Source organism: Micrococcus sp. GPGPB33, assembly GCF_037853785.1.
GTDB lineage: Bacteria > Actinomycetota > Actinomycetes > Actinomycetales > Micrococcaceae > Micrococcus > Micrococcus luteus.
Map to the genome: position 1 here is coordinate 1,413,622 of NZ_JAQMWO010000002.1, position 56,914 is coordinate 1,470,535.

The following is a 56,914-nucleotide window of genomic DNA, read 5'->3' on the forward strand; positions in this document are numbered from 1 at the left end:
GGCGACCACCTCGAGGCCGCCATCGCCGCGATGCGGGTCGACGGCCGCGTGGCGATGTGCGGCGCGATCGCCCAGTACAACTCGACGGAGCCGCCGGCCGCCCCGCGCAACCTCGCCCTGGCGATCGGCAAGTGCCTGACCCTGCGCGGCTTCGTCCTGCAGAAGTACGCAGCGCAGGTCCGCCCCGAGTTCCTGGAGCGCGTGGGCCCGTGGGTCGCCGCCGGGAAGATCCAGTGGGACGAGACCGTCCGGGAGGGGCTGGAGAACGCACCCCAGGCGTTCATCGACCTGCTCGAGGGTGCCAACACGGGGAAGATGCTCGTCCGGCTGTGACGGGCGACGGCGCACTCGGGGGCGGCATGGACACCTTCCGGCATCAGGGCCTGACCTTCGACGTCCGCGACGGCGGGCCGGCCGAGGGGGAGGTGGTCCTGCTGCTGCACGGCTTCCCGCAGGACGCCACGTCCTGGAGGCATGTCGAACCGCTGCTGCACGCCGCGGGGCTGCGCACGCTCGCCCCGGATCAGCGCGGCTACTCCCCGGGGGCCGCTCCGCGGGCGACGGCGGCCTATCGCCTCCCGGCGCTCGTGGGGGACGCCGTCGCGCTGGCGGACGCGGCGGGGGCGCGGCGCGTCCACGTCGTCGGCCATGACTGGGGTGGCGCCGTCGCCTGGGCGCTGGCCACCGCCCACCCCGAGCGCGTCGCGTCCCTGACGGTCCTGTCCACGCCGCACCCGGCCGCCCTGGCCCGCGCCCTGCGCGGCCCGGACCAGCTGCGCCGCAGCTGGTACATCGCCGCCTTCCAGGCGCCGGCCCTCCCCGAACGAATCCTCGCCCGACGGCTGGGCTCCCTGCTGCAACGGGGGCAGGTCCCCGGGGCGGAGCACTACGCCCGCCGGTTCTCCACCCCGCAGAGCCTGCGCGGCCCGGTGAACTGGTATCGGGCGAACCCGGATCTGGTGACCACCACGAGCAGCGCGCCCGTGTCGGTCCCCACCACGTATGTGTGGGGCACCCGGGACGCGGCCCTGGGGCCGCGGGCCGCCGAGCTCACGGCGGGGCAGGCGGCGGGGGAGTACCGGTTCGTGGCGCTCGACGCGGACCACTGGCTGCCCGAGCGCGAGGCGGACGCCGTCGCCCGGGCGATCCTGGACCGGGTGCGCTGACCCGCGCTCCGCGCGGGCCGCTCCCGCCGTTTCAGCGCGGCCCGGCGGCCTCGGTGATCCGGTTCAGCAGGTCCATGAGGACCTGGCGCTCGGTGGTGTCGAGGGGGATCCGGGTGAGGGCGTCCACCGGGACCGTCCGGGCGGACGCCCGCAGCGCTCGTCCCTCGTCCGTCAGCCGGACCAGCACGCGTCGCTCGTCGTGGACGTCGCGCTCCCGCGTGACGAGCCCCATGCCGGCCAGGCGCCGCACCAGGGGTGTGATCGTCCCGTTGTCCATGCCGAGCCGGTCCCGCAGCGCGCCGACCCCCAGCGCGCCGGCGGCGTCCGACGTCGACGCCTCCGTCTCAGCCGAGGCATCACTCTCCGCCTGCCACAGGGTGAGCATCACGAGGTACTGCGGGTAGGTGAGGCCGAGGCGGGAGAGCAGGGGGCCGTAGCCGCGCGTGACGGCGCGCGCCGCCCGGTGCAGGGCGAAGCAGAGCTGGTCCTCGAGGGCGAGGCTGGGGGTCGGCGCGGCATCCATGGGAGCGATTCTAGTGGTCGCTGGGGAGCGACTTGGTTGCGCGCGACCTAGCCGGGTGGCAGGCTGGAGCCGACTCGTCCCGCACGGGGCGGGCGGATGAAAGGACCTCCCATGGAGACCATCTACACCGCCGAGGCGCTCAGCACCGGCGCCGGCCGCGACGGCCATGTCCGCACCACCGACGGGCGGGTCGACCTCGACCTCGCCGTGCCCACCGAAATGGGCGGCTCCGGCCAGGGCACCAACCCCGAGCAGCTGTTCGCCGCCGGCTACGCCGCGTGCTTCCACTCGGCCCTGCAGATGGTCGCCCGTGCCTCCCGTGCCGACATCACCGACTCCTCCGTCGGCGCGCGCGTGGGCATCGGCCGCCAGGGTGAGGGCTTCGGCCTGGAGGTCACCCTCGAGGTCGTGATCCCCAATGTCCCCGCGGATCAGGCCCGCGCCCTCATGGAGCAGGCGCATCAGGTGTGCCCCTATTCGAACGCCACCCGGGGCAACATCGACGTCGTCCTCGAGCTCGGGGAGGCGTGATGACGAAGCACCGGCAGCCTGTCCCCCCTCTCCCAGACCGCCGCCCGCCTCGGCCTCGGCGGGTTCATGACCGCCGCGGGGCTGTCCCACCTCACCGTGGCGCGCCGTGAGTTCCGCGCCCAGGTGCCCTCGTGGGTCCCGCTCCCGGCGGACCTCGTGGTGCTCGGATCCGGCGTGGCCGAGATCGGCCTCGGGGCCGCTCTGCTGGCGCTCCCCGGGCAGCGCCGCCTGACCGGCACCGCCCTGGCGGCCTTCTACACCGCGATCTACCCCGGGAACATCGGGCAGTACGCCGAGCGCAAGGACGGCTTCGGGCTGGACACGGACGGTCGCCGCCTGGCGCGGCTCTTCGGCCAGCCCGCCCTCATCGCGGCCGCCCTGTGGGCCGCGGGAATCCCCGAGCGGGAGCAGGGCGGGCGCGGCTGACGCCGTCGCCGGTCCTGCGGCCCTGGGCCGGCTCCGGGCACGTGCCCGGAGCCGGCGTGATCTCACCCCGCCGCGAGGCGCGGCCCACTGTAGGGTGCCCCGTCGCAGGTGTCCCGCAGGTGTCCGGTCCGGCGGGCCGTCAGCCTTGACGCATCGTCCCGGTCTCGAGGAAGCGCTGGTGCCAGGACAGGGACTCGCCCAACAGGTGCGGGGTGTGCAGGCCGTCCGACCCGCGCATCGCGCGGTCGAAGTAGTCCCGCAGCTGCTCCCTGTAGTCCGGGTGCGCGCACGTGTCGATGATCGTGCGGGCGCGCTGCTTGGGGGAGAGGCCGCGCAGGTCGGCCAGCCCCTGCTCGGTGACCACCACGTGCACGTCGTGCTCGGTGTGGTCCACGTGCGAGACCATCGGCACGATGCAGGAGATGTCCCCGCCCTTGGCCGTGGAGGGGGTGAGGAAGAACGAGGTGAACGCGTTGCGGGCGAAGTCGCCGGAGCCGCCGAGGCCGTTCATCATCTTCGTGCCCATCAGGTGCGTGGAGTTCACGTTGCCGTACAGGTCGGCCTCGAGCATGCCGTTCATGGCGAGGATGCCGAGGCGACGCACGAGCTCGGGGTGGTTGGAGATCTCCTGGGTGCGCAGGATCAGCTTGTCCCGATACTTCGCGGCGTTGTCGTTGAACCGTTCGGCGGCCTCGGTGGACAGGGAGAACGCGGTCGCGGACGCGGTCGCCAGGGTGCCGGAGTCCAGGGCGTCGAGCATGCCGTCCTGCACCACCTCGGTGAACGCGGACAGGCCCGTGAACCGGGACTTCACCAGCTCGGACATCACCGCGTTCGCGATGTTGCCCACGCCCGACTGCAGCGGCAGCAGCCGCTCGTCGTACCGGCCCTGGGCCACCTCGTGCTCGAAGAACTCCACGAGGTGCTGGGCGATCGCGATCGAGTCCGCGTCGGCGGGCTTGAAGGCAGAGTTGCGGTCCGGGGCGTGGGTCTCGACGACGGCCACCACCTTGGCCGGATCGCACCGCAGGTACGTCTCACCGATGCGGTCTGCCGGGTGGGTGAGCATGATCGGCGAGCGGTGCGGGGGCAGCGCGGTGCCGTAGTAGACGTCATGCAGACCCTCGAGGTCCTCGCTCTGCCACGAGTTGACCTCGAGGATCACCTGATCCGCCAGGTCGATCCAGGACTTGTTGTTGCCCACGGAGGAGCTGGGGACGAGACGGCCGTCCTCGCGGATCCCGGACACCTCGATCACCGCGGTGGTCATGGGCCCGTAGAAGCCGTTCCACACGGCCTGCGCCAGGTGGGACAGGTGCGTGTCGATGTACTCGATGGCGCCCGCGTTGATCTTGGCGCGCATCGTCGGGTCCGACTGGAACGGGGTGCGCAGCGCGACGGCGTCCGCCTCGGCCAGCGCACCGTCCATCTCCGCGGAGGTGGACGCCCCCGTGTGGAGGTTGATGCGGAACTCCTCGCCGCGCGCGTGCAGCTCCTTGGCCCGCTCGGCCAGCGCCATCGGCACGGCCTTCGGGTAGCCGGACCCGGTGAACCCGCTCATGCCCACGGTGGTGCCGTGCTGGATGAACGCCGCCGCCTCCGCGGCGGACATCACCTTCGACCGGAGGCCGGGGTGGTGGATGCGGGACGACATGGGTGAGGCCTCCGTGCGGGTGAGACGAGTCGAGCGAGAGCGCTGTGACGTGGAACAGCGATCAGCGTACCCGCGTCACGGGTGGCCGTGGGGATGATCACGCCGGAGGTGACCGAGCCCGACCTGCGTGATCGACGACGGCGAACAGGGCTCGGCACTCCGGGTCGGCGCGCCTAGGCTCGGCGGCATGCGAGCACTCGTCCTCCAGTCCTACGGCGGCCGTGAGGCCATGGCCCTCACCGACGTCCCCGCCCCCACGGCCGGCGCCGGAGAGGTGCTGATCCGCACCCGCGCGGTCGGCCTCAACCCCGTCGACGCGATGCATCGCGAAGGCGGCTTCAAGGCCATCGCCCCCGACGACTTCCCCACGGTCGCCGGCAACGAGCTCAGCGGCATCGTCGAGACCGTGGGCGCCGGGGTGACCGCGTTCGCCCCGGGTGACGCGGTGATCACCCGCGTGGACCCCTCCGGCCACGGGGCGTTCGCCGAGCTGGCCGCGGTGCGCGCGGACTGGGTGGCCGCCGCGCCCGCCCGCATCCCCCTGACGGACGCGGCCGGCCTGCCGCTCGCCGGCCTGACCGCCCAGCAGGCACTCGGCCCGGAGCACCTGGACCTGCAGCCCGGGGAGCGGCTGCTGATCACCGGGGCCGCCGGCGGCGTCGGGCTGATCGCCACGCGCCTGGCACACCTGCGCGGCGCGCACGTGACCGTGACCGCCTCCGCAGCGGGTGAGCCGTACGTCCGCGAGGCCGGCGCCGACGCGGTGATCGACTATCGCGCCCGCACCGTCGCAGAGGGGGGCGAGCGCTTCGACAAGGTGTTCGACCTCATCGGCGGTGATCAGATGGCCGAGCTGCTCGGCTCGATCGAGCCCGGCGGCCGGCTGGTGACCATCGCGGGCCCGCCGAGCCCCGGCAGCCTTCGTGAGACCGCGCGCCCGTCGCGTCGGCCGCTGGCCGCCGTCGTCTCCCGGGTGGCCAGTGCGAAGGTGCGCCGGGCCGCGAAGAGGGCCGGGGTGACCTACGAGTTCTTCCTCATGCATCCGGACGGGGCGGGCCTGGCCGAGCTCGTCCGGCTCGTGGACGCCGGTGAGCTGGCCGTGACCGTGGACAGCCGCTACCCCCTGGCCGACTGGAAGCAGGCGTTCGAACGTCTCGAGTCCCACCACGCCAAGGGCAAGGTGCTGCTCGAGTTCTGACCGGCGGGCGCGTCGGCGCCGGTCTGCCCGGGCCGGCACCGCCTCGTATCCTGGCCTCGTGCACCCGTCTGTGAGCGAGCCCCTCACCCGACTGCCGGACGGCACCGTCAAGCAGCGCAACCCCCTCACCGGCACCGAGGTCTGGACCGTGCCCGGCCGCGGCCACCGCCCGCTCGGCCTCGTCCGGCCCGCCCCGCAGCCGCTCGACCCCGTCCAGCACGGCCGGCACTGCGCCTTCTGCGAGCACCGGATGCTGGAGACGCCGCCGGAGAAGTCACGCATCGTGCCCACGAGGGCCGACGACGGCGCCCCGACCTGGCAGATCCTGCGGCATCCGGCCGCGGAGCGGCTCGAGGAGACGACCCCGGCCTTCCGCCGGGTCCCCAACCTCTTCGAGATCCTCAGCTACGACTACTGGCGTCTCAACCACGGCTACGAACTTGACCCGGACGCGCGCCGCCGCCGTGACGAATACCTGGCCACCGAGGCCGGCCGCGCCCACGTGCGTGCCGTCGTCGCCGCGAAGCTGCGTGCCTCCGGCCGCTCCGCGGAGGAGGCGGCGGCGATGTCCGAGGCGGAGCTGATCGCGGCGTCGGCCGCATTCTTCGGCGGCATGCACGACGTCGTGATCGCCCGGCGGCACTTCGTCGACGGCGCCGTGGACGACCACCAGCTGGCCTCCTCGGGCACCCTCACCCCGGACGAGCACCACGCGTTCCTGGCCCTGACCGCCGACGCGATGCGGGACCTCTACGCGACCACGCCCGCCGTGCGGTACGTCTCCGTGTTCCAGAACTGGCTCAAGCCCGCCGGCGCCTCCTTCGACCACCTGCACAAGCAGCTCGTGGCCATCGACGAGGTCGGCGCGCAGAACGCCGCCGCCCTGGACCGGCTGCGCGAGGACCCGCAGGTGTTCAACCACGCCGCGCTGGACGTGGCCGTGGCGCACGACCTCGTGATCGCCGCCCACGAGCACGCCGTGATGTTCGCCGGCTTCGGCCACCGGTATCCGACGGTCGAGGTCTACTCCACGAGCCCGGTGGGGCAGCCGTGGCGGCAGTCCGCGGCCGAGCTGCGCGCCGTGTCCGACCTGCTGCACGCCGCCCACGCGGCCACCGGGCCCGACGTCCCCTCCAACGAGGAATGGCACACCCGCCCGCCCGGCGTCGCGTCCCCGATGCCCTGGCGCGTGATGCTCAAGTGGCGCGTCTCCACACTCGCCGGCTTCGAGGGCGCCACCAAGATCAACGTCAACACCATCAGCCCGTGGGACGTGCGGGACCGGGTGCTGGCGCGGCTGCGGGAGCTGCGGGCGGCGGGCGCGCTCGCGGACGGGGTGCGGATCGGGGCCGACGCACGGGTCCGGCCGGGCGCCCTGCGGTACGCCGACTGAGCGGCGAGGCTCGCCCCTCCGCGCGGTCGGTAGCGTGGGCGCCATGGCCCTCCACCTGCAGCGCTACCGCGAGATCGCCCACGTCATGGCCCGCAACGGCCTCATGGCCACGGCCGTGCAGGCCGGGCTCTCCCGGTGGCTGCCCCTCGAGGAGGGGGAGCCGCACCTGGGCATCGACGCCGAGGCCCGCCCCGAGCTGTTCGTGCGCACGTTCGAGGAGCTCGGCGTCACCTTCGTGAAGCTCGGGCAGCTGATCTCGGCGCGCCCGGACCTGTTCCCCGAGGCCTACTGCGCGGCGTTCGCCCGCCTCACGGACAGCACGACGGCGGTGCCCTTCGACGCCGTCGCCCGGACGGTCGAGGAGGACCTCGGCGCCGACGTCGACACCCTGTTCGCCTGGTTCGACCGGGCGCCCCTGGCCACCGCCTCCATCGGCCAGGCCCACCGCGCGCGCCTGCACGACGGGCGCGCCGTCGTCGTGAAGGTCCGCAAGCCCGGCGTGGTGGAGCAGGTCCAGGCGGACCTGGAGATCCTGCGGACGCTGGCGGCCACGTGGTCGCGGGCCTCACGGACCGTCGCCGACCTGGACGTGCCGGCCATGGTGGACGAGTTCGACCGCTCGCTGCGCGCCGAGCTCGACTACGTGGTGGAGGCGCGGGCCTGCGAGGAGATCGCCGCCGGCTTCCGGGACACCCCGGGCGTGCGGTTCCCGTGGATCGAGTGGGACCTGACCACCTCGCGCGTGCTGACCATGCAGGAGCTCTCCGGGCTGCGCGTGGACGACCTGGCCGGACTCGACGCCGCCGGCATCGACCGGGAGGAGCTGGCGTACCGGGCCGCCGACGTGCTGCTGGCCATGGTGTTCGAGCACGGCGTGTTCCACGCGGACCCGCACGCGGGCAACCTGTTCATCGAGCCGGACGGGACCGTCGGGTTCATCGACTTCGGCTCCGTCGGGCGGATCTCCCCGTCCCTCCGGCGCCGGTTCGCGGGCCTGGCCATGGCGCTGGCCCGGCAGGACACCGACGGACTGGTGCGGGCCCTGCTGGACATCGCCCCGCCGCGCGGCCCGGTGGACCGCCGTCGGCTCCGGCTGGAGGTGGCCCGGATCATCGGCCGCCTCGAGGGGCGCGAGCTCGAGGACATCCGCGTGGCGCAGCTGGTCTCGGAGATCTTCGCCCTGGTGCGGCGCCACCGGCTGTCCCTGCCGCCCGAGCTCGTGCAGCTGCTGCGGATGCTGATCATCGTGGACGGCATCGGCCGCCGCCTGCACCCCGGCTTCGACTACACCCGCGTGCTCGACCCCTTCGCCCTGCGCCTCGTGGGGAGCACCTCGACCCTCGGCGGGTGGCGGGTCGGATCGGCCGGGCCACGATCGCGGCGGCCGAGCTCGGCATCGACCTGCCGGAGTACGCCCGCAAGGTGATGGAACGCATCGACGACGGCGGGATCGACGTCACCGTCCGCGCGAGCGAGCTCGAGCCGCTCGTGACGCGTCTCGAGCGGACGGGCGACCGGGTGGTGGCCGCCATGGTGGTGGCCGCGATGATCACCGGCGGCACGAACGTGCTCGTGGCGTACAAGGACCGGCTGGGCCGCTTCGCCGGGCCGGTGGTGGCCGCCGGCGGCGCCGCCCTGACCGGGGGCAGCGCCTATCTGGCCTGGATCAGCCGCCCCCGGCGTCGCCCCCGCTGAGGGCCGCGGGCGGGTTCGGTCGTCGGGATCATGCCCGCACCAGACCGGCCGCGGCGCAGGCCGTCTCGAAGTCGTCGAGGCCGAACGCCTGGATCGGGCTGACGACGCCGGCCTCGCGGGCCCGGCCTGCGGCGAGCTGCCGGGCGCCCCAGGCCATGAGGTCTCCGGTCAACGTGTAGGCGTTGGGGCCGCGCAGGTGCACGTCCGCCACGACGCGGCCGGCTGCGTCGCGCGCGATCGCCCCGACCCGGGAGCCCGTGCGGGCCCGGTCTGCCGCGTCGGGGCCACCCGGGTCGCCGGCCAGGGGCCGCAGCAGGGCCTGCACGCCGCGGGCGACGCCGGGGAGCCACCCCACCGCACCGAGGGCGGCGGCGCCGATCTGCGTGGGCCGGGCCGGGAACCAGCCGTTGAAGACCTCGACCTCATCCAGGCCGGGCTGCATCCGCGGCAGGAACAGGGACTCCGTGCCGCCGAACAGCACGCCACGGCGGTCCTGCCCGTCGACCCGGAAGACGGCCGATCGACTGGCCAGGCCCGTCGTCGCCAGTCGCCCGCCACGCCACGTGATGGCTCGCCCGGTGAGGGCGTCCACCATCGTCTGGCGCGTCCCGTGGCTGAGGTCGACGCGGGGGTCCAGCTCGCCGTCGGCGAAGTAGCCGATCTGCAGGGACCGTGCCCGTCCATCGGCCTCCGCCAGCGCGAGCCCGCCCGCGAGCATGCCCGGCGCGTAGTCGAAGCCGAGGGCGGGCAGCAGGGTGGCGCCCGAGCGTCGGGCGGTGGCGTCCAGGTCCGCCTTGAGGTCCTTCACGAAGCCGACCTCACCGGTCGAGTCCACGTAGTGCGCGCCCCGTTCCGCGGCGGCGCGGGCGACCGGCCGGCCGTAGCGTTCGAAGGGGCCGACCGTGGAGACCAGCACATCGCCCTCCGTGACCAGGGCCCTCAGCGAGGCGGGGTCCCCGGCGTCGGCGACGGCGACCTCCAGCCCGTCGTGCCGCTTCGCCGCGTGCTGGAGCGAGTCCCGGTTCCGGCCCGCCAGCACGGGCCGTGCACCCTGGGCCAGGAGGGCGTCCACGACGAGGGATCCGGCGTAGCCCGTCGCGCCGAGCACGATGATGCGGGGGGCGTCGGGGCGGTCGAGGTGCAGGGGAGAATCCGTCATGGGCCCCACGCTAGGCCGCGCACGCGGAGACCTCACGGGCTCGGCGGCGCCGATCCGCGTGGACCCCATCTCGCGCTCCTGGACCGGCGGAACCGGACACGGCGAGCCTGGTCCGGGACCCGCCTGCAGGAGCAGACTCGGAGGATGACCCGCACTCCGCCCGCCGTCGCCCCGCCCGCTCATTCCGCCTCGCCCGCCGACGAGTCCGGCGGCGAGAGCCTGCTGACCGTCCTGATCGCGCTCGGCGTGAACGCGGTGATCGCCGTCGTGAAGTCGATCGTGGGCGCGGTCACCGGCTCAGCCGCGATGGTGGCCGAGGCCGCACACTCCTGGGCCGACGCCGGCAATGAGGTCTTCCTGCTGCTGGCGGAGCGTCGGGCCGGCCGAGCCTCCGACGCGCGGCACCCGCTGGGCTACGGGCGGGCGGCCTACGTGTGGTCGATGGTCGCGGCCTTCGGCCTGTTCGCGGTGGGCTCGGCGGTCTCGGTCTGGCACGGGATCACGGCCTGGTCCGCCCCCGAGGAGGAGGCGGAGTACACGATCGCGTACATCGTGCTCGCCGTCGCGTTCGTGCTCGAGTGCGTCTCCTTCCTGAACGCGCATCGGCGCGTCCGCCGCGACGCGGAGCGGCGGCACATCAGCGATGCCATGTTCCTGCGCCAGACCTCGGACCCCACCCTGCGCGCCGTGTGGGTGGAGGACGCCTCGGCCCTGATCGGCCTGGTCATCGCGGCGGCCGCCCTCGCCCTGCACCAGCTCACCGGGGACCCCCGGTGGGACGCCGCCGGCTCGATCCTCGTGGGCGTGCTGCTCGGGGTCGTCGCGATCTTCCTGCTCTCGCGGAACATGGCGTTCCTCGTCGGCGAGGTCGCCGACCCGGTGGTCCGGACCCGGGTGCTGCGCTGGCTGCTGGAGCGGCCCGAGGTGCTCTCCGTGAGCTACCTGCACCTCGAGTACGTCGGTCCGGAGAAGCTCTTCGTCGTCGGGGCCGTGGACCTGGCCGGGGACGAGCGGGAGAGCGAGGCCGCGGTCCTGCTCCAGCGCGTGGAGGACGCCCTCCTCGAGCACCCGCGCGTGGCCGCCGTCGTGCTCTCCCTGTCCAACCCCGCCCACGCGCCCCTGGACCCGGAATCGCAGAACGCCCGCGCCTGAGCCCGCGCGGCCGGCATCGTACAGTGGCCTCTCGTGACCCAGACCACCCCCGCCCCGCCGCCCGCTCCGTCCCTCGACCGCCTCCGGGAGGCGGCCCCGTACCTGTCCCGGTGGCTGGCCACCCAGGTGGAGACGCGGCACGTGCCCGGCGCCCAGGTGGCCGTGCGGCTCGGCGACGAGCTGGTGCTCTCCGCCGCGTTCGGGGTGGCCGACGAGGCCACCGGGGCGGAGCTGACCACCGGCCACCTGTTCCGCGTGGCCAGCCATTCCAAGACCTTCACGGCCGTCGCCGTGCTGCGCCTGGTCGCCGCCGGTCGTCTGCGCCTGGACGACACCGTGGCCGAACGACTGCCCGACTGTGCCGACACCCCGCTGGCCCGGGTCACCGTCCGCGAGCTGCTCTCGCACACCTCCGGCGCCATCCGCGACGGGGTGGACGCGGACCACTGGCAGCTCGACGGCCCCTTCCCGGACGCCGACGCCCTGCGCGCGATCGTCCGGGACCACGGCGCCACCTACGCCCCGCAGGAGCGCTTCAAGTATTCGAACATCGGGTACGGCCTGCTCGGGGCGATCATCGAGGCAGTCACGGGCCGCGGCTACGCCGAGCACGTCACGGAGGACATCCTCGTCCCGCTCGGCCTCACCGACACCCGCCCCGAGATCGACGACGACGCGGCGGGCCGGGCCGTCGTCGGCCACACCCGGGCCCACGGCCGTGGGCGTCGGGTGACCGTGGCACCGACCGCCACCGGCGCGCTGGCCGCGGCCACCGGCTTCGTCTCCACGGCGGAGGAGCTCAGCCGCTTCTTCTCCGCTCTCGCCCTGGACCGGCGCGAGCTGCTGGACGAGCACGCGCTGCGCCTGATGCACCGGGCCGAGGCCTCCTTCCCGCGGGGGCCGGGACCGGCACCTACGGGCTCGGCCTGATCGGGATCAGCGTGGGCGGACGACGGCTCGTGGGCCACTCCGGCGGCTTCCCCGGGCAGATCACCCGGACCCTGATGGACCCGGCGACCGGTCTGACCGTCAGCGTGCTCACCAACGCCGTGGACGGTCCGGCGGACGCGCTCGCGGTGGGCCTCGTCGAGCTCATCGACCTGCTCGCCCAGGACGCCGCCGACGGGCAGGCGCTGCCCGCCGGTGTCACGACCGACGACCTCGACCGGCTGACCGGCCGCTACGTCTCCCTGTGGGGCGAGACGGACGTGGTTCGCGCCGGTGAGCGCCTCGTGCTGATCGACCCCGGCACGCCCGGCCCCCGCGACAGGATGCACGAGCTTCGAGCGCTGGACGCCACCACGTTCCTGCCCGAGGACGAGGACGGCTTCGGCGCGTCGGGGGAGCGCATCCCGTTCGACCTCGGCGACGACGGCCGGGTGGTGAGGATGCGCGTGTCCGGGGTGAGCAGCTGGCCCGAAGAGGACTACCTCGCCCGGCGTGGCGACGCGTGGGGTCACCGCTCGGCCGCCGGCCGTGGGGTGACCGGGCGGGACTGAGCCGCCGCCTGCGGGCGGGCGGCCTCAGTCGAGACCGGGGCGGCGGCGCGTGCGCTTCACCTCGGAGCGACGGTGTTTGGCCTCCAGGCGGCGCCGCCGAGAGCCGCGCGTCGGCTTGGTAGCCCGCCGCGGCGTCGGCGGGGCCAGGGCCTCGCGCAGCAGCGCCGCGAGCCGCTCGCGGGCGGCCACCCGGTTGCGCCGCTGGGCCCGGTGCTCCGCCACGCTGACGGTGAGCACCGTGCCGGCCAGCCGGGGCGCCAGCCGTGCGAGGACGCGGGCGCGCTGGACGTCGTCGAGGGCGGAGGTGGCCGCCAGGTCCAGACTGAGCTGGACCCGCGAGTCCGCCGTGTTCACGCCTTGACCGCCCGGGCCGGAGGCGTGGGAGAAGCGCTCGACGAGTTCGCCCGCGGGGATGACCAGCCCGCGGGGTGCGCCGGGGCCGGGGGTGACGCGCACGTCGCCGGGGCGGGGCTCAGCCACGGGGCGCCGCCGTCCGTGGTCCGCGCAGGTCCGCGAGTGCGACGAGGAGCGCGAGCGCCATGCACCCCGCCACCAGGGTGAAGGCGGCCATGAACGCCCCGTCCCAGTCGGCACCGGAGGCGACGCCCAGGAACACCCCCACGATCACGGCGGTGCCGACGGCCGTGCCGACGCGCTGGCCGGTCTGCAGGACGCCGCCGGCCGTGCCGGAGTGCCGCGGCGGGACCTCGGCCAGGCTGAGGGTCTGGTTGGGGGAGACCACCAGCCCCTGCCCGGCACCCAAGATGGCGAGGGTGAGCAGCAGCCACCATGGACTCAGGCCGAACTCCCGGTTGGCCCACGCCACCCCGATGGAGCCCACGACGGCGAGCAGCGCCAGCGCGATGCCGAGGACGACGATCTTCCGGCCCGTGCGCAGCACCACGCGACCGGCCACGGTGGACATCACGCTCGACATGACCGCCGAGGGAAGGCCGATGAGTGCGGCGTGCAGCGCCGGGTAGCCCAGCCCGTTCTGCATGAACATGGCGATCACCACGAACATGCTGGTCGAGCCGGTGAAGTAGATGGCGATCAGCAGGGCGCCGCACGCGAAGCTGCGGGTCTGGAACAGGCGCAGGTCCACCATCGGGGCGCGGCCCCGTCGGGCGTAGCGGGCCTCCCAGCGTGTCCAGAGGGCGGCCAGGCCGATGCCGACGGGCACGAGCACGAACCGCCACGGCCCGAGCTCACGGTCCAGGAACGGGAGCATGACGGCCACGAGGGCGCCGGCCAGCAGGACGACGCCGACCGGGTCCAGGTCCGGGCGCCGCGCCCGCTCGGGGGCGGTGCGCGGCAGCCACTGGCGGGCCACGACGAGGGCGCCGAGGGCGATCGGCACGTTCACCAGGAAGGTCGCGCGCCAGCCGAGGTCGCCGCCGAGCCACGCGATGAGCCCGCCGCTGAGCAGCGGCCCCACCGCCACGGACACCCCGACGACGGCGCCGAGCGCCCCGAACGCCCGGGCGCGGGAGGCGCCGGAGAACTCGCCCTGGATGAAGCCGGTGACCTGCGGATTGAGCAGGCCCGCGCCCACGCCCATGACCAGGCGCGCGAGCACGAGCAGGACGCCCGTGGGCGCCAGGCCGGACAGGAGCGCACCGAGCGCGAACACGCCGAGGCCCACCATGAACAGCCGGCGTCGTCCGAAGAGGTCACCCGCCCGGCCCGCCGGCACGAGCACCATGCCGAACACGAGGGTGTAGCCGGAGATGGCCCACTGCAGCTCCGCGTCACTGGCGTCCAGGCCCCGCTGCAGGGCGGGCAGGGCCACGTTGATGCTGGACACGGCCAGCAGGGACATGAAGATCGGGATGAGGAGCACCGCGAGGATGCGCTGCTGGTGCGGGGTGAAGACCGAGGACGCGGCGTCGTCGGACGGACGCGGGGCGACGGGCATGCGGTCTCCTTCTCGGGGGTGTCTCGGGCGCTCTCCAGGATCGGCCCTCGTCCCGCATCGTGCCAGGTCCCAGGGTCCTCGGCCCGGTGCGGCGCACGGAGGCCATGACCGCGGTCGACGCCCTGCCGCCCCGTCCCGCCGGCGTCGGGTGCGGGACAGAGGCACCTCGGGTCCCCGGTGGTGGAGAAGGCGAACTGAGGGGGCCCGGAACTGCTCCGTCAGGCCGTAGTCTTCACGCATGAGCGAGACGCACGACGAGATGCAGGTGTTCGCGGCAGACCAGGGCCTGCTGGTCTGGGGCCCGTCCCGGGCCCTCGATCTGCTGGACCAGGCCGAGGACGTGCGGGCCAAGGTGGTCACGCCGTCGCTCGTGGCCAAGCTGAGCACGCTGGTGCAGGGGATCTCCCAGGCGCAGCTGGAGGGGGCACGCTATCTCCGGCTGGACGACAAGTCCTACGAGACGGTCAAAGCCCTGGGCGTGAAGAACCTGAGTTCGGGGGTGCTGCGGCGCAAGGACGTCGCCGGCGGCTCCGGAGGCCAGATCGTGAAGCACCTCTCGTTCACGGCGACCCCGCTGGCCAACCCCGCGGCCGTGGCCGCGCTGGCGGCAGCCAACACCCAGCTGCAGATCATGGCCGCGCTCGATGACATCCAGGACTATCTGGCCGTCATCGACGAGAAGCTCGATCGCCTCCTGAAGCAGCGCAAGCTCGAGATCGCCGGTCAGCTGGGCGGCATCGTCTTCGCGATCGAAGAGGCCGAGGCCGTCCACGGATCGACCGGACGGGTCTCCGCCGTCACTTGGTCCAAGGTTCAGCAGAACTCGCTGCTGCTGCAGCAGGTGCAGGCAGAAGCCGTCTCGCAGCTGGCCGCCGTCGCGGACCGCGTCATCGCGTCCAAGGCAGACGTGGACAAGCTGGCCAAGGTCGTCGGCGCGGCCGAGGAGGACGTCCAGTTCTGGCTCGGCATGCTCGCCCGCTCGATGGCCGTCCAGGACCGACAGCAGCTGCTCGAGCTGGCGCGTGTGGAGGAGGACGAACCCGAGCTGCTGGCCGAGCACCGCGAGGGCCTCGTGGCCGCGCGGGTGCACCGCACCGCGCGGATCGCTGAGGCACTCCGGCGGATCAACGAGTCCCTCGTCGAGGCAGGAACCCTGAAGAACCTCGGTTACGTCGCCAACCCGATCAGCTCGCGCCGCGTCACCCGGGGGTCGAATGCCGTGACCGATCAGGTGGTCGAGTTCGTGACGCACACGGACATCGAGCTCGACGCCCTCGGGCGCGTCGCCGGGAAGCGGTGGTTGGAGGCCGCGCAGGGGTTCGCGGGTGAGGTGAAGACGGCTGTCGAGACCAACGCCGTGGACGCCAAGCAGGGCGCCAGCCGATTGGGTCGGACCCTGCAGGCCAAGCGCGAGGAGCGCATGCTCGCCAAGGCCGAGGAGATCCGAGCCCGGCGGGCGGAGATTGAGCCAGCCGACGACGGCGCCTGACCCCCCAACGCCCCTCACTTCGCGTCCGCGTACGACCCCACGCTGGAGACGGTGAGCGGGAAGTCCACGGGGGCGGGACCGAACAGCAGGCGGCCGGCGGCGCTCGCGGACTCCGCCACGACCGTCCGCACGGCCTCGGCCTCCGCGGCCGGGCCGTGCAGGACGACCTCGTCGTGGACGAAGAACACGAGTTCCGTGCGCATGCCGGCCGACCGCAGTCGACGGCGGATCTCGCCCATCCAGCACAGCGCCCACTCGGCCGCGGTGCCCTGCACCACGAAGTTCCGGGTGAAGCGGCCCTGGGAGCGCCGCCGTCGCCGGGCCGCGGACTCGGCGGCCTGGGTGCCGACGTCGGACACGGACTCCTGCCACTTCCGCCCCGGTGCGGGGGACCAGCGGCCCAGCCACGTGGACACCTGGCCGCCGCCCTCGCCGACGGTGGCCGCCCGCTCGAGCAGGCCGATCGCTCGGGGGTAGAGCCGGCGCAGGTGCGGCATGAGCGCCGCGGAGTCGCCCGTCGTCGAGCCGTACATCGCACCCAGCAGGGCGATCTTCGCGCGCCCGCGGTCGGCCAGCGCGGTGCCGGCCGCCCGGCCCTGCTCCGCCACCTCCCGGTACAGGTCGGGCGTGGTCCCGGCACGGGCCAGCGCCTCGTCGGCGGCCATCGCGGCGAGGATGCGCGGCTCCACCTGGGAGGCGTCGGCCACGGTCAGCGTCCACCCGGGGTCTGCGCGGACGGCGTCGCGCACCCCGGCCGGGACCTGCATGGCCCCACCGCCGTGGGCGGCCCACCGCCCGGTCACCACGCCGCCGACCAGGTAGGCGGCGTGGAACCGGCCGTCGTCGCCGATCCACTGGTCCAGCCAGTGCCAGCCGTTGGCCGTCCACAGCCGGGCCAGGGCCTTGTACTCCAGCAGCGGCGCGAGCAGCGCGGCCCGCGCCTCGCGTTCCGCGCCGCCGGCGTCGATCCAGTGCTTCAGGTCCCACTGCCGCGTGGACTCCACGGCCACGCCCGCCGTCTGCAGCGCCCGCAGCAGGCTCGGCTGCGAGTCGGGGCTCAGCCCGGGGGAGCCCAGGACGTCGGCGATGCGTTCGGCCAGGGCCTGCAGGCGGGCGGGACGCTCGCCCGGTGCAGGCCGGGGGCCGAGCTGCTCGGCGAGGAGCGCCTCGTGCACGCCCCGGTCCCACGGCAGACCCGCCGCCCGGATCTCTGCGGCCACGAGTGCGCCCTGCGACTCCGCCGCCGCGAGCAGCCGCAGCCGGTGCGGGTGGGCCGAGCCCTCGACGGCCGCCCGCTGCGCGGCCAGCTCCGCCGCGAGCACGGTGACGTCCGGAGCGGGGCCGGACTCGTCCGGCAGGTCGAAGAAGGACTCCTGACCGGCGGGCACCCGCGCGGGGCGCTCGGGCTCCGTCGGGTCGGCGACCTCGAGCTGCGCCACGGGCGTGTAACGCACCCCGCTGCCCGGCGCCGTCGCCGCGTGCCGCAGGATCCGCTGGACGAGGGCCAAATCCCAGCACCGATCCACCCGCACCCCCGCCGCCAGCCAGGCGGTGTACTCCGTCCCGACGTCGGCGAGCACCCAGCGGACCGTGCTCGGGTCCACGCCCAGGCGGGCGGGCAGACCGGTCACGAGCCCGGCCACGGACCCGGCGGGGCAGGAGCCCAGGGGAGTGGCGTCGTCCCCGTCCACGGCCCACCAGGCGCCGGGGCTGCCGACGGAGGCGGGGGCGGGGCCCAGGACGACGAACATGGCCCTCATTCTGCCCCGCCGCCTCCTCTGCGCGGGGGGAGGGGCTGTGCGACTTGCACGCTCGCCGAGCGGAGAACACACTGTGCGGACGCACCGGCGCGCAGCCGGCCGTCGGGCGCCACCCAGAGAGGACCCACCATGACAGCGACCCGGTCCGGCGGCGCCGCGACGTCTCGCCTCAACGCCAAGGTGGTCGGCATCTCGGTCGCCGCCGCGCTCGGCGGCTTCCTGTTCGGCTTCGACACCTCCGTCATCAACGGTGCCGTGGACGCCCTCGCCGGGGAGTTCGGCCTCGGCGCCGGTCTGACGGGCTTCGCCGTCTCCTCGGCGCTGATCGGCTGCGCGCTCGGCGCCTGGTTCGCCGGTCCGGTCGCCAACCGCCGCGGCCGCGTGCCCGTGATGGTGATCGCCGCGATCCTGTTCCTGGTCTCCGCCATCGGCTCGGGCCTGGCGTTCGGCGTGGTCGACCTGATCTTCTGGCGCATGGTCGGCGGCCTGGGCGTGGGCGCCGCGTCCGTGATCGCTCCGGCGTACATCGCGGAGGTCAGCCCGGCCCATGTGCGCGGGCGCCTCGGCTCGCTCCAGCAGCTGGCGATCGTCCTGGGCATCTTCGCCGCGCTGCTCACGGACGCGCTCTTCGCGACGATGGCCGGGGAGCGGCGCAGCCGTTCTGGCTCGGTGTCGACGCCTGGCGTTGGATGTTCATGGCCGAGGCCGTCCCGGCGGTGCTGTACGGCCTGTTCGCCCTGAAGCTGCCGGAGTCCCCGCGCTACCTGGTCGCCCGCGGTCGCACGGACGAGGCGGCCGAGGTCCTGCACGAGTTCACCGGTGTGGACCGGGTGAACCTGATGATCGAGGACATCCGGCGCTCGCTGGACTCGGAGCGCCGCGAGTCGTTGGCGGACCTGCGTGGACCGTCGGCGGGCCTGCAGCCGATCGTGTGGATCGGCATCCTGCTCTCCGTCTTCCAGCAGGCCGTGGGCATCAACGTGATCTTCTACTACTCCACCACCCTGTGGCGTTCGGTGGGCTTCGGGGAGTCGGACGCCCTCACGGTCACCGTGATCACCTCGGTCACGAACATCGCCGTCACCTTCATCGCGATCGCCCTGGTGGACCGCGTCGGCCGTCGCCCCATGCTGATCGCCGGCTCTGCCGGCATGGCGGTCAGCCTCGGCCTGATGGCACTGGCCTTCTCCTTTGCGGAGACCGGCGGCGCCGAGTCCGTGTCCCTGCCGCAGCCGTGGTCCACGGTGGCGCTGGTGGCCGCGAACGCCTTCGTGGTGTTCTTCGGCGCCACCTGGGGTCCGCTGGTCTGGGTGCTGCTGGGCGAGATGTTCCCGAACCGCATCCGCGCCGGAGCGCTCGCCGTGGCCGCCGCCGCGCAGTGGGCGGCGAACTTCACCGTCTCCACCACGTTCCCGTGGTTGGCGGACATCGGCCTGACCCTCGCCTACGGTCTGTACGCGGTCATGGCGGCGCTGTCCCTGGCCTTCGTGGCGGCCTTCGTCCCCGAGACCAAGGGCAAGACGCTCGAGGAGATGAGCGACGTCGTCGTCCGCTCCCCGGGGCAGCGGCGCGCGGTGCGCGCCGAGGCCGAGCGGGACCTGCGCGGCTGACACTGCCCGTCCCGACGACGGCCCCCTCCCTGAGCTGCAGACAGGGAGGGGGCCGTGGTGTGTGCGGGGTGGGTCAGCCGGCGTCGGCGCCGGTGGCGGCCTCCTCGTCGTCGAGGCGCTCCAGGCCCTCGTCCTCGGAGTCCTCGATGAGACGGTCTCCGGCGATCTTGTCGACGATCATCGCGATGGCGGCGTCGCCGGTCACGTTGGTGGCGGTGCCGAAGGAGTCGATGGCGATGTACGTGGCGACCATGAGCGCGACCTGCGGCTCGGTGAAGCCGAGCATCGAGGACAGCAGGCCCGAGGCCGCCACGATCGCGCCGCCGGGCACGCCGGGCGCCGCGACCATGGTGACGCCCAGCATGAAGATGAAGCCCATGAACACCGGGACGTCGATCGACTGGCCCGAGAGGAACAGCACCGCGATGGAGAACGAGACGATCTTCACCGTGGAGCCGGCCAGGTGGATCGTCGCGCACAGCGGCACGACGAACGAGGCGATCGGCCGGCGCACGCCGAGCAGCAGGGTCTGGCGCAGGGTCACCGGGATGGTCGCCGCCGAGGACGAGGTGCCCAGGGCCGTCGCGTAGGCCGGCAGCATCGTCTTCAGGGCCGTGAACGGGTTGCGGCCCGCGATCGCGCCCGCGACGACGTACTGGAGGAGCAGCAGCACCACGGTGAGGCCGAAGACCAGCAGGATCACGCCGAGGAACGTGGTGATGACCTTGAAGACCTCGCCGGCGGCGGTCATGTTCAGGAACACGCCGAAGATGTAGACGGGCAGCAGCGGCACGATCAGGCCCATGACGACCCGCTCGATGATCGATCGCAGCTGGTCGAAGCTCTCGTGGAGGGCGCCGCGAGGCAGCATCGTCAGGCCGATGCCGAGCACGAACGCGAGCAGCAGGGCCGTCATCACGCCGAAGGGCGGGTCCATCTGCACCTCGAACAGCGGGCCGAGCAGCGCGTCCTCGGGGTTGGCCATCGACTCGAAGGACCCGGGCGTGAGGATCAGCGGGAAGACGAGCAGGCAGACCAGCAGGGCGCCGAAGCCGCCGACCAGGGTGGAGCCGTAGGCGATGCCGCCGGTCAGGGCCAGCAGCTTCCCCGCGCCCCGTCCGATGTCACCGATGGCGGGGGCGACGAGCGCCAGGATCAGCACGGGGACGATGAAGCCCAGGAAGTTCGAGAACAGCCCGTTGAAGGTGGCGAAGGCCTGCACGAGCCAAGTCGGCGCGACCAGGCCGACGAGGACGCCGGCCACGATCGCGAGGAGGATGCGGGGCAGCAGGCCGAAGCGGCGGCGGGGCGCGGCGACGGCGCCCCCGGAGTCGGGGCCGGACGCGTCGATGGCGTCGGAGTGGGAGCGAGACATGGCCGACACGCTAGCGCAGGCCGTCCTGCCCGTCGCCCGGTCGGTAGGCCATCCTTGGCGGTGCCGGTGACCCCCTTCGTGGCGCAGAACACAGGGAGCGCCACCATCTCGGGGAGCGTGCAAGAGCACGCCCGACCCACCCGGACCGAAGGAGACGACGATGACGGTCCTGCCCCGCCCCGCAGACGCCCGGGCCGCCCAGGGGTGCGCTGCCGGCGTGGAGGCCGCATGAGCGAGTTCCTCGCCTCACGCTGGCCCGACATCCTCTTCCGGGCGTGGCAGCACGGGTGGCTCGTGCTGCAGGCGCTGGCCATCGCCACCATGCTCGCCATCGCGCTGGCCGTGATCGCCACGCGGATCAAGGCCCTGACCCCGATCGCGAACGCCTTCACGGCCGTCGGGCTGACCCTGCCCTCCTTCGCGCTCATCGGCGTCCTGATCCCCCTGGTGGGCATCGGGACCGTCCCGGCCGTCGTGGTGGTGGTCTTCTATGCCCTGCTGCCCATCCTCCGCAACGCGCTCGTGGGTCTGCGCGGCGTGGACCCGGAGGTGCTGGAGGCCGCCCGGGGGATGGGCATGGGGCCGGTGGCGCTGTTCACCCGGGTGCGTCTCCCGCTGGCCTGGCCCGTGATCCTCACCGGCATCCGGGTCGCGGGCCAGCTCGGCATGGGCGTGGCCGCGGTCGCGGCCTACGTCCTGGGGCCCGGACTGGGCTCGTACATCTTCACGGGGCTGGTCTCCCTGGGCGGCGCCAACGCGTTGAACTACGCCCTCGTGGGCACCCTCGGCATCGTCGTCGTCGCCCTCGTCCTGGACGGGCTGCTCGTGCTGCTCGGCCGGCTCACCATCTCGAAGGGACTGCGCGCATGAGCACCGACCGTGACGCCGGGGCCGAGATCCGTCTCGAGTCCCTGACGAAGCTCTATCCGGGGCAGGACCGTCCCGCCGTGGACGCCCTGGACCTCATCATCCCCGCGGGGGAGACCGTGGTGTTCGTCGGCCCGTCCGGCTGCGGCAAGACCACCTCGCTGAAGATGATCAACCGCCTCATCGAGCCCACCTCCGGGCGGATCCTGATCGGTGGGGAGGACATCACACGCCGCGACCCCACCCGGCTGCGCCGTCAGATCGGCTACGTCGTGCAGGGTGGCGGGATGATGCCCCACCTGTCCGTCGCCGAGAACGTCGGCCTGGTGCCGCGCCTGCTCAAGTGGGACCGCCGGCGCATCGCCGACCGCGTGGACGAGCTGCTCGACCTCGTCGGCCTGGACCCGGCGATCTACCGAGACCGTTTCCCGCGCGAGCTGTTCGGCGGACAGCAGCAGCGCGTCGGCGTGGCGCGGGGCCTCGCGGCGGATCCACCCGTGCTGCTCATGGACGAGCCCTTCGGCGCCGTGGACCCCCTCACCCGCCAGCGCCTGCAGAAGGAGATGCTCGACATCCAGGCCAGGGTGGGCAAGACCATCGTGATGGTCACCCACGACGTGGACGAGGCCGTGCTCCTGGGCGACCGGATCCTGGTGCTCGAACCCGGCGCGCACGTGGCCCAGTACGCCACCCCCGAAGAGGTCCTGGCGCGGCCGGCCACCGAGTTCGTGGCCGACTTCGTGGGGTCGGGGGCGGGGCTCAAGCGGCTGGGGCTGCGGTCGGTCGACTCGCTGCCGCTGCGCCCGATCGCACAGCACCCGACGGGCACGCTGCCGGGCGGGCCCGTGCTCGACGCGGCCACCCCGATCAGCGAGGCCCTCGCCGTGCTGGTCACGGCCCCGGCGGAGGAGATCGCCGTGGTCCGTGATGGCACGGTCATCGGTCTGCTCGACTATCCGACACTGCGCGCGCACGCCCGCGCCGGCGACGAGCAGGCTCGGCCGTGATCGCCCGGCTGCGTGCGGCCTCCGCCGAGGACCGCCTGCTCCTGATCGGCCTGCCGCTGCTGGTGGCCGCCCTGCTGATCGGGTGGACCGTCTGGGTGCGCGGAGCCGCCCTCGACGACGTCGAGGCCCGGCTGCTGACCTGGCCCACCGTCCTGCGCCTCACCGCCGAGCACCTGGCCCTCGTCGGCGTGTCCACCGTTCTGGTCGTGGCGACGGCCGTCCCGCTCGGCGTGCTGCTGAGCCGCCCCGCCGCCCGGCGGTTCACCCCCGTCGCCATGGGGCTGGCCAACGCCGGCCAGGCCGCTCCCGTGATCGGTGTGATCGTCCTGCTCGCCATGGCGTGGGGGTTCGGCTTCCGGGTCGCCGTCCTGGCCCTGTCCCTCTACGCGTTCCTGCCCGTGCTGGCCAACACGCTGGCCGGGCTGCGGGGTGTCGACCCCACCGTCGTCGAGGCGGCCCGCGGCATGGGCATGTCGCCGCTGCAGACCCTGCTCCGGGTGGAGCTGCCCTTGGCCCTGCCCGTGATCATGGCGGGTCTGCGGACCGCCCTGGTGCTGCTGGTGGGCACCGGGGCGTTCGCGACGTTCATCGACGCCGGCGGCCTCGGCCTGCTCATCCAGACCGGGATCGTCCTGTTCCGCTTCCCGCTGCTCGTCTCGGGGGCGATCCTCGTGGCCGCCCTCGCCCTGATGATCGAGTGGATCGGCCGCCTCGTCGAGACGCTGGCCACGCCGAGGGGGCTCGCATGACCACCCCGCGCGCGACCCTCCCGTCCCGCCGCCGCGGCCGGACCCCCGCTCGTGCCGCGCTCGCCGCGCTCGGCCTGGCGGCCTCCCTGGTCCTGTCCGGGTGCGGGCTGAGCACCGCCGGCGGCTACCTGCCCTCGGGCACGCCCGCCGGCGACGTCGCCGGGATCGACCTCGAGGGCGCCCACGTGGCGGTGGGCTCCAAGAACTTCAACGAGGGCGTCGTGCTCGGCAAGATCACCGCGATCCTGCTGCGCTCCGCGGGGGCCGACGTCGAGGATTTGACCAACATGCCGGGTTCGCTCAGTGCGCGCCAGGCCCAGGTCGCAGGCGTCGTGGACGTCGAGTGGGACTACACGGGGACGGCCTGGATCACGTACCTGGGCCACACCGATCCGATCCCGGACGCCCAGGCGCAGTGGGCCGCGGTCCGGGACGAGGACGCGCAGCAGGGTCTGGTGTGGCTGTCGCCGGCCGAACTCGACAACACCTACACCTTCTCCGTGCGCCAGGACCGGGCGGAGGAGCTCGGCCTGGAGACGCTCGCGGACATCAAGGACCTCCCCACGGAGGACCAGTCCTTCTGCGTGAGTGCCGAATTCGCCGCCCGCAACGACGGGTTCCTGCCCATGCTCGAGGCCTACGGGATCGAACGGCCCACCGGGTCCCGGCTGCGCCAGATGGACATCGGGGCGGTGTTCGCCGCGGTGGCGGACGGGTCGTGCACCTTCGGGGAGGCGTACTCCACGGACGGGCGGATCGCCGCGCTGGACCTGACGACCCTGCAGGACCCGCTGAGCTTCTTCCCGAAGTACAACGCGGCCCCCATCGTGCGCGAGGAGGTCCTGGCCCAGCACCCCGAGATCGCCGACCTGCTGGCGCCCGTGACCGCGCGCCTGGACAACGCGACGGCCGCGCGCCTGAACGCCCGGGTGGACGTCGACGGCGAGGAGCCCACCCAGGTCGCGTGGGACTGGCTCCGCGAGGAGGGCCTGATCACCGACTGACGGTCCGCCGACGCCGCCGGCACGGCGGATCAGGCCGCCGTCAGCGTGCGCGAGTAGACCGTCCGGCCGGCGGCGTTGATCAGACGCACTCGGAACTCGCGGCCGCCCTCGGGGATCTCGACGTGGCCGAAGTACTGGTGTTCGCCGGAGCGCGGCGAGCCCATGACCGGTCCGTGCGCCTCGAAGTCCAGGCGCGGGCCGAAGGTGCCGTCCAGTGTGTTCGGGCCGAACGATCCGGCGTTGATGGGGCCGGCCACGAACTCCCAGAACGGCTCGAAGTCGGTGAACGCCGCGCGGTCGGGGGAGTAGTGGTGCGCCGCGCAGTAGTGGACGTCGCCGGTGAGGAACACGACGTTCTTCACGCCGTGGTCCTTGATCGCCTTCAGGAGGCGGGCGATCTCCAGCTCGCGGCCCAGCGGGGCGCCGTCGTCGCCGTTGGACAGGGACTCCTGCCCCGTGCCGTCGGGGACGATCAGGCCCAGCGGCAGGTCGTTGGCGATGACCTTCCACGTGGCGGTCGACGCGCGCAGCCCGCGGATGAGCCACTGCAGCTGCTCCTCGCCCAGGATCGGGGTCTCGTGGGTCTCGAGCCCCGGGGTGTTCTCGCCCTTGTGGGTGCGCATGTCCAGGGCGAACACGTCGAGCGTCGCGCCGCGGGGGATCCTGCGGTAGATGCGGGCGGGCTCGAAGCCGGAGCCGCGGCGCAGGGCTGTGGAGTCGGCGATCGGCATGTACTCCTGCCACGCGCGGCGGGCGCGGGCGGCCAGCGTGTCCACGTCACGGACCTGGGTGTAGCGCGGGTCTTCGAGGACCTCACCCGGCCACCAGTTGTTGGTCGTCTCGTGGTCGTCCCACTGGGCGATGACGGGGACGTCCGCGTACAGGGCGCGGAGGTTGTCGTCCATCATGTTGTAGCGGTGGCGGCCGCGGAACTCGTTCAGCGTCTCGGCGACCTTGGACGTCTCCTCCGTGACGAGGTTGCGCCAGGTGGGCTCGCCGGCCACCTCGAGGGTCTCCGGGATGGGGTTGTCCGCGTAGATCGTGTCGCCGGAGTGCAGGAAGAAGTCGGGCATCGTGGCGTGCATCGCCGCGTAGCCGCGCATGCCGCCGATCTCCGGGTTGATGCCGTAGCCCTGCCCCGCGGTGTCCGCGGTCCACACGAAGGACTGGGCGGCGGAGGTCTTCCGGCCGAACCGCGCGCCGGGCGCCGTCGTGAAGCGGGCCACGGCCGACTCGCCCAGGCGGCCGGCCTCGTCCTCGAACGCGTACGTCACCTCGAAGCGGGTGTCGGAGGGCAGCGTGTCCGCGAGGATCTTCGCGGTGTGGTCGGTGGCCCCGTCGACCCAGCCGGAGCGCAGGGTCAGCCCGCGAGCGAAGCGGCCGCGCAGCACCTTCCCGTCCTCGTCGACCGCGCGCAGCGTGGCGTGCAGGCGCGAACGGCCGGACGAGCGCGCCCACAGCACGGCCGAGTTCGAGGTGACGTCGCCGGTGGCGACGCCGGACGGCAGCGTCAGACGGGACGCGACCAGGCCACCGGGGGTGTGGCGGGCCGGACGGGCGGCGGCGGGGCCGGCGAGGGCGGCGGGGGCGAGTACGGCGGCGGACGCCGCGGCGAGCACCGAACGGCGGGAGGCGGAGTGGGACAGGGGTGCGGTGGTCTGCTTCACGGGGCCAGGGTGGGGCACGCAGGCGAGGGACATGTGGCCTCGGGCTGACCCCCGGGTGAACGTCCGACGCCGGCCCCCGGCGGCAGCGGGGTCGACCGGCCCGGGGCCGCTCAGCGCAGGGCGGTGACCGTCCGGACGGCGTCGACGATCGCGTCCGCCGCGGCGTCGAGCAGCGGGGCGTCGGCGTCCGGGCCGAACGTGCAGCGCAGGGCCGTGCGGGCCTCGTCCTCGCTGAGGCCCAGCGCGAGCAGGGCCGGGGACGGCTCGGCGTCGTGGGCCGAGCACGCGGACCCCGCCGAGGCCAGCACGCCCCGGCGGGCCGCCTCCTCCAGCACCGACTCGCCGTTCACGCCGGGCAGCACGAACGAGGCGTGGCGTGGCAGCCGTCGGGCGGGATGGCCGGTCAGCCGCGCGTCGGGCACGAGCTCCCGGACGCCGTCGAGCACGCGCGCCGCGAACCGGTCCCGCAGCCCGGCCCACGCGTCCGCGGCCGCGGCGCGCTCCGCCTCGGCCTCCTCGAAGGCGGCCGCGAACCCGGCCGCGCCGGCCACGTTCTGCGTCCCGGACCGCCGGCCCCGCTCCTGGCCGCCACCGGGCACGAGCGGTTCCAGGGCGTGACCCGGGCGCACCCACAGCGCGCCGACCCCCTTGGACCCGCCCACCTTGTGCCCGGACAGCGCCACCAGATCCGCCCCGAGGGCGCGCACGTCCACCGGGATCTGCCCCGCGGCCTGCACCGCGTCCACGTGCACCGGCACGCCCGCCTCCCGGGCGACGGCGGCCAGCTCGGCCACCGGCTGCACCGTGCCCACCTCGTTGTGGGCCAGGTGCACGCTGACCAGCGCGGTGTCCGGGCGCAGGCGGGCGGCGAGGTCGTCCGCCGAGGTCAGGCCGTCCCGGTCCAGCGCGAGGTGCTCGACCTCGACGCCGTGCAGCCGGGCCAGCTGGTCACAGGACTGCCGCACCGCGCTGTGCTCGATCCCCGTGGTCAGCACGTGGCCCGCCGGGCGGCCGGCGAGGATCCGGGCGCGCACCGTGCCGAGCACGGCGAGCGCGTCGGCCTCCGTGCCGCCCGAGGTGAACACGACCTGCCCGGCCCGGGCGCCGATCAGGCGGGCCACCCGCGCGCGGGCGTCCTCGAGCAGGGCCGCCGCCGCCCGGCCGGCCTCGTGCGCCGAGGACGGGTTGCCGTAGACGCCGGTGAGCGCGGGCCACATCGCCTCCAGCGCGCTGCGCCGGACGGGCGCGGTGGCCGCGTGGTCCAGGTCGAGGGTGGTGCTCATCGGCGCGGCGAGCCCTCCTCGACCACGGCGTCCAGGCCCAGGTCCAGGGACCGGACGGTATGGGTCAGCGCCCCCACCGAGATCACGTCCACGCCCGTGGCCGCGATCGCCCCGATCGTCTCCAGGCTCACCCCGCCGGAGGCCTCGACGACGGCCCGGCCCGCCACGAGCTCGACGCCGGCCCGCAGCTCGGCCGGCGAGAAGTTGTCCAGCATGATCGTGCCGACCCCGGCGGCGAGCACCGCCGGGATCTGCTCGAGCCGGTCGACCTCCACCTCCACGTGGGTGGTGTGCGGCAGGCGTGCCATCCCGGCGCGCAGGGCCGCGGTGAGGGCCTCGCCCGGGTCGCCGGCGCCGCCGAACCCCAGCGCGGCCAGGTGGTTGTCCTTGAGCATCACGGCATCTGAGAGGCTGGAGCGGTGGTTGTGCCCGCCGCCGTCCCGCACCGCCTGCCGCTCGAGCACGCGCAGACCCGGGGTGGTCTTGCGGGTGTCCACCACCCGCGCGTGCCCGCCGCCGGCGCGCGCGGCGGCCACGTGGGCGGCCGTCGTCGTGGCGATCCCGGACAGCCGTTGGACGAGGTTCAGCGCCACGCGCTCGGCGCGCAGCACCGAGCGGGCGGGGCCCGCGACCTCGGCGACGACGGCGCCGGGGGACAGGTCGGCGCCGTCGGTCAGGTGCAGGGTGACGGACACGGCCGGGTCGACGAGCCGGAAGGCGGCCTCGAGGGCGTTCGTGCCGGAGAGCACCCCGGGCTCGCGGGCCACCACGCGCGCGGTGATCCGGGCCTGCTCCGGGACGAAGGCCTCCGAGGAGACATCACCCCAGGGCGCGTCCTCGGCGAGCGCGGCGGTCACGATCCGCTCCACGTCCGGCTGCGGGGCCGGCGTCGCCGGGGCGCGGTCGGCCGGGGTCACGTCCCGGCCCCGGCGGACTGCGCGGCCGACTGCTTCGGCGCGACGGCCAGCATCCGCTCGAGCGCGGTGCGGGCCGGGTCGGCCACGGACGCGGGCACGGTGATCCGGTTGACCACGCGGCCGGCCACGAGCTCCTCGAGCACCCACGCGAGGTAGCCGGGGTGGATGCGGTACATCGTGGAGCACGGGCAGATCACGGGGTCGAGGCAGAAGATCGTGTGCTCGGGGTGCTGGGCGGCCAGGCGCTGCACGAGGTTGATCTCGGTGCCGATCGCGAAGGTCGAGCCGGCCGGCGCCGCCTGGATGGCCTTGACGATGAAGTCGGTGGACCCGGAGGAGTCCGCGGCCTCCACCACGGGCAGGGGGGCACTCGGGGTGCACGATCACCTGGACGTCCGGGTGCTCGGCGCGGGCCTGCTCGATCTGCGCGACCGTGAAGCGGCGGTGCACCGAGCAGAAGCCGTGCCACAGCAGGACCTTCGCGTCCCGCAGGGCGTCCTCGGAGTTCCCGCCCAGCGGCAGGCGGGGATTCCACGTCGGCATCTGCTCGAGTGGGATCCCCCTGGCGCGGCCCGTGTTCCGGCCCAGGTGCTGGTCCGGGAAGAACAGGACGCGCTGGGCACGCTCGAACGCCCAGTCCAGCACGGCCGAGGCGTTGGAGGACGTGCACACGATGCCGCCGCGCTCGCCGACGAAGCCCTTGAGGGCCGCGGAGGAGTTCATGTAGGTCACGGGCAGCAGGGGCACGCGCCCGTCGTCGTCCGGCTCGGTGCCGTAGACCGCCTCGAGCTGCTCCCACGCGTCCTCGACCGAGTCCAGGTCGGCCATGTCCGCCATGGAGCAGCCGGCGGCGAGGTTGGGCAGGATGACGGCCTGGTCCGGGGTGGAGAGCAGGTCCGCGGTCTCCGCCATGAAGTGCACGCCGCAGAACACGATCGCCTCCGCCTCGGGCCGGCCCTGGGAGGCGCGCGCGAGCTGGAAGGAGTCGCCCACGAAGTCGGCGTGCTGGACGACCTCGTCGCGCTGGTAGAAGTGGCCCAGCACGACGACGCGTTCGCCGAGCGTCTGCCGCGCCGCGCTGATCCGGGCGTGGAGCTCCTCGTCGGAGGCCCGCTGGTACTCCTCGGGGATGCGGCCCTGCACGGGGGCGTCGGCCGGGACGACGTCGTCCTGCGATGCGCCGGGGCCGTAGGCGGGCAGGCCGGCGTCGAACGCCCAGGGGCCGCGGGTCAGGTCGGGGGAGCACGAGGAGCCGCGCGCGGCGTCCTTGTCGATCAGGGTCAGGGTGCGGGCCACCGAGGCGGTGGTCCCGGTCGGGGTGGTCATGGGTGACTCCTGGGTCGGGGCTGGTGGGTCAGCGGCGGGCGTCCGGCCCGGCGGGATCGGGGTCGGTCCCGGGCCCGGCGGGCCGGTACCGGTAGAGCTTGGGCGGGCGGTGCGGGGTGCCGCCGCGGACCTCGCCGGTCTCCTCGAGGGTCCCGGCGGCGAGGGTGGCGCGGCGGAAGTTGGCGGCGTCGAGGCCGCGGCCGAGGACGGCCTCGTGCACGGCGCGCAGCTCGGCGAGGGTGAAGGAGGGCCCCAGCAGCGCGTGCCCGACGCCGGCTCGCGGCAGGTCCGCGCGCAGGCGCGCCACGGCCGCCGCCAGGATCTGCGCGTGGTCGAACGCCAGCGCGGGCGGCGCGTCGGCCCGGTGCCAGCGCACATGGACCCCGATGGGCAGCCCGGCCACGTCCGGGTCCGGGCTGGACGCCGGGGCGGCGCCGTCGTCGTCCAGGGCGGGGCTGAGCGCCCAGTGGGCCACCGTGAGGACGCGTCCGGTGGGGGAACGGTCCACGGCGCCGAACGCCGCCAGCTGCTCGAGGCGACGGACGGGACCGGGCACGCACTCGGCGGCCACGCGTGCGGCGACGTCGGCCAGCTCCTCGTCCGCGCCGAGCCACGCGCCCGGCAGCGCCCACCGGTCCAGGAACGGCTCGCGCATCCGCGGGACGAGGGCGACACAGAGGCGGGGCACGCCGTGCGGGTCCGGGCGCACGCCGAAGACGGCCGTGGACACGGCCACGCTGACGCGGGCCTCAGCGACCGGCATGGGACCTCCCGGGGCGGACTGGCGGGGCTGTTCTGGTCAGTATGACACTGTTCGCGCCCATCTCAGAGGGTCGAGATGACTGTAAGGCGGGGGAGGCGCCGGCGCGGTCCCGCGCTAGCCTGAGTCGGGTGAACACGACCGCCGCCGCCTCCGACCCGTCCGACGCCCCCCTGGCCTCCACCCGCATCGGGGAGGGCCCGCGCCGCGTCGCGTTCCTGCACGGCCTCATGGGCCGGGGCCGGAACTTCACCGGCCCGGCCAAGGAGCTGGGCGACGACTTCACGGTGGAGCTGATCGATCTGCCGGACCACGGCGCCTCGCCCTGGACGGACCGGGTGGACTACCGCGAGATCGCGGACCGGGTGGCCGCCCACCTGCGCGCCGGCCTCGCCGCCGACGGGCCGGTCCATCTGCTGGGCCACTCGATGGGGGGCAAGGTCGCGATGGTGCTCGCCCTGCGGCACCCGGACCTCGTGGACCGGCTGATCGTGGAGGACATCTCCCCGCGGGTCTCGCCGCAGGCCACGGACGAGTTCGTCCACCTGCTGGGCACCATGCTGCGCATGGACCTGGACGCGTACGAGACGCGGGCCGAGGCCGACGCCGCCATGGCCGAGCACGTCCACGACGCGCGGGTGCGCGGCTTCCTGCTGCAGAACCTGCGACGCACGGCCGGGCACTTCGTGTGGCAGCCCAACGTGGCCATGCTCTTCGAGCACCTGCGGGAGATCGGCTCGTTCCCGGACCCGGTGGTCCCCGAGGACCCGGAGCGCGTGTTCGACCATCCGGTCCTGTGGCTGGCCGGCGCCGAGTCGGACTACGTCCAGGACGAGGACGTGCCGCGGATGAAGGAGCTGTTCCCGCGCGTCGTGCGCGTGACCGTCCGCGACGCCGGCCACTGGCTGCACGCCGACCAGCCCGAGGCCTTCGTCTCCGCGGTGCGCACCTTCCTCACCGCCGACTGACGGGGCCCGCCGGGAGACGGACCCAGCGCCGAGGCCCGCAGACGCGCCGCTACATTCCGTGCGTAGCGGCGCGTCTGCGGGCCTCGGCGTCGGGCGTGGGTGGGAATGGACCCGTCGGCCGCCGCGTCAGTGGGCGGGCGCGGCCTTCTTCCCGCGCAGGCGTCCGACGAGCAGGACCACCCCGAGCGCGACCGAGCCCCAGAGCAGGCCCCACACGGCCGACGTCGCGGTCTCCGTGAGCCAGCCGAGGAACGCGCCGGCGGCGTGCGTGACGGGCTCGACGATCCCGTGCTGCACGGCGTAGGGCCACGGCACGCCCAGCGCGTCCAGCTCCACGAGGGCGATGTGGCCGCCCACCCAGAGCATCGCCACGGTGCCGATGACGGTCACCACGCGCAGCACGTGCGGCATGGCCTTGACCAGCCCGGCGCCGAACGAGCGGCCGCCGGAGGTCGAGGCGTTCTGGTGCAGGTGCAGGCCGACGTCGTCCATCTTCACGATCAGCCCCACCGCCCCGTACACGCCCACGGTGATGAGGACGGCCACCACCGCCAGGACCGCCGTCTGCATCCAGAAGCCCAGGTCGGTCACCTCGTTCATGGAGATGACCATGATCTCCAGGGACAGGATGAAGTCCGTGGTGATGGCCCCGCGCACCACGGTGTCCTCGGCCTCCGGGCCCCGCTCGACGGCGGGCTCCGCATCGTCGGCATGCCCGTGGCCGGTGAGCTTGCCCCACACCTTGTGCGCGCCCTCGTAGGACAGGTAGGTGCCGCCGGCCAGCAGCAGCCACGGCAGGATCCAGGGGGCGAGCCAGTCGAGCAGCAGCAGCGCGGGCAGGATGATCACGAGCTTGTTGCGCAGGGAGCCCTTGGTGATCCGCCAGATCATCGGCAGCTCGCGGGCCGCGGCCGCGCCGGCCATGTACTGCGGGGTCACCGCGGCGTCGTCGACCACCACGCCCGCCGCCTTGGCCGCGGCGCGTCCCGCTCCGGCGGCCACGTCGTCCACGCTCGCGGCGGCGAGGCGGGCGAGGGCGGCGACGTCGTCGAGCAGGGCTACGAGTCCGACCATGGTTCCTCCTGGGGTGGGGCCGACGGGCACGCCGGTGCGCGGGCAGGGCGCAGGTCGAGCATAGCGGCGAGGACGGACACGCACCGGCCCGGTCCCGCGGGGGACCGGGCCGGTGCATGCGCGGCCGACGTAGCCGCCGGTGGGCTCAGGCGTCGTTCTCGGTGGTCTCCACGGGACGGGAGCCCAGGCGGCCGTCGATGCGGAGCAGGCCCGAGCCGTCGTCGCCCACGAGCTCGAGCTGGCCCACGATCTCGGAGACGGTGGCCTCCTCCTCGATCTGCTCGTCCAGGAACCAGTTCAGCAGCGGGCGCGAGTTGAGGTCACCCGCGGACTCGGTGGCCCGGTACAGCTCGCGGATCGCCTCGGAGACCTTCTGCTCGTGAGCGAGCGCGGCCCGGAAGATCTCCAGGGCCGACACGCTGGCCTGCACGGGCGGGGCCGGGATGGCACCGATCGTCGGAAAGCTGTCCCGGTCGGCGACGTGGTCGATGAACTTGTTCGCGTGGACGATCTCCTCGTCCGCCTGGTGCCGCAGCCACGCGGCCATCCCGGACAGGTCCAGGTCGTCGGCGGCGATCGCGAGCTGGCGGTAGACCATGGACGCCTCGAACTCGAGGGTGATCTGGTCGTTGAACTTCTGCAGCAGGTCATCGGTGAGCTTCATGCCTCGAACTCTAGGCAGGCGACCGGGGCGCGGTGAAGGCGCGCCCGCCCCGTCATCGGGGCACGACGACGGCGGGCGGCCGGTCCCGCCGGATTCGGCGCCCCGCGGCCCCGGCCCTAGGCTGGGCGCCGTGTCCGAGACCCACCACGCCCGCCCGGGCGTCGACCCCGTGTCGACGCCGCCCTCCGACGCGCCGCGAGGACCGGGAGGCCGGGACGCGCTCGTGCGCCGCCGCGTGTTCCGGACGCCCCTGCTGCGCCGCGTGGTCTACGCGGTGGTCTTCGAGCTGCTCGCCATCCTCTTCACCACCGTGATCCTGGCGGCGCTCGGCAACGGCGGCGGGCCCTCGCTCGCCGTGGCGGTCGTGTCCTCGACCGTGGCCCTGCTGTGGAACATCGTGTTCAACTCCGTGTTCGAGACCCTCGAACGCCGCCTCGGGATCACGGGCCGGCCCTGGTGGGTGCGCGTGGCCCACGCCGTCGGCTTCGAGGGCGGGCTGATCGTGTTCCTCGTGCCCGCGGTGGCGCTGATCCTCGGCATCGGGCTGGGGGAGGCGTTCCTCATCGAGGCCGGCCTGCTCGTGTTCTTCCTCGTCTACGCCGCGGTGTACGCCTATGCGTTCGACTCGGTGTTCGGCCTGCCGGACTCGGCCGCCCGCGCCGAGGCCTGACCCGCCGCTCGGAGCAGGCGCGGCTCAGCGGGACGCCGGCAGCCCCAGGAACGCGCGGATCGCGGGCATCTCGCGGCGCACCTGGTCCAGGCCGAGCTCGTGGGCGGCGGCCAGCTTGGCCACGGACCGCTCGCCGTTGGAGATGGGCATGGTCTCGGGCACGAACAGATAGGCCCGGCCCTGCCGCTCCATCTCGAACAGGCGCTCGCGGGTCGCGTTGTACCGGCGCCAGCGCGTGAGCAGGCCGTCCGCGACGGCGGGGTAGCGCCGGAAGGTGCGCTGGTAGAACGAGGGGAACCGCTCGGGCCGCTTCACGTACCCGCGCTCCCGGGTCAGGACCACGAGGACCTTCTCGAACCCCGCGTCCTCCGCCGCGGTCAGCGGGATCCCACCGTCCACGCCGAGGGCGCCGTCCACGAACACGGTGCCCTCGGCGTGCACGGGGGGCATGAGGACCGGCATCGTGGACGACGCGCGGACGCGGACCATCAGGTCGGTCAGGGTGGTCATGTCGGAGCGGTCCCACCAGCGGGTCTCGCCGCTCGCGGCGTCGAACCCGCCCAGGACGAGCCGGGCGGGGTTCGCGCGGAACGTGGCGAAGTCGTAGGGCAGGTCCGCCTCGGGCAGGCCGGCGTGCTCGTAGATGTACTCGGCGTTGAACAGGCCCTTGCCGCGCAGGAAGCTCAGCCAGTTGCCGAACCGAGGATCGTCGGCGAAGTCCACGAACGAGCGCCGCGCACGGGCCGGGTCGCGGGACAGGTAGTTCACGGCGTTGGACGAGCCCGCCGAGATGCCGGCCACGAAGTCCACGTGGATCCGCTCGCGCAGCAGCTCCGCCACCACGGCCGAGGTGAGCGCGGCGCGCATCCCCCGCCCTCGAACAGCAGCGCCGTGTCGGTGACGTTGGACGTCATGGGCTCGGTCATGGTCGGTCCCTCCGTGTTCGCCGTCCGCCGAGCAGGGCGCGGGGCGCTCCCGTCCGGCCGCGCCCATCCTAGGCTGTCCCCATGGCGACGACCCACATGAAGAGCACCCCCGTCCACACCGTCGGTGGGCTGCCCCAGGTGGGTGCCCCCGCCCCCGACTTCACCCTCACCGGGGCGGACCTGTCCCCGGTGACCCTGCGGGAGCTGCGCGGCCGTCGCGTGATCCTGAACATCTTCCCGTCCCTGGACACCGGCGTGTGCGCCGCCTCCGTCCGCGAGTTCGACTCCCGCGTCGCGGACCTCGGGGACACCACCGTCGTGGCCGTGTCCGCGGACCTGCCGTTCGCCGCCGCGCGCTTCTGCTCGGTCGAGGGCATCGACCACGTCCGCAGCGGCTCTGTGTTCCGCTCGTCGTTCGGCGACGACTACGGCGTGCGCATGACCGACGGTCCGCTCGAGGGCCTGCTGGCCCGCGCCGTCGTCGTGGTCGATGCCGACGGCGTGGTCCGTCATGCCCAGCTCGTCCCCGAGATCTCCGAGGAGCCGGACTACGAGGCCGCCCTGGCGGCCGCCCGGGGCTGAGCGTGACGCCGCCGGGCTGGCCGCCGCGCGCACGACGCTCGCCCCTGGCGTTCGTCATCGCGCTGTTCGGCGTGCTCGGCGCGCTGGTCCTGGCCGGGGGCCTCACCGCCCTCCTCGCCGGCCGGATGGTCGACGTCGCCGCGGACTCCGCCCCGACCGTGCCCGCCGCCGAGGCCCCCGCCCGGGAGGCGGGCGAGCTCGCGGCGGGCCTGACCCACATCCACGACGGTGTGGCGGTGGACTGGTCCGCATCGGCCCACGACGGCTCGTCCCTGGACCCGGGCCAGCCGGTCGCGGACGCCCCGGGCATCCTCCTCGTGGAGACCGCCCTCGGCGCCCGCACCGGCACGGGGACGGGCATGGTGCTCTCCCCGGACGGGCTGGCGGTGACCAACTACCACGTGGTCGAGGACTCCTCGGAGGTGCACGTGGTGGTCGCGGACACCGGCGCGCGGCACACGGCCACGGTGCTCGGGCGCGATGCGGAGCACGACATCGCGGTGCTCGACGTCGAGGGCGTCTCGGACCTGCCGGTGGCCAGCGTCTCGCTGGACCCGGTGCGGCGCGGGGACCAGGTGGCCGCCGTCGGCAACGGCGGAGGCCAGGGCTATCTGACGGCCGTGCGCGGCACCGTGCTCGGCACGGACCGCTCGATCATGGCCGCGGCCGAGGGCACCGATCAGTACGCGCGCCTGTCCGGCCTGATCCAGACGGACGCGGACGTCGTGCCCGGCTACTCCGGCGGCCCGGTGGTGGACGACGCCGGCCAGGTGGTCGGCGTGACCGTGGCGGCCAGCGACGGGACCACTGCAGACGAGGTGGACGGCTTCGCGATCCCGCTGGAGGTGGCCTTCGACGTGGTGGACCAGGTCCTGACGGGCGAGGAGACGGACACCGTGAGCATCGGCGCGGACGGCGCCCTGGGCATCATGGTCGGCGCGGATCCCGACGTCGGCGTCGTGGTCATGCAGGTGGACGCGGGCTCGGCGGCCGAGCAGATCGGCCTGGTCGAGGGCGATGTGATCCTCGAGATCGAGGGACGGCCCGTCGGCGACGACGCTTCCCGGATGTCCCGCCTGGTCAACGACCACAACGTGGGGGACCGGATCACCGTCCAGTGGCGCACCGCCGACGGCGAGGTGCGCGAGGCCGAGGCGGTCCTGCAGCCGGCCCTCGTGAACTGACCGGCCCCCCGGCGCTCAGGAGAGCAGGTCCAGCGAGAGGGCCATCGCGGCCACGCCCAGCAGCACGCCGCCCAGCGCCGCGGCGCGGCCCCCGGCCGCCCGGGCGGCGGGCAGCAGCGCGTCGAGGCTCACGGTCACCATCACGCCCGCCACGGCCGCGAAGACGGCGGCCAGGAGCGCGGGTGTGAGGAACGGGGCCAGCAGCAGCCAGCCGATCAGCGCGCCCAGCGGCTCCGCGATCCCCGTGAACGCGGCCCACGCGAAGGCCTTGCGCCGCGATCCGGTGGCCTGCCGCACGGGCACGGCCACGGCCACGCCCTCGGGAACGTTGTGCACGGCCATCGCGACGGCCAGCGCGAGGCCCGCCGACGGATCCTGCAGGGTGCCGGCGAAGGTGACGAAGCCCTCCGGCAGATTGTGCAGGCCGATCGCCAGGGCCGTCACCGTGCCCAGGCGCAGCATCCGCCGCCGGTCCAGGCCGGCCGGGTCGTCGACGTCGCCCGGCATCTCCGAGACGGGGTCGGGGACGGCGCGCTCGAGCAGCACGTAGGAGCCTGCGCCGAGGATCAGGGCGGCCACCGCGACGGCGGTCGCCGCGGGGCCGACCGCCCCGCCCAGTCCCTCGACGGCGGCCGGCAGCATCTCCAGGAAGGAGACCGCGAGCATGACGCCCGCGGCGAGGCCGAGGGCGGCCCCCAGCCCGCGGCCCGAGGGCTCGCGTCCGACGATCGCCAGGACGCCGCCCAGCACCGTGGCCAGTCCGGCGAACGTCGTGAGAGCGAGCGCGGTCCAGAACGGGTCCACGGGAGAGGGCCTCCTGACGGGCGGCGGGCGGGGTGCGACCATCCTAGGGACCACAGGAGGAGACCATGACCGAAATCGCCGCCGGCCCCGGATTCGCCCTGCCCCGGGGCGTCGAGCCGGGCCGCGCCGTCGTCGTGGGCGCCGGACCCAACGGCCTGACCGCCGCCGCCCTGCTGGCCCGCGAGGGCTGGGAGGTGGACGTGTTCGAGCGGGCCCCGGTGCCCGGCGGCGCGTGCGCGTCCGCGCCGGTGCTGGGGGAGGGGACCGTGGTGGACCTCGGGGCGGCGGGCCATCCGTTCGGCGTCGCCAGCCCCGTGTTCCGGGAGCTGGGGCTGACGGACCACGGGCTCGCCTGGCTGCACCCGGCCATGCCGATGGGACATCCGCTGCCGGACGGGCCGGCCGCCCTCCTGCACCGGGACCTCGAGGCCACCGCCGCGGGTCTCGGCGTCGACGCGCGGGCCTGGCGGGCCGTGCACGGGGCCCTGGTCGCGCACGTCGACGAGATCCTGGCGGGCGCGCTCGGCCCGGTGCTGCGACCCCCGCCCCATCCGGTGGCGATGGCCCGCTTCGGCCTGCGCGCCCCGTGGCCGGCCGATCTGCTGGGCCGGGCGATGTTCCGCACGGAGGCCGCCCGCGCCCTGTTCACGGGCTCGGCCGCCCACGCGATCCTGCCCTCGAGCCGGCCCCTGACGGCGGCGTTCGGTGCGCTCTTCGGCGCGCTCGGGATGAGCTCGGGCTGGCCGGTGGCGCGCGGCGGGTCGGGGGCGATCGTCGACGCGCTCGTGGCGGTGCTGCGGGCGCACGGCGGTCGGCTGCACCTGGGCCACGAGGTCACGGACCTGCGCGCGCTGCCCGCCGCGGACGCCGTCGTGCTGGACCTGACCCCGCGCCAGGTGCTGCGCGTCGCCGGCACGGGCCTGCCGCCGCGATACGCCGCGGCCCTGCGCCGGTGGCGCCCCGGGCCGTCCGTGTCCAAGGTCGACTTCCTGCTCGACGGGCCGATCCCGTGGCGCGACGCCCGGCTCGCGGGCGCGGGGACGGTGCACCTGGGCGGGACCGCCGCCGAGATCCGGCGGGCCGAGGACGACGTCGCGGCCGGCCGGATGCCGACGCGGCCCTTCGTCATGCTCTGTCAGCAGCAGGCGGCGGACCCCTCACGGGCCACCGGGCCCGCCCGGGGGCACACGGTCGTCTGGTCCTACGCCCATGTGCCCCACGGCCACCCCGGCGACGTCCGTCCGCTGATCGAGGCGGAGGTGGAGCGGCACGCACCCGGCTTCCGGGACCGGATCGGGGCCGCGGTCGCGATGCGCCCGGCCGATCTGGAGGCGTGGAACCCGAACCTCGTGGGCGGTGACATCGCGGGGGGATCGCTCGCGGGAGCGCGCGCGCTCCTGCGCCCCACCGCGTCGCCCCGGCCGCACCGGGCGGGTCGGACCGGGCTGTATCTGGCCTCCGCCTCCACCCCGCCGGGCGCCGGCGTCCATGGCATGGGCGGGGCGTGGGCCGTGCGGACTCTGCTGGCGGACCGTCGTCGCTGACCGCGCCGGCGCCACGGACGGGACGGATCCAGATTCGGACTTTCGCGAACCTGAATGTTCCCGCTACAGTGTGCTCCATCTCACGGAACGTCCCGTCTCGACGGAACGGCCCGGGGGTCGTCTCGCACCACCAGGTCCCCACAGGGATGCGGGCGCGCGACGTCCTTGCACCTCTCATGAACGGAAGCACCTTCCATGAAGTACACGAAGCTCTCCGCTGCCGCGGCCCTGGCCGCCGGCTCGGCCCTCATCCTCTCCGCGTGCGCCCCGGGCGGCGGCAATGCAGGCGACTCCAGCAGCAACAGCGCCTCCGGCGCCAGCCAGGGCGGCGACTCGGGCGCCGGCAACGTCATCGAAGGGGACAAGGGTCAGAAGCTCACCGCCGAGGCCTCCGGGCCGGGGAAGGCCGACCTGGGCGACGTCAAGACCCAGGACGGCTCCATCGCGTACTCGGTGGGCGCCGACGACTTCCTGTCCTACAACGGCCTGCAGTCGAACACGTACACCACGTACAACTCGGCCGTCGCGGACCGCATGTTCTCGTCCTTCTGGTACTTCGGCACCGACGGCTCGATCATCCCGGACAAGGACTTCGGCACGTACGAGAAGACCTCGGACGACCCGCTGACCGTGAAGTACACCATCAGCGACGACGCCAAGTGGTCCGACGGCACCCCCGTCACCGCGGGCGACTTCATCGTCCACTGGGCCGCGAACAACGACACGATCAAGGCCGAGGGTGCCGAGACCCCGCTGTTCGACTCGATCTCCTTCGAGCAGGGCAAGTACATCCCGGAGGCGCCCGAGGGCGAGGCCGACGGCAAGGAGTTCACCGTCACCTACCCGGAGCCCTACGCGGACTGGGAGATCCTCATCAGCACCGCGCTGCCGGCGCACATCGTCGCCAAGGAGGCGGGCATGAGCTTCGAGGAGCTCGTCACCGCCGCGAAGGAGAAGGACGTCGAGGCGCTCACCCCGGCGGCCGAGTTCTGGAACGACGGCTGGGACTTCAGCCCCGGCGAGCTGCCGGACGCCTCGCTGGTGCCCTCCATGGGCCCCTACAAGTTCAAGGACGGCGGCTGGCAGGCCGGCCAGTCCATCACCCTTGAGGCCAACCCCGAGTACTGGGGCACCCCGGCGGCCACCAAGGAGCTCGTCCTCCGCTTCGCCGACCCGAAGACCCACGTGCAGGCCCTGCAGAACGGCGACCTCGACGTCATCGAGCCGCAGGCCACCGTGGACACCCTCCAGCAGCTCGAGGGCCTCGGCGAGGACGTCAACGTCCAGACCGGTGACCAGCTGACCTGGGAGCACGTGGACTACAACCGCGGCGAGGGCTCGGTCTTCGCGGACTCCCCGGAGCTGCGCGAGGCCTTCGCCCTCTGCCTGCCCCGCCAGCAGATCGTGGACAACCTGATCAAGCCGATCTACGCGGACGCCCAGGTCATGAACCTGCGCGAGGTCTTCCCCTTCCAGGACAAGTACCAGGAGGTCGTGGACGCGGCCTACCCGAAGGAGATGGACCAGCCGAACATCGAGAAGGCCAAGGAGCTCGTCGAGAAGTCGGGCGTCTCCAAGCCCACGGTCCGCCTCGGCTACCAGGCCGGCAACCAGCGTCGCACCGAGACCGTCGCGCTCATCAAGAGCTCCTGCGACCAGGCCGGCTTCGACGTGCAGGACGCCAACTCGCCGGTGTTCTTCAAGGAGGTCATGCCGGCCGGTGACTACGACGCCGCCCTCTTCGCCTGGGCCGGCTCGGGCCAGAAGGCCTCCGGCGCGAACATCTACCAGTCGGACGGCGCCCAGAACCAGCAGAGCTACAACAACCCCGAGGTGGACGCGGCCTGGGACAAGCTCGCCACCTCGCTGGACGAGAACGAGCAGCTGGAGCAGGTCAAGACCATCGAGAAGCTGCTGTGGGAGGACTTCCAGGCCATCCCGCTGTACGCTCACCCGGGTCTGGTCGGCCACAAGGCCGACGTCGCCAACGTGCGCGACACCGCCGCCCAGTCGGGTGCGCTGTGGAACGTGGAGCAGTGGGTCCGCGTCCAGGAGTGACACCCCGCTGACCTCTGACCCGGCGGTCCGCCTCCCGCGGACCGCCGGCGTCGGGATCGAGGACAGAGCCCGGCCGGGCACCGGCCGGGCTCTGGCCGTGAACCGCGGCGAACCCGCACCCCTCCCTTTCCCTTGCACGCGCACGGAAGGTCACCCCCTGTTGTGCTGAAATTCATCCTCAAGCGCCTCGGCAGCTCCCTCCTGGTGCTGTTCGGCGCGTCGATCCTGCTCTTCTTCCTCGTGGCCCACTCGGGTGACCCCCTCCAGGACCTGCGAGAGTCACAGAACCCCAACCGCGAGACCCTCATCGCCGCCCGCACCGCGTTCATGGGGCTGGACCAGCCCTGGTACGCCCGGTACTGGGACTGGCTCCAGGGCATCGGCGGCTGCGTCACCGGTCAGTGCGACCTCGGCCTCAGCCGAAACGGCCAGTCCGTCGCCGACCTGCTGAGCAACGCCGCGGCCTCCACGCTGCGCCTCGTGGTGCTCGCGACCGTCCTGGCGATCATCATCGGCATCGCGATCGGCATCGTCACCGCGATCCGCCAGTACTCCGGCCTCGACTACGTGGTCACGTTCCTGATCTTCCTCTTCTTCTCGCTGCCCGTGTTCTGGGCGGCCGTGCTCCTGAAGGAGTACATGGGGATCCGGTTCAACGACTGGATCCGCAGCCCCGAGCTGAACTGGCCCCTCCTCATCGGGGTCGCCGTCCTCGCGGGCCTGGTCCTGCAGGCCGTCATGGCGGGCGACCTCAGGCGGCGCGCCTTCACGTTCGGCGCCACCGCCGCGTTCATCCTCCTCGCCGGCTGGGTGCTGTTCGCCGTCGACTTCTGGCGGCATCCGCAGATGGGCCCGGTCGTGCAGCTGGTCATCGGCCTGGCCGCCGCCGTCGGCGCCACCGCGGTGATCTCCGGTCTGCGCAACCGGTCGGTCCTCAAGGCCGCTCTGGTCACGGTCGCGATCGGCCTCGTCGCCTACTACGCCACCTACGGCCTGCTGTGGCGGACGCCGTCCGCACTGCTGCTGGCCGGCCTCGGCGTCATCCTCGTGCTGGTGGCCATCCTGGTGGGCCGGCTGCTCGGCGGCTTCTCCAAGGGCTCGGCCGTGTCTGCCTCGCTGGTGACCGCCCTGATCATGGGCGTGGCGATCGTGGCGGAACACCTGATGAACTACTGGCCGACCTTCCTGAAGGTCAAGCCGCGCCCGATCTCCACGATCGGCTCGGGCACCCCGAACCTGGACGCCCACTTCTGGGTGGTGTTCCTGGACCGCGGTGCGCAGCTTCTGCTGCCCACCATCCTGCTGACCATCATCTCGGTGGCCACGTACTCGCGGTACACGCGCTCTTCCATGCTCGAGGTCTCGCGCCAGGACTACATCCGCACCGCGCGCGCCAAGGGCCTGCCGGAGCGCCAGGTGATCCTGAAGCATGCGTTCCGCAACTCCCTGATCCCCATCACCACGATCATGGCCTTCGACTTCGCCGGCCTGATCGGCGGCGCCGTGATCACGGAGCAGGTGTTCGGCTGGAAGGGGATGGGCGAGCTGTTCGCCACCGGCCTGCGCGACGTGGACCCCATGCCCGTGATGGCGTTCTTCCTCGTGACGGGCACCGCCGCCGTGCTGATGAACCTCGTGGCGGACGTGCTCTACGCCGTCCTCGACCCCCGGATTCGAGTGTGAGCCAGATGACCACCAACAACTCCTCGATGACGGGCGCGCAGCTCGACGAGAAGCAGATCTTCGACCTTGCGGAGGCGGAGGACGCCAAGCTCCGCGCCAAGGCCGGGAAGTCCTACTCCCAGGGCGCCCTGGTCCGCAAGCGGTTCTTCCGCCACAGGGCGGCGATGATCTCCCTGATCGTGCTGGTCTTCATCACGCTGATGGCGTTCTCCTCCATCGGCTTCGCCGGCATCCCCGGCTGGTGGGACAAGTCCTACACGGCCGCGGCCTCCGTGGTGAACGGCGGTCGCCCGACGCTGTCGGTCGTGCCGCAGGCCTTCGGGGGCGAGGGCCTCCGCTGGGGCGAGCACCCCTTCGGCCAGGACACCACGGGCAAGGACTACTTCGCCCTCGTGATGCGCGGGACCCAGCAGTCCATGATCATCGCGGCCATCGTGGGCCTGCTCTCCACCGTGATCGGCGCGATCGTCGGCGCCGTGTCCGGGTACTTCGGCGGCTGGGTCGACTCCCTGCTCATGCGCCTGACCGACCTGATCATCGTCATCCCGCTGCTCGTGCTCGCCGCGGTGCTCGGCCAGATGGCCAGCGGCATGAAGATGGGCATCCTCCCGCTCGCGGTGGTGCTCGGCCTCGTGTCCTGGACGTCCCTGGCCCGCCTCGTGCGCGGCGAGGTCCTGTCCCTGCGCGAGAAGGAGTTCGTGGCGGCCGCCGTCGCCATGGGCGCCAAGCCGGGCCGCCTGATCTTCAAGCACCTGCTGCCCAACACGATCGGCGTGATCGTCGTGAACGCGACGTTCGCGATCGCGGGCGCGGTGCTGCTGGAGACCTCGCTGTCCTTCCTCGGCTTCGGCGTGAAGGCGCCGGACTCGTCCCTGGGCCTGCTCATCTCCGACTACCAGAACGCGTTCACCACCCGTCCGTGGCTGTTCTGGTGGCCCGGCATGATCATCCTCGCGATCGCCCTGTCCGTGAACTTCCTCGGCGACGGCCTGCGCGACGCCTTCGACCCGCGCCAGGGCGCGGGCGCCCACCGCAGGCCCCGCTTCTTCGGCCGCCGCGCGGCCGCCACCGAGGCCGGTGCGACGACGGCGGGCGGTCTGGCCGCGGCCCCGACGGCCGGGCGGATCGAGGCCCCCGTGGAGGAGGCCGGCGGGTCCGCACGGATCTCCGACGCGGACGAGGACGGTCAGCGATGAGCGCGAACGACAAGAAAGGCCGATCCATGTTCGGCAAGAAGAACGAGAACGACGTGACCGCCGACGGGCAGGGCTCGCACGCGGCGTCGTCGGCAGACCTCGAGGCGCGCGGCGCCGCCGTGCCCGGCTCCTCCGGCGCCGGCGGCGTGCCTCCGGGCCCCGCGACGAGCGCGATGGGCGTCGTGGCCCGCCACGACGACCTGGGCGGCGAGCCGGTGCTCGCCTTCCGCGACGTGGACGTGAAGTTCGCGACCGAGTTCGGCGAGGTGCACGCGGTCAAGGGCGTGACGTTCGACGTCAAACCCGGCGAGGTCGTCGCCCTCGTGGGCGAGTCCGGCTCCGGCAAGTCCGTCACGAGCGCCACCGCCATGGGCCTGCTCCCGGGCAATGCGGACGTCACCGGCTCCGTGCAGCTGGCCGGCCGCGACGTGCTCACCATGACCCCGGGGCAGCTGCGCGACATCCGCGGCGACGAGGTGGCGATGGTGTTCCAGGAGCCCATGACGGCCCTGAACCCCGTCCTCACCGTGGGAGACCAGCTCACGGAGGCCCTCGAGCTGCACGGCATCGCCTACGGCACCGAGGCGGACAAGCGCGCCGTCGAGCTGCTCACCATGGTGGGCATCCCCGACGCCGCCACCCGGCTCAAGCAGTACCCCCACCAGTTCTCGGGCGGCCAGCGCCAGCGCATCGTCATCGCGATGGCGATCAGCTGCTCGCCGAAGGTGATCATCGCGGACGAGCCCACCACGGCGCTCGACGTGACGGTCCAGGCCGAGATCCTGGAGCTGCTGCGCTCCCTGAAGAACAAGATGAACACCGGCATCCTGCTCATCACGCACAACATGGGCGTGGTGGCGGACATGGCGGACCGGGTGTGCGTGATGCTCCACGGCGAGCTCGTGGAGCAGGGCTCGGTGCACCAGGTGCTCCAGCACGCCCGACACCCGTACACCCAGAAGCTGCTCGCGGCGGTGCCGCGCCTCGGCGAGCCCCTCCAGGTGGCGGAGCCGGAGCCGGTCACGGCCACGCAGACGCACGCCCGGTACGCGATCGAGGCGGAGAACCTCCACCTCGAGTACGACCACCGCGGCAAGAAGAACCGCGTGGTCCACGACGTCAGCTTCCAGGTGGCCCCGGGCGAGATCCTGGGCCTGGTGGGCGAGTCCGGCTCGGGCAAGTCCACCATCGCCAAGTCGGTGCTCGGCCTGCTCACCATCGCGGAGGGCTCTCTGCGCATCCAGGGCCACGACCTGGCGACGATGCCCAAGGCCCAGCAGCGCGCCCTGCGCAAGAACATCGGCGTGGTCTTCCAGGACCCGGCGGCCTCGCTGGACCCGCGGTTCCCGATCGGCGACATCATCACCGAGCCGATGGTCGTGCACAAGGTGGGGGACCGGCGCTCGCGCCTGGCCCGCGCCGAGGAGCTGCTGGACGCGGTGCGTCTGCCGCGCTCCGTGGTGAACCGGTACCCGCACGAGCTCTCCGGCGGTCAGCGCCAGCGCATCTCGATCGCCCGCGCCCTGACCCTGGACCCCCAGGTGCTCATCGCGGACGAGCCGACCTCGGCCCTGGACGTGTCCGTCCAGGCCGCCGTGCTGGACATGTTCGCGGAGCTGCAGCAGCGCTACGAGTTCGCGTGCCTGTTCGTGTCCCACGACCTCGCGGTGGTGGACATGCTGGCCCACAAGGTGCTCGTCCTCAAGGACGGCCGCCAGGTGGAGCAGGGCCCCACGGAGGAGGTGCTTCACCGTCCGAAGGAGGAGTACACCCGTCGCCTCCTGGCGGCGGCGCCCGTGCCGGATCCGGACCAGCAGGCGGAGCGTCGCCAGGAGCGCCGCGAATTCCTCGCCTCCCTCGGCGAGGGCGTCTACTGACCGCTCGGGCCCACCGGCCCGCCTGTCCACGGCGGCCCCTGCGCGTACAATCGCACGGGGGCCGCCGTCGGCGTGTGCCTCCACCCCTTTGATGTCGAACCGGACAGGACGCCCATGACCTCGACCGAAACCCGCCGCTCCGATCTGCGCAACGTGGCCATCGTGGCCCACGTGGACCATGGCAAGACCACGTTGGTGGACGCCATGCTGCGCCAGACCGGTGCCTTCAACACGCACGGCGACGTCGCCGAGCGGGTCATGGACTCCGGGGACCTGGAGAAGGAGAAGGGGATCACGATCCTCGCCAAGAACACCACGGTGTTCTACTCCGGCCCGTCCGCCCCCGAGGGCGAGACCGTCACCATCAACGTGATCGACACCCCCGGCCACGCCGACTTCGGCGGCGAGGTGGAGCGCGGCCTGTCCATGGTGGACGGCGTCGTGCTCCTCGTGGACTCCTCCGAGGGCCCGCTGCCCCAGACCCGCTTCGTGCTCCGCAAGGCCCTCGCGGCCAAGCTGCCCGTGATCCTTGTGGTCAACAAGACGGACCGCCCCGACGCGCGCATCGACGGGGTCGTCTCCGACTCCATGGACCTGCTGCTCGGCCTGGCCTCGGACCTGGCCGAGGAGGACCCGGACCTGGACCTCGACTCGGTGCTGGACGTCCCCGTCGTCTACGCCTCGGGCAAGGCCGGCCGCGCCTCCCTGACCCAGCCCGCCGACGGCGCCCTGCCGGAGGCCGAGGACCTCGAGGCCCTCTTCAACGTGATCATGGAGCACATCCCGGCCCCGTCCTACACCGAGGGCGAGGTCCTCCAGGCGCACGTCACCAACCTGGACGCCTCCCCGTTCCTCGGCCGCCTCGCGCTGCTGCGCATCTTCAACGGCACCCTTCGCAAGGGCCAGCAGGTCGCGTGGGCCCGCCAGGACGGCGCCCTGAAGACCGTGAAGATCACCGAGCTGCTGGCCACCAAGGGCCTCGGGCGCGTGCCCGCGGAGGAGGCCGGCCCGGGCGAGATCGTCGCCGTCGCCGGCATCGAGGACATCATGATCGGCGAGACCCTCACCGACGCGGAGAACCCGAAGCCGCTGCCGCTGATCACGGTGGACGACCCGGCCATCTCCATGACCGTGGGCATCAACACCTCCCCGCTGGCCGGCCGCGTCAAGGGCGCCAAGGTCACGGCCCGCCAGGTGAAGGACCGCCTGGACAAGGAGCTGATCGGCAACGTCTCGCTCAAGGTGCTCCCCACCGAACGCCCGGATGCGTGGGAGGTGCAGGGCCGCGGCGAGCTCGCCCTGGCCATCCTCGTGGAGCAGATGCGCCGCGAGGGCTTCGAGCTCACCGTGGGCAAGCCGCAGGTGGTCACCCGGACCGTGGACGGCAAGGTCCACGAGCCGATGGAGCGCATGACCATCGACATCCCCGAGGAGTTCATGGGCGCGGTCACGCAGCTCATGGCCGCCCGCAAGGGCCGCATGCAGGAGATGTCCAACCACGGCACGGGCTGGATCCGCATGGAGTTCCTGGTCCCGGCCCGCGGTCTGATCGGGTTCCGCACCCGCTTCCTCACCGAGACCCGCGGCGCAGGCATCGCCTCCTCCTACGCGGCCGGCTACGAGCCGTGGACCGGTGAGATCGAGTACCGCACCAACGGCTCCCTCGTGGCCGACCGGGCGGGCACCGCCACGCCGTTCGCCATGATCAACCTGCAGGAGCGCGGCACCTTCTTCGTGCAGCCGGGCGCTGAGGTGTACGAGGGCATGATCGTGGGCGAGAACTCGCGCGCCGACGACATGGACGTGAACATCACCAAGGAGAAGAAGCTCACCAACATGCGTGCGGCCTCCTCCGAGTCGTTCGAGGGCCTGACGCCCCCGCGCCGGCTCACCCTCGAGGAGTCCCTCGAGTTCGCCCGCGAGGACGAGTGCGTGGAGATCACCCCCGAGGACATCCGCATCCGCAAGGTCGTCCTGGACGCCAATGAGCGCCTGAAGGCCGCGCGCGCCCGCGCCCGTGCCTGAGCGTCCCCGCCGCCGCGCCCGGCCCGCCGACGTGGTGGGCGGGGCGTTGCTCGGCGTCGTCGCCGGCGCGCTCGGCACCGCCGTCCATCTGAACCTGGCCTCCCTGCCGGGCGGCTGGACCCTGCCCTGGGGTGCGGTGCTGGCGCTTGTGCTCGTGGGCTCGACACAGCGCTGGTGGATGGTCCGACGCGCGGGCCGCGGCGGGCGCGCCCTGCCGGCGGGGGCCGCGGTCGTCGCCGGCGCGTTCACCGCCGTCCTGGCCCTGCAGCGCCTGCCGGTGGACGACGCCCTGGGGTTGTCCTGGACGGCCGGCCTGTGGGCGGCGGCGCCGGGCGCCGTCGTCGCCTCCGTGGCCTGGAACGTCGGCCAGCCGGTGCTCGGTATGGTCCTGTTGGCCGCGGGCCGGCGGCTGGACCGCCGACCCGCGGAGGCCGCCGAGGCCGCCACGCGCCCCCGCCGGGCCACTGTGACCGCCCGCGAAACGCGTCCGGGGGAGCGAGTACCCTGGACCGCAGCCCCGCAACCCCGTGCCCAGAGAGAGGTGGACGGTCAGCCATGACCTACGTGATCGCGTTGCCGTGTGTGGACGTCAAGGACAAGGCGTGCATCGACGAATGCCCCGTGGACTGCATCTACGAGGGTGAGCGCATGCTCTACATCCACCCGGACGAGTGCGTCGACTGCGGTGCGTGCGAGCCGGTGTGCCCCGTCGAGGCCATCTACTATGAGGACGACACCCCCGACGAGTGGGCCGAGTACTACAAGGCCAACGTCGAGTTCTTCGACGACCTGGGCTCCCCGGGCGGCGCCGCCAAGCTGGGCATGATCGCCAAGGACCACCCGATCATCTCCGCCCTGCCCCTGCAGAACGCCGACGCCTGAGCCCCATGCTGACGCTGCCGGACTACCCGTGGGACACGCTCACCCCCTACCGTGAGCGTGCCGCCGCCCACCCGGACGGCGTCGCGGACCTGTCCATCGGAACGCCGGTGGATCCGACGCCGGCGCTGATCCGCCGGGCCCTGACCGAGGCCGCCGACGCGCACGGCTACCCGACGACGCACGGCACGGACGCCCTGCGCCGCGCGGTCGTCGACTGGTACGCCCGGCGCCGCGGGGTGTCCGGGCTGGACCCGGCGGCCGTGGTGCCCACGGTCGGGTCCAAGGAGTTCATCGCGTGGCTGCCCACGCTGCTCGGGCTCGGCGCAGGCGACGTCGTCGTCCACCCCGAGGCCGCCTACCCCACCTATGCGGTGGGCGCGCTGCTGGCCGGGGCGGAGGCCGTGGCCGCGGACGGCCTCGACGCGCTGGCGCCCGAGGTGCGTGAGCGGGTGCGCCTCGTGTGGACCAACTCGCCGGCCAACCCCACCGGTGCCGTGCTGGACGCCGCGGCGCTGCGCCGCACGGTCGACGCCGCCCGTGGCGTGGGCGCCGTGGTGTGCGGGGACGAGTGCTACGCCGAGCTCGGCTGGGACGCGTGGGACGGGGCCGTCGTGCCCTGCATCCTGTCCGACGAGGTCTCCGGCGGCGACCTGACGGGCCTGCTGAGCGTCTACTCGCTGTCCAAGCAGTCCAATCTCGCCGGCTACCGCGCCGCGTTCGCCGCGGGGGATCCGGAGCTCGTGGCGACCCTGGTCAACACCCGCAAGCACGCGGGCATGATCGTGCCCGCCCCGGTGCAGCACGCGATGGCCGTGGCCCTGGCCGACGACGCGCACGTCGCGGAGCAGAAGGACCGCTACCGCCGCCGTCGGGACGCGCTGCGCACCGCGCTGGAGGCCTCCGGCCACACGGTGGACCACTCCGAGGCGGGGCTGTACCTGTGGACCCGGCGGGCGGACCTGGACCCGGCCGACGCCACGGCGCAGGACTCGTGGGATCTGCTGGGCGACCTGGCGGACCTGGGCATCATCGCCGGGCCCGGCGTGTTCTACGGTGCCGGCGGCGACGGCTACGTCCGCGTGGCGATCACCGCCACGGACGAGGCGGTCGCCCGGGCCGCGGCGAGACTCACGGCCCGCGGGCCGCGGACTGGCTGAGCCGGGGTCGGGGGCCGTCGTCGGGGGAAGCGACCGCGCGTCCCGGGCCGGTCCTTGATAGTTTGGAGCAGAGTCGTCCCCGCGTGGGCGCGCCCACATCGGCGTGCGAACCCGGGCCATCGAGAAGACAAGACGAGGGAGCACACCCGTGACCCATCACGAGTCCGTCCGGCTGACCGTCGGCGAGCAGAGCCTGGACCTGGGCGTCGAGTACGCCACAGAGGGCAACAACGGCATCAACATCGCCCCGCTCCTGAAGGAGACCGGCGACGTCACCTACGACCCGGGCTTCATGAACACGGCGAACGCCAAGTCGGCCGTCACGTACATCGACGGCGACCAGGGCATCCTGCGCTACCGCGGCTACGCCATCGAGGACCTCGCCGAGCACTCCTCCTTCATGGAGGTGGCCTACCTGCTGATCTACGGCGAGCTGCCCGAGTCCAAGGAGACCCTGGAGGCCTGGGAGACCAACATCCTGCGCCACAACATGGTGCACGAGGACCTCAAGCTGTTCTTCAACGGCTTCCCGCGGGACGCGCACCCCATGCCGGTGCTGTCCTCCTCCGTGTCCGGGCTGTCCACGTTCTACCCGGACTCCCTGGACCCGCACGATCCGGAGCAGGTCCACATCTCCACCGTGCGTCTGCTGGGCAAGCTGCCGGTGCTGGCCTCCTACGCGTTCAAGAAGTCACTGGGCCAGCCGTTCATGTACCCGCACAACTCGCTGAACTACGTGGAGAACTTCCTCCGCCTGTGCTTCGGCGTGCCGGCCGAGGAATACGACATCGACCCGGACGTGGTCAAGGCCCTCGACCTGCTGCTCATGCTGCACGCGGACCACGAGCAGAACGCCTCCACCTCGACGGTGCGCCTGGTCGGCTCCACCCAGGCCAACCTGTTCGCCTCGGTGTCCGCCGGCATCAACGCCCTCTACGGCCCGCTGCACGGTGGCGCCAACGAGGCCGTGCTGAACATGCTCCGGAAGATCAAGTCGGAGGGCATCACGCCCGAGGACTTCATGGAGAAGGTGAAGAACAAGGAGGACGGCGTCCGTCTGATGGGCTTCGGGCACCGCGTGTACAAGAACTACGACCCGCGGGCCAAGATCATCAAGAAGACCGCCGAGGACATCCTGGGCAAGATGGGCGGCAACGACGAGCTGCTGGAGATCGCCCAGCGTCTCGAGGAGAAGGCCCTCGCCGACGACTACTTCGTGGAGCGCAAGCTCTACCCGAACGTCGACTTCTACACCGGCGTGATCTACAAGGCCATGGGCTTCCCGGAGAAGATGTTCACCGTCCTCTTCGCCCTGGGCCGCCTGCCCGGCTGGATCGCCCAGTGGCGCGAGCTCATGGAGGACCCGGCCACCAAGATCGGCCGCCCGCGCCAGATCTACGTGGGCGAGCAGCTGCGCCAGTACCCGCAGCGCTGACCCGGGGGCGCTGACCCTGCGTTTGGGGGCGGTTTCGGGTGGTATTCCGACGGAATACCACCCGAAACCGCCCCCAATGCGTTCGCCGGAGCGTGCTTACGTCGAGGCGGAGGGGCCGAGGCGGCGTCGGACCACCGCGACGACGCCACGGAAGTCCTCGCGCCCATCCGCCCAGGTGACGCGGAGCGTCGTCCAGCCGCGCGCCTGGCCGTAGCGGTCCCGGCGGGCGTCGCGCGCCTGCTGCTCCCGCGTGCGGTGCCCGGCACCGTCGTACTGCAGGGCCAGGCGCACGTGGCGGTAGGCGAGGTCGGCCACGGGGGAGAGGGGGTCCTCGGGTTCGAGCGCGGCCTGCAGCCCCGGCTCCGGCAGCCCGCCGGCCACGAGGGCGAGGCGCAGGCGGGTCTCGGGCGGCGAGTCCGCCCCGACGCGAACGGAATCCAGCGCCTCCCGGGCGGCCGGGCGGCCGTGGAAGCGTCCGGACGCGTGCAGCGCCGACCGCAGCGCGGCGATCGTGGTGGCCGGATCCGTCCGGCCCGCGGGCGTCCACGGGTGCCGGACGGCGTGGTCCCCGGCGGCCACGAGGTCCTCGAACGTCCACGGGGGAGTCAGGGAGCACAGGTCCAGCCAGGTGCGATCGACCGTGGTGACGCGCAGGCCGTGCACGTGCGTGACGAACTCGGGCGCCAGCGGCCGCCGGTGGTCCATCAGACCAGCCCGCCGGACGCGTCGTGTCCCCCGGGCCACGGTGAGGTGCACCGGCGGGTCGGCCTCGAGCTCGCCGGTCGCCGGGTCGCGCCGCCGCCAGGCTCGCGCGGGCATCGGCAGGCCGTGCAGGTGGGCCGCGGTCTCGTGGGAGAGGACGGCATCCGGGCGTCGGCGCAGGAGCGCGGCGAGGTGATCGGGGGAGAAGCCGTGCCCGGGCTCGGGCAGGCCCAGGTCGGCCCAGCCCGTGCCAGGGCGTGCCCGCTGCCGGTGGAAGCCCTGTCCGACCCGCTCCAGGTCCGACCGGCGGGCGCGGTCGGGCGGCAGCCCCAGTCGGGCCAGGTCCGTGGCCAACAGGACGGCGGGCTGGTCGGGCGGCAGAGGAATGACGACGCGCGGCATGCACCCATCGGACGACGCCGGCGAGGCGCCCGGGGCGCGCTGGCCGCGGCACGGGGATGACGCGCGGGGCGGGCGCTGCTGTGCAGGAGCCGACGGCCCGCGCCGCGTGCCGCCGTCGTCGCCCCGCCCCCGGACCGCCGTGGAGCTCCGGGGGCGATAGCCGGCGTTATCCCGGCGGGATACCACCGGAAATCGCCCCCCAACGCGGCGGGGAACGGGGAGGGGAGGGAAGAGCCGCGGGCCGGGCGCAACGGGTCAGTTCGCGTGCAGCGCAGCGTTCAGTTCGACGGTCCGGCCGGCGCGGGGGAGGGCCTCGACCCGGCCCGTGGTGGAGTTGCGGCGGAACAGCAGGTTCGGCACGCCGGAGAGGTCCACGGCCTTCACGGTCCGCGCCGCCTCGCCGTCCTGGAGCACGCTCACGCGCGTGCCCGCGGTGACGTACAGACCGGCCTCGACCACGCAGTCGTCGCCGACGGAGATGCCCACGCCGGAGTTCGCGCCGAGCAGCACGTGCTCGCCGATCACGATCCGCTGGGTGCCGCCGCCGGAGAGCGTGCCCATGATGGACGCGCCGCCTCCGACGTCGGACCCGTCGCCCACCACGACGCCGGCCGAGATCCGGCCCTCCACCATCGAGTGCCCCAGGGTGCCCGCGTTGAAGTTGACGAAGCCCTCGTGCATCACGGTCGTCCCCTCGGCCAGGTGGGCGCCCAGGCGCACCCGGTCCGCGTCGCCGATGCGCACCCCGGAGGGCACGACGTAGTCCGTCATGCGCGGGAACTTGTCCACGCCGTACACCTGCACGGCGCCGCGGGCACGCAGCCTCGCCCGCGTCAGCTCGAAGTCGGCGACCGCGCAGGGTCCGTGGTTCGTCCACACCACGTTGGTGAGCAGCCCGAAGACGCCGTCGAGGTTGAGCTCGTTCGGCCGCGCCAGGCGGTGCGAGAGGGCGTGCAGGCGCAGCCACGCGTCCGCGGTGGAGGCCGGGGCGGCGTCCAGGTCGACTTCCAGCTCGACGACGGCCTGCGTGGTCCCGCGGTCCGCGTCGTCCGCGGCGAGGGCGCGCAGGGTGTCGCGCAGCGAGGCGTCCGCAGCGGAGAGCGGGCCGGCCCCGGGGGCGGGGAACCACACGTCCAGGACGGCGCCGTCGGCGGCCGTGGTGGCCAGGCCGTGGCCGGAGACGAGACGGGGGAGGGCTGCTGTGCGTCGGTCTGGGTCATGCGCCTCAGCCTACTGAGCGGCCGGGGCCCGCTGCAGGGCGGCGAGAGGCCCGTCCGTAGACTGGACACATGAGTCTCACCCCCGTGCCCCTGCCCGACCTCGCCGATCCGGACCTCGACGTCGCGGCGCTCACCGCCATCCTGCTGGACGTGCGCTCCGTCTCGGGGGAGGAGGGGCCGCTGGCCGACGCCGTCGAGCAGGCCCTGCGCGCCCTCGGCGGCCTCGAGGTGCGGCGGTTCGGCGACGCCGTCGTCGCCCGCACCGCTCTGGGGCGGCCGACCCGCGTGATCCTCGCCGGGCACCTGGACACGGTGCCCCTGCCCACCGTGCCGGGCTCGCGCGGGACCGTGCCCTCGGCGTGGGACGGGGACGTGCTGTACGGCCGCGGGGCCGTGGACATGAAGTCCGGCGTCGCCGTGCAGCTGGCCCTGGCCGGCCGCTTCGGCCGCGCGGACGGCCCGACCCCCGTGCACGACGTCACGTGGGTGTTCTACGACCACGAGGAGGTCTCCTCGGACCTCTCGGGCCTCGCCCGCGTGGCCCGCCAGGCCCCCGAGCTGCTGGAGGGCGACTTCGCGGTGCTGCTCGAGCCGACCGACGGCGTCGTGGAGGGCGGCTGCAACGGCACGTGCCGGTACCGCGTCACCTTCTCCGGTGTCGCGGCGCACTCGGGCCGCGCCTGGCGCGGCGACAACGCGATCCACAAGCTGGCCCCCGTGCTCACCGCCCTGGCGGCGTACGAGCCGGCCACGGTCACGGTGGAGGGCCTGGAGTACCGCGAGGGGCTGCACGCGATCCGCGTGGCCGGCGGCGTCGCGGGCAACGTCATCCCGGACGAGGCGTCCGTGGACCTGAACTACCGGTTCGCTCCGGACAAGACCCTCGAGCAGGCTCACGCGCACGTGCGCGCGGTGCTGGAGGGGGCCGGCGTGGACTGGGACGCCCAGGTGCGGATCGACGACGCCTCGCCCGCCGCCCGCCCCGGTCTGGACCGACCGGCCGCCGCCGCGTTCGTCGCCGCCGTCGGGGGAGAGCCCCAGCCCAAGTACGGGTGGACGGACGTGGCCCGGTTCTCCCAGCTGGGCGTGCCCGCGGTCAACTTCGGCCCCGGAGACGCCCTGCTGGCCCACACGGACGACGAGCACGTGTCCCGCGAGGCGGTCCACGCGTGCCTCGCGGCGCTCACGGCCTGGCTGGCCGGCTGACCCGACGACGTCGGCCGGTGCCAGCCGCCCGACCCGCGGGCCCGCCTCGCCCGCCGCCCGGTCAGCCCGCTGTGTCCGTGGGCGCCCCGACGCGCGGGGTCGTGGGGGCGCTGGCGTCGCCGGCCGTCCGCGACGACAGCCGCCGCGAGAGCCGGGTGGCCGCCCAGGTGAGGAGGAAGTTGATCACGATGAAGATCATCGCGGCCACCACGAGGGACTGCAGGATGTTGCCGTTGCCGGAGCCGAGCTGGCGGGCGTAATGCAGGAGTTCGAAGAAGCCGATGAGGTAGCCCAGCGCCGAGTCCTTGAGGATCACCACGAACTGGCTCAGCAGCGACGGCAGCATGGCGATGAGGGCCTGGGGCACCTCCACGAGCCGCAGGGACTGGGTGCTCGTCATGCCCACCGCCGCGGCCGCCTCGCGCTGGCCGCGCGGCAGCGAGCGCACCCCGGAGCGCACCAGCTCCGCGATCACGGACCCGTTGTACAGGGTCAGCGCCGCGATCACCGCGTAGTACGGGCCGTCCTGGGGCTGGATCGCCCCGGAGCGCGCGACCTGTGCGAACAGCTGGTAGAAGAACACCATCATCACGAGCACCGGCACGGCCCGGAAGAACTCCACGACGACGGCGGCCAGCCAGCGCACCGGGCCGACCGGGGCCAGCCGCAGGAAGCCGAACACCAGGCCGAACACCACGGAGGAGACCACGGCGATGCCCGCGGACTGCAGGGTGAACTGCAGGCCCGGCAGGTAATAGTTCCGCCACGCGTTGCCGTCGACGGCGGCCAGCCAGCGGCGGCCGGAGAGCTGGCCGGTGGCGTTCATCTGGATCAGCACGAGCACCGCCACGACCAACACCGCGGCGAGGGAGACGAGGTTGGCGAGGAGGATCCGCCGGCGGGCGATCGGACCCGGGGCGTCGAAGAGGACGGAGGCCTGGGCACTCATCGGGCCACCGCCCACTTCTCCGAGGCCCACGTGGTCAGCAGGCCGATGGGGATGACGATCAGGCAGAAGCCGATCGCGAAGGTCAGGAAGATCGCCACCATCAAGTCCGGGCTGAACTCGATCATGCGCTTCATCAGGCCCGAGGCCTCCGCCACCGACGCCGCGGCGGCGACGGTGGTGTTCTTGGTCAGCGCGATCACGGTGTTGCCCAGCGGGGTGATGGCCCCGCGCAGCGCCTGGGGCAGAATCACGTGGCGGGCCGCGGGCAGGAAGCCCAGGCCGATGGAGCGGGCGGCCTCGGCCTGCCCGAGCGGGACGGTGTTGACGCCGGAGCGGATCGCCTCGCACATGAACGCCGCGTGGTAGAGCGAGAGGGCGATCACGGCGTAGATGAAGAAGTTCAGCGTGAAGTCGGACGAGAAGCTGATCTTCAGCTGTCCCCAGACGGCGAGCACGCCGAGCAGCATGATGATCGTGAGCGGGGTGTTGCGGACCACGTTGACGTAGCCGGCGCCGAGGGCGCGCAGCGAGGGGACGGGCGAGATGCGGAACAGGGCGAGCACCACGCCGAGGACGAACGAGCCGAGGGTCGCGAGGAACGCGAGCCTGATGTTCGTCCAGAACGCGAGCGGGATGTCCGCGCCGTAGTCCGCGAGGAGCGAGGAGATCGATTCCATGACTTCTCCGAGGGTCGGGACAAGGCTGACGGGCAGGGGAGCCGCCGGGCGGGCCGAGGGTGACGGTTCAGGTCACGTCCCAGGCCCACCCGGCGGCGCAGGTCGTCAGGCGCAGGGCTCGAACTCGGCGTCCTCGCCGGAGTTCAGCGTCTCGTCGTAGGTGTAACCCGTGCCCTCGGTGTTGGACTCGAGGGCCTTCTCCCACTCGCCGGAGTCCTTCATCTCCTTGATGGCTTCGTTGATGTCCTCGCACCGCTCCGAGTCCTTCGGCAGACCGACGCCGTAGCGCTCCGTGGTGAAGGTGTTGCCGACGACCTTGAACTTGCCCTTGTTGGCGTCGGCGGCGGCCAAGCCCGCGAGGATGATGTCGTCCGTGGTCACGGCGTCCACCTGGCCGGACTCGAGGTAGGTCACGCATTCGGCGTAGCCGCCCTGCTCCACCAGGTTCACGCCGGAGGCGAACTGGTCCTTGATCTTCTGGGCCGAGGTGGAGCCGGTGACGGAGCAGAGGTTCTTCCCCTCGAGGGACTCGGGGCCGGTGATCGCGGTGTCGTCCGCGCGGACCAGCAGGTCCTGGCCGGCCACGAAGTACGGGCCCGCGAAGTCGACGCGCTCCTTGCGGGCGTCCGTGATGGAGTACGTCGCGAAGATCATGTCGACCTCGCCGTTCTCCAGGGCGTTCTCCCGGTTCGCGGACGGGGTCTGGACCCACTCGATGTCCTTCTCGGCCACGCCGAGCTTGTCCGCCACGTAGCGGGCCACGTCCGTGTCGAAGCCGGTGGGCTGGGCCGAGCCCTCGCGGTAGCCCAGGCCCGGCTGGTCGAACTTGATGCCGATGCGCAGGCGCTCGCCGGAGCCGGACGACGTCGACTCGCCGGCCGAAGACGAGCCGGCGGCGTCG

48 protein-coding genes and 5 pseudogenes (2 of these 53 running past the window's edge) are annotated in these 56,914 nt (G+C 73.3%); 32 read left to right on the top strand and 21 right to left on the bottom strand.

Translation table 11 applies throughout. The features are described 5' to 3' along the window. A pseudogene (locus POD19_RS06825) lies at positions 1-333 on the top strand (NADP-dependent oxidoreductase); it begins 677 nt to the left of the window's first position. A gap of 26 nt (positions 334-359) precedes the next feature. Beyond that, complete coding sequence (locus POD19_RS06830; protein ID WP_036316503.1) at positions 360-1,166, top strand: alpha/beta fold hydrolase; 807 nt, start codon at positions 360-362, stop codon at positions 1,164-1,166. A 31-nt stretch (positions 1,167-1,197) separates the two neighbouring features. Here the strand turns inward: POD19_RS06830 and POD19_RS06835 are convergent, their stop codons facing one another. Continuing rightward, positions 1,198-1,689: a MarR family winged helix-turn-helix transcriptional regulator gene (locus tag POD19_RS06835; protein WP_049145888.1), complete on the bottom strand. Its 492-nt coding sequence runs from the start codon at positions 1,687-1,689 to the stop codon at positions 1,198-1,200. Positions 1,690-1,800: 111 nt separating this feature from the next. Between POD19_RS06835 and POD19_RS06840 the strand changes: the two genes are divergently transcribed. Beyond that, positions 1,801-2,220, top strand: a complete 420-nt coding sequence (locus POD19_RS06840; RefSeq protein ID WP_063190262.1) for an organic hydroperoxide resistance protein — start codon at positions 1,801-1,803, stop codon at positions 2,218-2,220. After that, a pseudogene (locus tag POD19_RS06845) lies at positions 2,220-2,646 on the top strand (DoxX family protein). The gene POD19_RS06840 and the pseudogene POD19_RS06845 overlap by 1 nt, the downstream one beginning before the upstream one ends. A 139-nt stretch (positions 2,647-2,785) precedes the next feature. Here the strand turns inward: POD19_RS06845 and POD19_RS06850 are convergent. Continuing rightward, on the bottom strand, positions 2,786-4,300 hold the full coding sequence (locus tag POD19_RS06850; RefSeq protein ID WP_144818650.1) for an acetyl-CoA hydrolase/transferase family protein: 1,515 nt from the start codon (positions 4,298-4,300) through the stop codon (positions 2,786-2,788). 187 nt (positions 4,301-4,487) lie between these two features. Between POD19_RS06850 and POD19_RS06855 the strand changes: the two genes are divergently transcribed. The 4 genes from POD19_RS06855 (at position 4,488) to POD19_RS06870 (ending at position 8,586) form a co-directional block, all read left to right on the top strand. Further along, a complete protein-coding gene (locus POD19_RS06855; protein ID WP_041105395.1) occupies positions 4,488-5,498 on the top strand; it encodes an NADP-dependent oxidoreductase in 1,011 nt (336 codons plus the stop codon). 70 nt (positions 5,499-5,568) lie between these two features. Further along, the gene (locus POD19_RS06860) at positions 5,569-6,891 is read left to right on the top strand and encodes a DUF4921 family protein (RefSeq protein WP_144818652.1); all 1,323 of its coding nucleotides are present in this window, start codon (positions 5,569-5,571) and stop codon (positions 6,889-6,891) included. Positions 6,892-6,934: 43 nt separating this feature from the next. Then, the gene (locus POD19_RS06865) at positions 6,935-8,317 is read left to right on the top strand and encodes an ABC1 kinase family protein (protein WP_340309389.1); all 1,383 of its coding nucleotides are present in this window, start codon (positions 6,935-6,937) and stop codon (positions 8,315-8,317) included. After that, positions 8,239-8,586: a hypothetical protein gene (locus POD19_RS06870; RefSeq protein ID WP_340309390.1), complete on the top strand. Its 348-nt coding sequence runs from the start codon at positions 8,239-8,241 to the stop codon at positions 8,584-8,586. Before POD19_RS06865 ends, POD19_RS06870 begins: the two co-directional genes overlap by 79 nt. Before the next feature lie 28 nt (positions 8,587-8,614). Here POD19_RS06870 and POD19_RS06875 read toward each other — a convergent pair whose 3' ends face one another. Beyond that, complete coding sequence (locus POD19_RS06875) at positions 8,615-9,745, bottom strand: saccharopine dehydrogenase family protein (protein ID WP_144818654.1); 1,131 nt, start codon at positions 9,743-9,745, stop codon at positions 8,615-8,617. A gap of 144 nt (positions 9,746-9,889) precedes the next feature. Between POD19_RS06875 and POD19_RS06880 the strand changes: the two genes are divergently transcribed. The 3 genes from POD19_RS06880 to POD19_RS06890 are packed head-to-tail and all read left to right on the top strand — an operon-like array spanning position 9,890 to position 12,396. Next, positions 9,890-10,897 (top strand): cation diffusion facilitator family transporter, encoded by a 1,008-nt coding sequence (locus tag POD19_RS06880; protein ID WP_144818656.1) that lies wholly within the window; start codon positions 9,890-9,892, stop codon positions 10,895-10,897. A 33-nt stretch (positions 10,898-10,930) separates the two neighbouring features. Beyond that, a complete protein-coding gene (locus POD19_RS06885) occupies positions 10,931-11,827 on the top strand; it encodes a serine hydrolase domain-containing protein (RefSeq protein ID WP_340309391.1) in 897 nt (298 codons plus the stop codon). Between the two features lie 11 nt (positions 11,828-11,838). Then, on the top strand, positions 11,839-12,396 hold the full coding sequence (locus POD19_RS06890; protein WP_340309392.1) for a hypothetical protein: 558 nt from the start codon (positions 11,839-11,841) through the stop codon (positions 12,394-12,396). A gap of 24 nt (positions 12,397-12,420) precedes the next feature. On the opposite strand, the gene arfB is transcribed toward POD19_RS06890, so the two are convergent. Both arfB and POD19_RS06900 read right to left on the bottom strand, forming a co-directional pair. Continuing rightward, positions 12,421-12,876: an alternative ribosome rescue aminoacyl-tRNA hydrolase ArfB gene (gene arfB, locus POD19_RS06895; RefSeq protein ID WP_036338705.1), complete on the bottom strand. Its 456-nt coding sequence runs from the start codon at positions 12,874-12,876 to the stop codon at positions 12,421-12,423. Then, positions 12,869-14,314: an MFS transporter gene (locus POD19_RS06900; RefSeq protein WP_144818660.1), complete on the bottom strand. Its 1,446-nt coding sequence runs from the start codon at positions 14,312-14,314 to the stop codon at positions 12,869-12,871. Before POD19_RS06900 ends, arfB begins: the two co-directional genes overlap by 8 nt. Positions 14,315-14,552: 238 nt before the next feature. On the opposite strand from POD19_RS06900, the gene POD19_RS06905 reads away from it, so the two are divergent. Beyond that, positions 14,553-15,803, top strand: coding sequence for a hypothetical protein (locus tag POD19_RS06905; RefSeq protein ID WP_041104976.1), 1,251 nt, complete (start codon positions 14,553-14,555; stop codon positions 15,801-15,803). Between the two features lie 14 nt (positions 15,804-15,817). On the opposite strand, the gene POD19_RS06910 is transcribed toward POD19_RS06905, so the two are convergent. After that, on the bottom strand, positions 15,818-17,554 hold the full coding sequence (locus POD19_RS06910) for a bifunctional 3'-5' exonuclease/DNA polymerase (protein WP_144818662.1): 1,737 nt from the start codon (positions 17,552-17,554) through the stop codon (positions 15,818-15,820). 138 nt (positions 17,555-17,692) lie between these two features. On the opposite strand from POD19_RS06910, the pseudogene POD19_RS06915 reads away from it, so the two are divergent. Next, positions 17,693-19,173: pseudogene (locus POD19_RS06915) on the top strand (sugar porter family MFS transporter). Between the two features lie 73 nt (positions 19,174-19,246). Here the strand turns inward: POD19_RS06915 and POD19_RS06920 are convergent. Next, the gene (locus tag POD19_RS06920; RefSeq protein ID WP_340309393.1) at positions 19,247-20,548 is read right to left on the bottom strand and encodes a dicarboxylate/amino acid:cation symporter; all 1,302 of its coding nucleotides are present in this window, start codon (positions 20,546-20,548) and stop codon (positions 19,247-19,249) included. 228 nt (positions 20,549-20,776) lie between these two features. Between POD19_RS06920 and POD19_RS06925 the strand changes: the two genes are divergently transcribed. The 4 genes from POD19_RS06925 to POD19_RS06940 are packed head-to-tail and all read left to right on the top strand — an operon-like array spanning position 20,777 to position 24,175. After that, positions 20,777-21,418, top strand: coding sequence for an ABC transporter permease (locus POD19_RS06925; protein ID WP_340309394.1), 642 nt, complete (start codon positions 20,777-20,779; stop codon positions 21,416-21,418). Then, positions 21,415-22,422 (top strand): ABC transporter ATP-binding protein, encoded by a 1,008-nt coding sequence (locus POD19_RS06930; RefSeq protein WP_144818666.1) that lies wholly within the window; start codon positions 21,415-21,417, stop codon positions 22,420-22,422. The genes POD19_RS06925 and POD19_RS06930 overlap by 4 nt, the downstream gene beginning before the upstream one ends. Further along, on the top strand, positions 22,419-23,171 hold the full coding sequence (locus POD19_RS06935) for an ABC transporter permease (protein ID WP_036316433.1): 753 nt from the start codon (positions 22,419-22,421) through the stop codon (positions 23,169-23,171). Before POD19_RS06930 ends, POD19_RS06935 begins: the two co-directional genes overlap by 4 nt. Beyond that, a complete protein-coding gene (locus POD19_RS06940; protein ID WP_102708443.1) occupies positions 23,168-24,175 on the top strand; it encodes a glycine betaine ABC transporter substrate-binding protein in 1,008 nt (335 codons plus the stop codon). Before POD19_RS06935 ends, POD19_RS06940 begins: the two co-directional genes overlap by 4 nt. 29 nt (positions 24,176-24,204) lie before the next feature. Here the strand turns inward: POD19_RS06940 and POD19_RS06945 are convergent, their stop codons facing one another. The 5 genes and pseudogenes from POD19_RS06945 to POD19_RS06965 form a co-directional block, all read right to left on the bottom strand. Next, positions 24,205-25,842, bottom strand: a complete 1,638-nt coding sequence (locus POD19_RS06945; RefSeq protein ID WP_144818668.1) for an alkaline phosphatase D family protein — start codon at positions 25,840-25,842, stop codon at positions 24,205-24,207. A 110-nt stretch (positions 25,843-25,952) separates the two neighbouring features. Next, positions 25,953-27,125 (bottom strand): cysteine desulfurase family protein, encoded by a 1,173-nt coding sequence (locus POD19_RS06950; RefSeq protein WP_144818670.1) that lies wholly within the window; start codon positions 27,123-27,125, stop codon positions 25,953-25,955. Next, positions 27,122-28,042, bottom strand: a complete 921-nt coding sequence (nadC, locus tag POD19_RS06955) for a carboxylating nicotinate-nucleotide diphosphorylase (protein WP_101967543.1) — start codon at positions 28,040-28,042, stop codon at positions 27,122-27,124. The genes POD19_RS06950 and nadC overlap by 4 nt, the downstream gene beginning before the upstream one ends. Continuing rightward, positions 28,039-29,368, bottom strand: a pseudogene (nadA, locus tag POD19_RS06960) (quinolinate synthase NadA). Before nadA ends, nadC begins: the two are co-directional and overlap by 4 nt. Before the next feature lie 28 nt (positions 29,369-29,396). After that, a complete protein-coding gene (locus POD19_RS06965; protein WP_073117454.1) occupies positions 29,397-30,131 on the bottom strand; it encodes an NUDIX hydrolase in 735 nt (244 codons plus the stop codon). 128 nt (positions 30,132-30,259) lie between these two features. On the opposite strand from POD19_RS06965, the gene POD19_RS06970 reads away from it, so the two are divergent. After that, positions 30,260-31,096 carry an alpha/beta fold hydrolase gene (locus tag POD19_RS06970; RefSeq protein ID WP_144818672.1) on the top strand — a complete coding sequence of 279 codons (837 nt, stop codon included), beginning with the start codon at positions 30,260-30,262 and terminating at the stop codon, positions 31,094-31,096. A 126-nt stretch (positions 31,097-31,222) separates the two neighbouring features. Here POD19_RS06970 and POD19_RS06975 read toward each other — a convergent pair whose 3' ends face one another. Together POD19_RS06975 and POD19_RS06980 are read right to left on the bottom strand one after the other, a co-directional pair. After that, positions 31,223-32,170 carry a DUF808 domain-containing protein gene (locus tag POD19_RS06975; RefSeq protein WP_069941602.1) on the bottom strand — a complete coding sequence of 316 codons (948 nt, stop codon included), beginning with the start codon at positions 32,168-32,170 and terminating at the stop codon, positions 31,223-31,225. 145 nt (positions 32,171-32,315) lie between these two features. Further along, positions 32,316-32,834 carry a ferritin gene (locus POD19_RS06980; RefSeq protein ID WP_069941603.1) on the bottom strand — a complete coding sequence of 173 codons (519 nt, stop codon included), beginning with the start codon at positions 32,832-32,834 and terminating at the stop codon, positions 32,316-32,318. Positions 32,835-32,964: 130 nt separating this feature from the next. Here POD19_RS06980 and POD19_RS06985 point away from each other — a divergent pair, with 130 nt between their 5' ends. After that, on the top strand, positions 32,965-33,504 hold the full coding sequence (locus tag POD19_RS06985; RefSeq protein ID WP_260849675.1) for a PACE efflux transporter: 540 nt from the start codon (positions 32,965-32,967) through the stop codon (positions 33,502-33,504). 24 nt (positions 33,505-33,528) lie between these two features. On the opposite strand, the pseudogene POD19_RS06990 reads toward POD19_RS06985, so the two are convergent. Next, positions 33,529-34,430 (bottom strand): annotated as a pseudogene (locus POD19_RS06990) (patatin-like phospholipase family protein). Between the two features lie 81 nt (positions 34,431-34,511). On the opposite strand from POD19_RS06990, the gene tpx reads away from it, so the two are divergent. Both tpx and POD19_RS07000 read left to right on the top strand, forming a co-directional pair. Then, positions 34,512-35,012 carry a thiol peroxidase gene (tpx, locus tag POD19_RS06995; RefSeq protein WP_049147477.1) on the top strand — a complete coding sequence of 167 codons (501 nt, stop codon included), beginning with the start codon at positions 34,512-34,514 and terminating at the stop codon, positions 35,010-35,012. A gap of 2 nt (positions 35,013-35,014) precedes the next feature. After that, on the top strand, positions 35,015-36,196 hold the full coding sequence (locus POD19_RS07000) for a S1C family serine protease (RefSeq protein WP_192593482.1): 1,182 nt from the start codon (positions 35,015-35,017) through the stop codon (positions 36,194-36,196). Positions 36,197-36,211: 15 nt separating this feature from the next. On the opposite strand, the gene zupT is transcribed toward POD19_RS07000, so the two are convergent. Continuing rightward, on the bottom strand, positions 36,212-37,000 hold the full coding sequence (gene zupT / locus POD19_RS07005) for a zinc transporter ZupT (RefSeq protein ID WP_340309395.1): 789 nt from the start codon (positions 36,998-37,000) through the stop codon (positions 36,212-36,214). A gap of 65 nt (positions 37,001-37,065) precedes the next feature. Here zupT and POD19_RS07010 point away from each other — a divergent pair, with 65 nt between their 5' ends. The 10 genes from POD19_RS07010 (at position 37,066) to POD19_RS07055 (ending at position 50,857) form a co-directional block, all read left to right on the top strand. After that, positions 37,066-38,544, top strand: a complete 1,479-nt coding sequence (locus tag POD19_RS07010) for a phytoene desaturase family protein (RefSeq protein ID WP_078025862.1) — start codon at positions 37,066-37,068, stop codon at positions 38,542-38,544. Between the two features lie 195 nt (positions 38,545-38,739). Next, positions 38,740-40,602, top strand: a complete 1,863-nt coding sequence (locus tag POD19_RS07015; protein ID WP_036339161.1) for an ABC transporter family substrate-binding protein — start codon at positions 38,740-38,742, stop codon at positions 40,600-40,602. A 162-nt stretch (positions 40,603-40,764) separates the two neighbouring features. Beyond that, the gene (locus POD19_RS07020) at positions 40,765-42,285 is read left to right on the top strand and encodes an ABC transporter permease (protein ID WP_036339165.1); all 1,521 of its coding nucleotides are present in this window, start codon (positions 40,765-40,767) and stop codon (positions 42,283-42,285) included. A 5-nt stretch (positions 42,286-42,290) separates the two neighbouring features. Next, the gene (locus POD19_RS07025) at positions 42,291-43,481 is read left to right on the top strand and encodes an ABC transporter permease (RefSeq protein WP_340309396.1); all 1,191 of its coding nucleotides are present in this window, start codon (positions 42,291-42,293) and stop codon (positions 43,479-43,481) included. Beyond that, a complete protein-coding gene (locus POD19_RS07030) occupies positions 43,478-45,358 on the top strand; it encodes an ABC transporter ATP-binding protein (protein ID WP_101965976.1) in 1,881 nt (626 codons plus the stop codon). Before POD19_RS07025 ends, POD19_RS07030 begins: the two co-directional genes overlap by 4 nt. Before the next feature lie 114 nt (positions 45,359-45,472). After that, positions 45,473-47,383, top strand: a complete 1,911-nt coding sequence (gene typA, locus POD19_RS07035; RefSeq protein ID WP_036339171.1) for a translational GTPase TypA — start codon at positions 45,473-45,475, stop codon at positions 47,381-47,383. After that, on the top strand, positions 47,376-47,942 hold the full coding sequence (locus tag POD19_RS07040) for a hypothetical protein (protein WP_036316464.1): 567 nt from the start codon (positions 47,376-47,378) through the stop codon (positions 47,940-47,942). The genes typA and POD19_RS07040 overlap by 8 nt, the downstream gene beginning before the upstream one ends. Further along, positions 47,939-48,265, top strand: coding sequence for a ferredoxin (gene fdxA, locus POD19_RS07045; protein ID WP_002855160.1), 327 nt, complete (start codon positions 47,939-47,941; stop codon positions 48,263-48,265). Before POD19_RS07040 ends, fdxA begins: the two co-directional genes overlap by 4 nt. Positions 48,266-48,270: 5 nt before the next feature. Beyond that, entirely contained in the window at positions 48,271-49,422 is a 1,152-nt protein-coding gene (dapC, locus tag POD19_RS07050; protein ID WP_070708832.1) for a succinyldiaminopimelate transaminase, read from the top strand. Positions 49,423-49,570: 148 nt separating this feature from the next. Then, positions 49,571-50,857 (top strand): citrate synthase, encoded by a 1,287-nt coding sequence (locus tag POD19_RS07055; RefSeq protein WP_340309397.1) that lies wholly within the window; start codon positions 49,571-49,573, stop codon positions 50,855-50,857. 96 nt (positions 50,858-50,953) lie between these two features. On the opposite strand, the gene POD19_RS07060 is transcribed toward POD19_RS07055, so the two are convergent. After that, on the bottom strand, positions 50,954-51,961 hold the full coding sequence (locus POD19_RS07060; protein ID WP_340309398.1) for a DUF559 domain-containing protein: 1,008 nt from the start codon (positions 51,959-51,961) through the stop codon (positions 50,954-50,956). A gap of 255 nt (positions 51,962-52,216) precedes the next feature. After that, positions 52,217-53,098, bottom strand: coding sequence for a 2,3,4,5-tetrahydropyridine-2,6-dicarboxylate N-succinyltransferase (gene dapD, locus POD19_RS07065; protein ID WP_445299766.1), 882 nt, complete (start codon positions 53,096-53,098; stop codon positions 52,217-52,219). Between the two features lie 152 nt (positions 53,099-53,250). Here dapD and dapE point away from each other — a divergent pair, with 152 nt between their 5' ends. Continuing rightward, complete coding sequence (gene dapE / locus POD19_RS07070) at positions 53,251-54,387, top strand: succinyl-diaminopimelate desuccinylase (protein WP_069941892.1); 1,137 nt, start codon at positions 53,251-53,253, stop codon at positions 54,385-54,387. Between the two features lie 61 nt (positions 54,388-54,448). On the opposite strand, the gene POD19_RS07075 is transcribed toward dapE, so the two are convergent. The 3 genes from POD19_RS07075 to POD19_RS07085 all read right to left on the bottom strand — a co-directional run. After that, positions 54,449-55,336 (bottom strand): amino acid ABC transporter permease, encoded by an 888-nt coding sequence (locus tag POD19_RS07075; RefSeq protein ID WP_069941891.1) that lies wholly within the window; start codon positions 55,334-55,336, stop codon positions 54,449-54,451. After that, positions 55,333-56,013, bottom strand: coding sequence for an amino acid ABC transporter permease (locus POD19_RS07080; RefSeq protein ID WP_041105308.1), 681 nt, complete (start codon positions 56,011-56,013; stop codon positions 55,333-55,335). The genes POD19_RS07075 and POD19_RS07080 overlap by 4 nt, the downstream gene beginning before the upstream one ends. 105 nt (positions 56,014-56,118) lie before the next feature. Beyond that, a protein-coding gene (locus tag POD19_RS07085; protein ID WP_060973724.1) for a glutamate ABC transporter substrate-binding protein crosses the window boundary here: on the bottom strand, positions 56,119-56,914 show its 3' portion. The gene runs 98 nt beyond the window's last position; the window shows 796 of its 894 coding nt (coding positions 99-894); its start codon lies beyond the right edge, outside the window — the gene reads right to left on this strand; it ends in the stop codon at positions 56,119-56,121.

What these genes read in the sequence shown, in the direction of transcription:
- tpx (WP_049147477.1), top strand. Translation starts at nt 34,512, where the DNA reads ATGGCGACGACCCACATGAAGAGCACCCCCGTCCACACCGTCGGTGGG.
- POD19_RS06875 (WP_144818654.1), bottom strand. Translation starts at nt 9,745, where the DNA reads ATGACGGATTCTCCCCTGCACCTCGACCGCCCCGACGCCCCCCGCATC.
- POD19_RS07075 (WP_069941891.1), bottom strand. Translation starts at nt 55,336, where the DNA reads ATGAGTGCCCAGGCCTCCGTCCTCTTCGACGCCCCGGGTCCGATCGCC.
- POD19_RS06930 (WP_144818666.1), top strand. Translation starts at nt 21,415, where the DNA reads ATGAGCACCGACCGTGACGCCGGGGCCGAGATCCGTCTCGAGTCCCTG.
- POD19_RS06855 (WP_041105395.1), top strand. Translation starts at nt 4,488, where the DNA reads ATGCGAGCACTCGTCCTCCAGTCCTACGGCGGCCGTGAGGCCATGGCC.
- POD19_RS07080 (WP_041105308.1), bottom strand. Translation starts at nt 56,013, where the DNA reads ATGGAATCGATCTCCTCGCTCCTCGCGGACTACGGCGCGGACATCCCG.
- POD19_RS06865 (WP_340309389.1), top strand. Translation starts at nt 6,935, where the DNA reads ATGGCCCTCCACCTGCAGCGCTACCGCGAGATCGCCCACGTCATGGCC.
- POD19_RS07010 (WP_078025862.1), top strand. Translation starts at nt 37,066, where the DNA reads ATGACCGAAATCGCCGCCGGCCCCGGATTCGCCCTGCCCCGGGGCGTC.
- POD19_RS07025 (WP_340309396.1), top strand. Translation starts at nt 42,291, where the DNA reads ATGACCACCAACAACTCCTCGATGACGGGCGCGCAGCTCGACGAGAAG.
- POD19_RS07030 (WP_101965976.1), top strand. Translation starts at nt 43,478, where the DNA reads ATGAGCGCGAACGACAAGAAAGGCCGATCCATGTTCGGCAAGAAGAAC.
- POD19_RS06835 (WP_049145888.1), bottom strand. Translation starts at nt 1,689, where the DNA reads ATGGATGCCGCGCCGACCCCCAGCCTCGCCCTCGAGGACCAGCTCTGC.
- POD19_RS06900 (WP_144818660.1), bottom strand. Translation starts at nt 14,314, where the DNA reads ATGCCCGTCGCCCCGCGTCCGTCCGACGACGCCGCGTCCTCGGTCTTC.
- POD19_RS06965 (WP_073117454.1), bottom strand. Translation starts at nt 30,131, where the DNA reads ATGCCGGTCGCTGAGGCCCGCGTCAGCGTGGCCGTGTCCACGGCCGTC.
- POD19_RS06950 (WP_144818670.1), bottom strand. Translation starts at nt 27,125, where the DNA reads ATGAGCACCACCCTCGACCTGGACCACGCGGCCACCGCGCCCGTCCGG.
- POD19_RS06920 (WP_340309393.1), bottom strand. Translation starts at nt 20,548, where the DNA reads ATGTCTCGCTCCCACTCCGACGCCATCGACGCGTCCGGCCCCGACTCC.
- POD19_RS06910 (WP_144818662.1), bottom strand. Translation starts at nt 17,554, where the DNA reads ATGTTCGTCGTCCTGGGCCCCGCCCCCGCCTCCGTCGGCAGCCCCGGC.
- POD19_RS06980 (WP_069941603.1), bottom strand. Translation starts at nt 32,834, where the DNA reads ATGAAGCTCACCGATGACCTGCTGCAGAAGTTCAACGACCAGATCACC.
- POD19_RS06940 (WP_102708443.1), top strand. Translation starts at nt 23,168, where the DNA reads ATGACCACCCCGCGCGCGACCCTCCCGTCCCGCCGCCGCGGCCGGACC.
- POD19_RS06850 (WP_144818650.1), bottom strand. Translation starts at nt 4,300, where the DNA reads ATGTCGTCCCGCATCCACCACCCCGGCCTCCGGTCGAAGGTGATGTCC.
- typA (WP_036339171.1), top strand. Translation starts at nt 45,473, where the DNA reads ATGACCTCGACCGAAACCCGCCGCTCCGATCTGCGCAACGTGGCCATC.
- POD19_RS07015 (WP_036339161.1), top strand. Translation starts at nt 38,740, where the DNA reads ATGAAGTACACGAAGCTCTCCGCTGCCGCGGCCCTGGCCGCCGGCTCG.
- dapE (WP_069941892.1), top strand. Translation starts at nt 53,251, where the DNA reads ATGAGTCTCACCCCCGTGCCCCTGCCCGACCTCGCCGATCCGGACCTC.
- POD19_RS06905 (WP_041104976.1), top strand. Translation starts at nt 14,553, where the DNA reads ATGAGCGAGACGCACGACGAGATGCAGGTGTTCGCGGCAGACCAGGGC.
- dapC (WP_070708832.1), top strand. Translation starts at nt 48,271, where the DNA reads ATGCTGACGCTGCCGGACTACCCGTGGGACACGCTCACCCCCTACCGT.
- POD19_RS06880 (WP_144818656.1), top strand. Translation starts at nt 9,890, where the DNA reads ATGACCCGCACTCCGCCCGCCGTCGCCCCGCCCGCTCATTCCGCCTCG.
- POD19_RS06840 (WP_063190262.1), top strand. Translation starts at nt 1,801, where the DNA reads ATGGAGACCATCTACACCGCCGAGGCGCTCAGCACCGGCGCCGGCCGC.
- POD19_RS06830 (WP_036316503.1), top strand. Translation starts at nt 360, where the DNA reads ATGGACACCTTCCGGCATCAGGGCCTGACCTTCGACGTCCGCGACGGC.
- POD19_RS06975 (WP_069941602.1), bottom strand. Translation starts at nt 32,170, where the DNA reads ATGGTCGGACTCGTAGCCCTGCTCGACGACGTCGCCGCCCTCGCCCGC.
- POD19_RS07060 (WP_340309398.1), bottom strand. Translation starts at nt 51,961, where the DNA reads ATGCCGCGCGTCGTCATTCCTCTGCCGCCCGACCAGCCCGCCGTCCTG.
- POD19_RS06925 (WP_340309394.1), top strand. Translation starts at nt 20,777, where the DNA reads ATGAGCGAGTTCCTCGCCTCACGCTGGCCCGACATCCTCTTCCGGGCG.
- fdxA (WP_002855160.1), top strand. Translation starts at nt 47,939, where the DNA reads ATGACCTACGTGATCGCGTTGCCGTGTGTGGACGTCAAGGACAAGGCG.